Source organism: Allobosea sp. TBD101, assembly GCF_059817965.1.
Genome location: NZ_CM187543.1, coordinates 432,672 through 490,342, shown reverse-complemented (window position 1 = coordinate 490,342; position 57,671 = coordinate 432,672). Strand labels below are relative to the sequence as shown.

48 protein-coding genes and 1 pseudogene (1 of these 49 only partly in view) are annotated in these 57,671 nt (G+C 63.8%); 27 read left to right on the top strand and 22 right to left on the bottom strand.

Features of this window, described 5'->3' with window-relative positions; genetic code table 11:
* The first annotated feature begins 93 nt into the window (after positions 1-93).
* Positions 94-1,506 carry a CYTH and CHAD domain-containing protein gene (locus tag AC6RIC_RS02370; protein WP_499734950.1) on the top strand — a complete coding sequence of 471 codons (1,413 nt, stop codon included), beginning with the start codon at positions 94-96 and terminating at the stop codon, positions 1,504-1,506.
* A gap of 39 nt (positions 1,507-1,545) precedes the next feature.
* A complete protein-coding gene (locus AC6RIC_RS02365; protein ID WP_499734949.1) occupies positions 1,546-3,216 on the top strand; it encodes a SulP family inorganic anion transporter in 1,671 nt (556 codons plus the stop codon).
* Positions 3,217-3,370: 154 nt separating this feature from the next.
* Here the strand turns inward: AC6RIC_RS02365 and AC6RIC_RS02360 are convergent, their stop codons facing one another.
* From AC6RIC_RS02360 to AC6RIC_RS02350, 3 genes are all read right to left on the bottom strand, one after another.
* The gene (locus AC6RIC_RS02360; protein WP_499734948.1) at positions 3,371-3,994 is read right to left on the bottom strand and encodes a response regulator transcription factor; all 624 of its coding nucleotides are present in this window, start codon (positions 3,992-3,994) and stop codon (positions 3,371-3,373) included.
* A gap of 25 nt (positions 3,995-4,019) precedes the next feature.
* The gene (locus tag AC6RIC_RS02355) at positions 4,020-4,451 is read right to left on the bottom strand and encodes a hypothetical protein (RefSeq protein WP_499734947.1); all 432 of its coding nucleotides are present in this window, start codon (positions 4,449-4,451) and stop codon (positions 4,020-4,022) included.
* Between the two features lie 216 nt (positions 4,452-4,667).
* On the bottom strand, positions 4,668-6,485 hold the full coding sequence (locus AC6RIC_RS02350; RefSeq protein WP_499734946.1) for an adenylate cyclase: 1,818 nt from the start codon (positions 6,483-6,485) through the stop codon (positions 4,668-4,670).
* Between the two features lie 133 nt (positions 6,486-6,618).
* Here AC6RIC_RS02350 and AC6RIC_RS02345 point away from each other — a divergent pair, with 133 nt between their 5' ends.
* The 4 genes from AC6RIC_RS02345 (at position 6,619) to ppk2 (ending at position 8,869) form a co-directional block, all read left to right on the top strand.
* Entirely contained in the window at positions 6,619-6,888 is a 270-nt protein-coding gene (locus AC6RIC_RS02345) for a hypothetical protein (RefSeq protein ID WP_454654478.1), read from the top strand.
* A 32-nt stretch (positions 6,889-6,920) separates the two neighbouring features.
* Positions 6,921-7,499: a hypothetical protein gene (locus AC6RIC_RS02340; protein ID WP_499734945.1), complete on the top strand. Its 579-nt coding sequence runs from the start codon at positions 6,921-6,923 to the stop codon at positions 7,497-7,499.
* 80 nt (positions 7,500-7,579) lie between these two features.
* A complete protein-coding gene (locus AC6RIC_RS02335) occupies positions 7,580-8,068 on the top strand; it encodes a hypothetical protein (protein WP_499734944.1) in 489 nt (162 codons plus the stop codon).
* Between the two features lie 18 nt (positions 8,069-8,086).
* A complete protein-coding gene (gene ppk2 / locus AC6RIC_RS02330; protein WP_499734943.1) occupies positions 8,087-8,869 on the top strand; it encodes a polyphosphate kinase 2 in 783 nt (260 codons plus the stop codon).
* A gap of 375 nt (positions 8,870-9,244) precedes the next feature.
* Here ppk2 and AC6RIC_RS02325 read toward each other — a convergent pair whose 3' ends face one another.
* On the bottom strand, positions 9,245-10,801 hold the full coding sequence (locus AC6RIC_RS02325) for an ISL3 family transposase (RefSeq protein ID WP_499732770.1): 1,557 nt from the start codon (positions 10,799-10,801) through the stop codon (positions 9,245-9,247).
* 90 nt (positions 10,802-10,891) lie between these two features.
* Here AC6RIC_RS02325 and AC6RIC_RS02320 point away from each other — a divergent pair.
* Together AC6RIC_RS02320 and istB are read left to right on the top strand one after the other, a co-directional pair.
* Positions 10,892-11,392: pseudogene (locus AC6RIC_RS02320) on the top strand (IS21 family transposase); the annotation flags it as partial.
* Positions 11,389-12,249, top strand: coding sequence for an IS21-like element helper ATPase IstB (istB, locus tag AC6RIC_RS02315; protein WP_499734942.1), 861 nt, complete (start codon positions 11,389-11,391; stop codon positions 12,247-12,249). The pseudogene AC6RIC_RS02320 and the gene istB, both read left to right, overlap by 4 nt.
* A gap of 354 nt (positions 12,250-12,603) precedes the next feature.
* Here istB and AC6RIC_RS02310 read toward each other — a convergent pair whose 3' ends face one another.
* The 5 genes from AC6RIC_RS02310 to AC6RIC_RS02290 are packed head-to-tail and all read right to left on the bottom strand — an operon-like array spanning position 12,604 to position 16,146.
* Positions 12,604-14,028, bottom strand: coding sequence for an AICE element replication initiation protein (locus tag AC6RIC_RS02310; RefSeq protein ID WP_499734941.1), 1,425 nt, complete (start codon positions 14,026-14,028; stop codon positions 12,604-12,606).
* On the bottom strand, positions 14,025-14,309 hold the full coding sequence (locus AC6RIC_RS02305; protein WP_499734940.1) for a hypothetical protein: 285 nt from the start codon (positions 14,307-14,309) through the stop codon (positions 14,025-14,027). The genes AC6RIC_RS02310 and AC6RIC_RS02305 overlap by 4 nt, the downstream gene beginning before the upstream one ends.
* Positions 14,310-14,344: 35 nt before the next feature.
* Positions 14,345-14,854 (bottom strand): hypothetical protein, encoded by a 510-nt coding sequence (locus AC6RIC_RS02300; RefSeq protein WP_499734939.1) that lies wholly within the window; start codon positions 14,852-14,854, stop codon positions 14,345-14,347.
* A gap of 4 nt (positions 14,855-14,858) precedes the next feature.
* Entirely contained in the window at positions 14,859-15,614 is a 756-nt protein-coding gene (locus tag AC6RIC_RS02295; RefSeq protein WP_499734938.1) for a hypothetical protein, read from the bottom strand.
* A 10-nt stretch (positions 15,615-15,624) separates the two neighbouring features.
* Positions 15,625-16,146 carry a hypothetical protein gene (locus AC6RIC_RS02290; RefSeq protein WP_499734937.1) on the bottom strand — a complete coding sequence of 174 codons (522 nt, stop codon included), beginning with the start codon at positions 16,144-16,146 and terminating at the stop codon, positions 15,625-15,627.
* A gap of 253 nt (positions 16,147-16,399) precedes the next feature.
* On the opposite strand from AC6RIC_RS02290, the gene AC6RIC_RS02285 reads away from it, so the two are divergent.
* The 3 genes from AC6RIC_RS02285 (at position 16,400) to AC6RIC_RS02275 (ending at position 20,411) form a co-directional block, all read left to right on the top strand.
* Complete coding sequence (locus tag AC6RIC_RS02285; protein WP_499734936.1) at positions 16,400-16,816, top strand: hypothetical protein; 417 nt, start codon at positions 16,400-16,402, stop codon at positions 16,814-16,816.
* A complete protein-coding gene (locus tag AC6RIC_RS02280; RefSeq protein ID WP_499734935.1) occupies positions 16,816-18,498 on the top strand; it encodes a hypothetical protein in 1,683 nt (560 codons plus the stop codon). The genes AC6RIC_RS02285 and AC6RIC_RS02280 overlap by 1 nt, the downstream gene beginning before the upstream one ends.
* A 518-nt stretch (positions 18,499-19,016) precedes the next feature.
* On the top strand, positions 19,017-20,411 hold the full coding sequence (locus tag AC6RIC_RS02275; protein WP_499734934.1) for an SNIPE associated domain-containing protein: 1,395 nt from the start codon (positions 19,017-19,019) through the stop codon (positions 20,409-20,411).
* Here AC6RIC_RS02275 and AC6RIC_RS02270 read toward each other — a convergent pair.
* The gene (locus AC6RIC_RS02270) at positions 20,391-23,921 is read right to left on the bottom strand and encodes an ATP-binding protein (RefSeq protein ID WP_499734933.1); all 3,531 of its coding nucleotides are present in this window, start codon (positions 23,919-23,921) and stop codon (positions 20,391-20,393) included. The two genes, AC6RIC_RS02275 and AC6RIC_RS02270, sit on opposite strands and share 21 nt — an antisense overlap.
* A gap of 2 nt (positions 23,922-23,923) precedes the next feature.
* Positions 23,924-25,192, bottom strand: coding sequence for a metallophosphoesterase family protein (locus AC6RIC_RS02265; protein WP_499734932.1), 1,269 nt, complete (start codon positions 25,190-25,192; stop codon positions 23,924-23,926).
* A gap of 137 nt (positions 25,193-25,329) precedes the next feature.
* Here AC6RIC_RS02265 and AC6RIC_RS02260 point away from each other — a divergent pair, with 137 nt between their 5' ends.
* From AC6RIC_RS02260 to AC6RIC_RS02240, 5 genes are all read left to right on the top strand, one after another.
* Positions 25,330-27,972 (top strand): AAA family ATPase, encoded by a 2,643-nt coding sequence (locus AC6RIC_RS02260; protein ID WP_499734931.1) that lies wholly within the window; start codon positions 25,330-25,332, stop codon positions 27,970-27,972.
* Between the two features lie 514 nt (positions 27,973-28,486).
* Complete coding sequence (zorA, locus tag AC6RIC_RS02255) at positions 28,487-30,442, top strand: anti-phage ZorAB system protein ZorA (protein ID WP_499734930.1); 1,956 nt, start codon at positions 28,487-28,489, stop codon at positions 30,440-30,442.
* A 24-nt stretch (positions 30,443-30,466) separates the two neighbouring features.
* A complete protein-coding gene (locus AC6RIC_RS02250) occupies positions 30,467-31,387 on the top strand; it encodes an OmpA family protein (protein ID WP_499734929.1) in 921 nt (306 codons plus the stop codon).
* Positions 31,384-32,763 (top strand): EH signature domain-containing protein, encoded by a 1,380-nt coding sequence (locus tag AC6RIC_RS02245; RefSeq protein ID WP_499734928.1) that lies wholly within the window; start codon positions 31,384-31,386, stop codon positions 32,761-32,763. Before AC6RIC_RS02250 ends, AC6RIC_RS02245 begins: the two co-directional genes overlap by 4 nt.
* A complete protein-coding gene (locus AC6RIC_RS02240; RefSeq protein WP_499734927.1) occupies positions 32,760-35,759 on the top strand; it encodes a DEAD/DEAH box helicase in 3,000 nt (999 codons plus the stop codon). The genes AC6RIC_RS02245 and AC6RIC_RS02240 overlap by 4 nt, the downstream gene beginning before the upstream one ends.
* Here the strand turns inward: AC6RIC_RS02240 and AC6RIC_RS02235 are convergent.
* The gene (locus AC6RIC_RS02235; protein WP_499734926.1) at positions 35,756-37,831 is read right to left on the bottom strand and encodes a 3'-5' exonuclease; all 2,076 of its coding nucleotides are present in this window, start codon (positions 37,829-37,831) and stop codon (positions 35,756-35,758) included. The two genes, AC6RIC_RS02240 and AC6RIC_RS02235, sit on opposite strands and share 4 nt — an antisense overlap.
* Positions 37,832-38,202: 371 nt before the next feature.
* Here AC6RIC_RS02235 and AC6RIC_RS02230 point away from each other — a divergent pair, with 371 nt between their 5' ends.
* On the top strand, positions 38,203-39,066 hold the full coding sequence (locus tag AC6RIC_RS02230) for a tyrosine-type recombinase/integrase (protein WP_293807798.1): 864 nt from the start codon (positions 38,203-38,205) through the stop codon (positions 39,064-39,066).
* 15 nt (positions 39,067-39,081) lie between these two features.
* Positions 39,082-40,296 carry an IS91 family transposase gene (locus AC6RIC_RS02225; RefSeq protein WP_499734925.1) on the top strand — a complete coding sequence of 405 codons (1,215 nt, stop codon included), beginning with the start codon at positions 39,082-39,084 and terminating at the stop codon, positions 40,294-40,296.
* Positions 40,297-40,698: 402 nt separating this feature from the next.
* Here the strand turns inward: AC6RIC_RS02225 and AC6RIC_RS02220 are convergent, their stop codons facing one another.
* From AC6RIC_RS02220 to AC6RIC_RS02190, 7 genes are read right to left on the bottom strand one after another with little or no spacing between them, the layout of a single operon-like run.
* Entirely contained in the window at positions 40,699-41,352 is a 654-nt protein-coding gene (locus AC6RIC_RS02220) for an RraA family protein (RefSeq protein WP_499734924.1), read from the bottom strand.
* Between the two features lie 38 nt (positions 41,353-41,390).
* Entirely contained in the window at positions 41,391-42,413 is a 1,023-nt protein-coding gene (locus tag AC6RIC_RS02215; protein WP_499734923.1) for a C-terminal binding protein, read from the bottom strand.
* Between the two features lie 24 nt (positions 42,414-42,437).
* Positions 42,438-43,190 carry an amino acid ABC transporter ATP-binding protein gene (locus tag AC6RIC_RS02210; RefSeq protein WP_499734922.1) on the bottom strand — a complete coding sequence of 251 codons (753 nt, stop codon included), beginning with the start codon at positions 43,188-43,190 and terminating at the stop codon, positions 42,438-42,440.
* Positions 43,191-43,192: 2 nt separating this feature from the next.
* Positions 43,193-43,990 carry an ABC transporter permease subunit gene (locus AC6RIC_RS02205; RefSeq protein ID WP_499734921.1) on the bottom strand — a complete coding sequence of 266 codons (798 nt, stop codon included), beginning with the start codon at positions 43,988-43,990 and terminating at the stop codon, positions 43,193-43,195.
* Positions 43,987-44,703 (bottom strand): amino acid ABC transporter permease, encoded by a 717-nt coding sequence (locus AC6RIC_RS02200; protein WP_499734920.1) that lies wholly within the window; start codon positions 44,701-44,703, stop codon positions 43,987-43,989. The genes AC6RIC_RS02205 and AC6RIC_RS02200 overlap by 4 nt, the downstream gene beginning before the upstream one ends.
* Positions 44,700-45,899, bottom strand: a complete 1,200-nt coding sequence (locus tag AC6RIC_RS02195; protein ID WP_499734919.1) for an alpha-hydroxy acid oxidase — start codon at positions 45,897-45,899, stop codon at positions 44,700-44,702. The genes AC6RIC_RS02200 and AC6RIC_RS02195 overlap by 4 nt, the downstream gene beginning before the upstream one ends.
* Positions 45,900-45,943: 44 nt before the next feature.
* A complete protein-coding gene (locus tag AC6RIC_RS02190) occupies positions 45,944-46,834 on the bottom strand; it encodes a transporter substrate-binding domain-containing protein (protein WP_499734918.1) in 891 nt (296 codons plus the stop codon).
* Positions 46,835-46,968: 134 nt separating this feature from the next.
* Between AC6RIC_RS02190 and AC6RIC_RS02185 the strand changes: the two genes are divergently transcribed.
* From AC6RIC_RS02185 to AC6RIC_RS02145, 9 genes are all read left to right on the top strand, one after another.
* Positions 46,969-47,919, top strand: coding sequence for a LysR substrate-binding domain-containing protein (locus tag AC6RIC_RS02185; protein WP_499734917.1), 951 nt, complete (start codon positions 46,969-46,971; stop codon positions 47,917-47,919).
* Positions 47,916-48,839 (top strand): LysR substrate-binding domain-containing protein, encoded by a 924-nt coding sequence (locus AC6RIC_RS02180; protein ID WP_499734916.1) that lies wholly within the window; start codon positions 47,916-47,918, stop codon positions 48,837-48,839. Before AC6RIC_RS02185 ends, AC6RIC_RS02180 begins: the two co-directional genes overlap by 4 nt.
* Before the next feature lie 117 nt (positions 48,840-48,956).
* Positions 48,957-50,300: an acyclic terpene utilization AtuA family protein gene (locus AC6RIC_RS02175; protein WP_499734915.1), complete on the top strand. Its 1,344-nt coding sequence runs from the start codon at positions 48,957-48,959 to the stop codon at positions 50,298-50,300.
* 1 nt (position 50,301) lies between these two features.
* Positions 50,302-50,625, top strand: coding sequence for a DUF4387 domain-containing protein (locus AC6RIC_RS02170; RefSeq protein ID WP_499734914.1), 324 nt, complete (start codon positions 50,302-50,304; stop codon positions 50,623-50,625).
* A 239-nt stretch (positions 50,626-50,864) separates the two neighbouring features.
* Positions 50,865-51,707 carry a transporter substrate-binding domain-containing protein gene (locus AC6RIC_RS02165; RefSeq protein ID WP_499734913.1) on the top strand — a complete coding sequence of 281 codons (843 nt, stop codon included), beginning with the start codon at positions 50,865-50,867 and terminating at the stop codon, positions 51,705-51,707.
* 24 nt (positions 51,708-51,731) lie between these two features.
* Positions 51,732-52,430 (top strand): amino acid ABC transporter permease, encoded by a 699-nt coding sequence (locus AC6RIC_RS02160; RefSeq protein WP_499734912.1) that lies wholly within the window; start codon positions 51,732-51,734, stop codon positions 52,428-52,430.
* A 34-nt stretch (positions 52,431-52,464) separates the two neighbouring features.
* Positions 52,465-53,130 (top strand): GntR family transcriptional regulator, encoded by a 666-nt coding sequence (locus AC6RIC_RS02155; protein ID WP_499734911.1) that lies wholly within the window; start codon positions 52,465-52,467, stop codon positions 53,128-53,130.
* Positions 53,120-53,884, top strand: coding sequence for an amino acid ABC transporter ATP-binding protein (locus tag AC6RIC_RS02150; RefSeq protein ID WP_499734910.1), 765 nt, complete (start codon positions 53,120-53,122; stop codon positions 53,882-53,884). Before AC6RIC_RS02155 ends, AC6RIC_RS02150 begins: the two co-directional genes overlap by 11 nt.
* Before the next feature lie 87 nt (positions 53,885-53,971).
* Positions 53,972-55,138 (top strand): mandelate racemase/muconate lactonizing enzyme family protein, encoded by a 1,167-nt coding sequence (locus AC6RIC_RS02145; protein WP_499734909.1) that lies wholly within the window; start codon positions 53,972-53,974, stop codon positions 55,136-55,138.
* Positions 55,139-55,373: 235 nt separating this feature from the next.
* On the opposite strand, the gene AC6RIC_RS02140 is transcribed toward AC6RIC_RS02145, so the two are convergent.
* The 3 genes in view from AC6RIC_RS02140 to AC6RIC_RS02130 are tightly spaced (at most 12 nt apart) and all read right to left on the bottom strand, a layout consistent with a single transcriptional unit that may run on beyond the window.
* Positions 55,374-56,066: an SDR family NAD(P)-dependent oxidoreductase gene (locus tag AC6RIC_RS02140; protein ID WP_499734908.1), complete on the bottom strand. Its 693-nt coding sequence runs from the start codon at positions 56,064-56,066 to the stop codon at positions 55,374-55,376.
* A 12-nt stretch (positions 56,067-56,078) separates the two neighbouring features.
* Positions 56,079-57,404 carry an NAD(P)/FAD-dependent oxidoreductase gene (locus AC6RIC_RS02135; protein WP_499734907.1) on the bottom strand — a complete coding sequence of 442 codons (1,326 nt, stop codon included), beginning with the start codon at positions 57,402-57,404 and terminating at the stop codon, positions 56,079-56,081.
* On the bottom strand, positions 57,397-57,671 hold the 3' portion of the coding sequence (locus tag AC6RIC_RS02130; protein ID WP_499734906.1) for an amino acid ABC transporter ATP-binding protein. 490 nt of this gene lie beyond the right edge of the window; only the last 275 of its 765 coding nucleotides appear in the window; the start codon falls outside the window, past its right edge — the gene reads right to left on this strand; the stop codon is at positions 57,397-57,399. The genes AC6RIC_RS02135 and AC6RIC_RS02130 overlap by 8 nt, the downstream gene beginning before the upstream one ends.

Sequence of the window (57,671 nt, the reverse complement as noted above, 5' to 3'; positions counted from 1 at the left end):
AGGCTGAGCATTGACGAAGGCGACCGGCGTCGGATCCTCAAGCTTCTGAGGGTGGCCTCGGGACGAGAGACAGGGCGCGCAAAGACGATAAGCTTGGCCTGTTTCGACACCCCGCGCGGGAAGTTGCTTCGCGCAGGATATCGCCTGTCTGCTCGCAAGAAGGGACGCGCACAGGTCCAATTTACCGATGTGGCCAGCTCCGCCTCGCTATCGCCTGTTATCCCTTGCTGGACGAGGGACATCGAAGATGGCACCCCGACCGAGACCCGAGATGTTCCAGAGCCCCTTGGCGACATCCTTGGCGAAAGGGCTCTCCGAAAGCTGCAACCGATCGTCGACATCGACATCCGTCGTCGCTCCACCATCCTCAACCGCAACGGCGCGGGCATCGTGGCGAGTCTGGACACTGGAACGATCGCAGCCGGCGGCGCCGTCGAGCGCATCTGTGAGCTGCGGCTGGAGTTCGTCTCTGGGTCGCCCGTTGCGCTCTGCGACATCGCGCGCGAGTTCTGCGCCGCCATTGCCGCGACGCCCACCCTGCGCTCGCATTGCGAGAAGGGCTTCCGGCTGTTGCATATGCAGGCCGACCATCCGGGCAATACCTCCTTTAGCGAGCTTCGCGACGAGATGACGACCCGGGAGGCGGCGAACAGCGTCTGTTGGAGCTATGCAGCTTCCCTCCTCGATGATCTCGCGCTGCTGCGGTCAGCCGGCGGCGGGGATATATTGCACCGCTCCAGGATTGGCCTGAGACGGTTACGCGCGATTCTTTGGTTCCTCAGACCAGTCCTCAGCCAGGACACGGTCGCTCTGTCGCGTCACCTGCGCTCCCTCGCGCAATTTCTTGGCCGCACTCGCGAACTCGACGTCTTCTGCGATCGCGTCCTGGCGCCGCTGCGGATGGCCCACCCGGCTGCGCCGGGAGTGGATACGCTTGTGGAAACGTTCGACCAGCGTCGCCGCGAGGCGCACGATGAGGTTCGGGCCTATGGACGATCGCCCGCGATGCTGGAATTCGGCGTCGGCCTTATCGAGGGCCTTGTTGCGTTGTCCTGCCCCCGCCCAGCGTCGATCAAGCGTCCGGAGCTCCTCGACCGCTCTGTCGCAGAGTACGTACATGCACGCCTGGACCGCCGTCTCCAGGCGTTTTTGGAGGCGAGCGGCCATCTGGAGAGCTGCGCCTCCGACCGGCAGCACGACATACGGGTCGACGCCAAGAAGCTGCGCTATGCCATCGAGGCATTCCGTCCGGTCATCGGCCTCAAGTGGAGCGGGAAGCTCGTGTCCCGGCTGACGCAGATGCAGGATCAGCTAGGTGAACTCAACGACGCCCGGACCGGCCATGCCATTGCACTGGCCTATGCCACGGAGAGAACGAGGGGCGGCAACAGCGAGCTGACGCTTTTCGCGGCGGGCCTCGCCGCAGCAGCCTGCCTCCCCGATCCGACCTCAGCGCTCGCCAAGGCAGCTGCGGCGCGAGATGGTCTGGCCGCTCTAGCGCGATAATACTCGTATCACTTCGCGCGCTTCCCGGGGGAGATGCCCATGATCGAGCGAGTTCCGATCCCGAGCGGCATACGGGGCTACAAGCTGGAATGGCTCCGCTTCGATATGACGGCGGGTCTCGCCGTGGCCGCCGTCGCCCTTCCCAGTGCCATCGCCTACCCCGCCATCGCGGGCCTGCCGGTGGAGACCGGTCTCTATGCGAGCATCCTGCCGCTGGTCGGCTATGCCCTGTTCGGACCCTCGCGCAAGCTGATGGCAGGCCCGGACGCGGCGACCATGACAGTGTTGGCGGCCGTGCTCGCGAGCCTGCCGCTCGACGGCGCGGCGGAGCGCGTCGGCGTCGCAGCCGCGCTGGCGCTGATAGTCGGCGTCATGTGCATCCTCGCGGGCAGGCTGGGGCTCGGGGTCGTCGCCTCCTTCCTGTCCCGGCCGATCCTGATCGGCTTCATCTGCGGGATCTCGGTCTCGATCCTCGTCGGCCAGATCGGGCGCCTGACCGGCGTGCGCATCGAGTCGGACGGGCTGGTGCAGCCGCTCGTCGAGATCGTTCGGAAATCTGCTCTCATCCATTGGCCGTCCGTCATGTTCGGCAGTGTGATGTTCGGGCTTCTCGTCTTGCTGGCGCGCCTGCGTTCGCCGGTTCCGGGCCCGCTCGTCGTTGTCGTTCTCGCAGGCCTCGCCTCGGCCCTGTTCGATCTCGGGGGCGGCGGCATGAAAGTGATCGGCAGCTTGCCGAGCGCCATGCCGGAGCTGGCGCTTCCCGACATTTCAAGGCTACCGCTGCGGGACCTCCTGCTCGGAGCCGGTGCCATCTGGCTCGTAGGCGTCAGTTCGGGGCTCGTTGCGGCCCGCAGTTTCGGTGCCAAGGATCACTTCAAGGTGGACGCGGACCGGGAACTTACCGGGCTCGGAGCCGCCAACATCCTCTCCGGGCTGTTCAGCGGCTTTCCGGTGACTGTGTCGGATTCGCGAACGGCCATGAACATCTCCACCGGCGGCCGCTCGCAGGTCTCTGGCCTGGTGGCAGCTTTCGGCCTCACGACGCTGCTGCTTTATCTCAACGACGCGCTGCGTCTCCTGCCCATCCCGGCGCTGGGCGCGATCCTGGCTTTCGCCTCCCTGACATTGATCGACGTGAGTGGCCTTCGAGAAATCTGGCGTGTCAGCCGCTTGGAGTTCGCCTTCACCTTGATCAGCATGTGGGGCGCTATCAGTCTCGGCGTGCTCAGCGGTGTGGTCATCGCGATTGCCGGCACATTGCTTCACGTCCTGCTCAAGGAGATGCGCCCACGCGATGCCGCGCTCGGGCGCATCCCGGGCCGGCCGGGATTCTACAAGCTGCACCGGACTGCCAATGCCGAGCCGCTGCCGGGGATGGTGCTGTTCATGGTCCAGGGCAGCATTCTGTTTTTCAACGCCGATTATGTCCGCGAGCGTTTCGAGAGCGTCGCCCGCAGGGCGCCCGAAGGGACGGCCTGGTTCGTGCTCGACGCCAGCGCCGTTGCGCAGATCGATTCAACCGCAGCGGCGATGCTGCGGCAATTGCGGACTGAACTGGCCGGGATGGGCCTCACGCTGGCGGTCGCGGAACTCCACAGGGAACCCCAGGGGATCCTGCAGCGTGCCGGCTTCTTCGACGGTCCCGACGCGACGATCGCCTTTGACGATCTCGAGGATGCAGTGCGCGCGCTCTCGGACCGGAGACCGTGAAGGGCGGAGGCGGCCCTCAGGACGACGCTGGGTGTGCCCGTATTCGCATCGCCAGAGCAGCAAGACCGAAAGCGGGATGCCGGCGACCGCCGCAGCCCGTGGTGTCTTCAAACCGTTGGGCGTGTGGCGAGGTAACGGCACGGTGCGGACCTTGCTAGAGAGTGCCTGAACTGAGGCCCAGCCGCTCTGCGCAGGACACGAGTTCAACGACCGAGCGAGCCTGCATTTTCTCCATGACCTTGTGGCGGTGTGCCTTCACGGTGCGCTCGGTCGTGCCGAGTTCGAACGCGACCTGCTTGTTCATCCTGCCCCGGATCACGAGTTCGAAAACCTCTCGCTCGCGTCTGGTCAATCGCTGCAACCGTGCCGTCACTCCGAGCACCCAGCTTTCTCGCTCGCTGGCGAGACGATGCCGTGCGATGGCGCGGTCGATCGCCGCGATGAATTCCTCGCGCTCCACCGGCTTCGTAAAGAAATCCTCGGCCCCCGCCTTGATCGCTCGAACGCCAGCGCGCACGTCGCTGTGCTCTCCAAGCAATATGACGGGAAGGTTGGCACCGGCCTTACTCAGCCGATCAAAGAGATCGGGCGCTGCTGCGTCCCGGGCCTGCATATCGATGACCATGCAACCCGCGCGTTCGCGGTCCGGCATCTTCCGGATGATTTCGTCGGCACTGCCATAGGCCTTTGTCTGATAGCCGCAGGCTTGGATCAGGTGCTCGATCTCGGCCCGCAAGGCCGGATCGGCTTCAACGACATGTATGAGAGCTGTTTCCATGTTGGCGACCTTTGGCCGGCCGGACTCAGGGAGCTTTCAAGGCCTCCCGGGTACAGCGGAGATATTTGGTCGCGATACCGCCTTCCACGGAGTGGTATCGGTAGACGTTCGCGTCGCTGGCCACTGAAAAAATGGCCCGAGCCGTGTCCGCCGTAACGGCTGTCACACAGCTCAGGCGGAGGATCTGCCTTTCGCCCTTGGGTACGACCCCGACGAGCCGGCAAGTTGCCAGCGGCGTCGAAAGCCGTTTGCCGGAGACGATGAATGCCGGCGCGAAAGCGTTGGCGGGCCGTTTGAAGGCGACCCCATTCAGCGTCGCCACGAAAACGCTGGCACAGGACCATCCCTCTTCGAGCCAAGCCCCCTGGAGATGACCTGCTTGCGCCTTGGCCTCCTGCAGAGGTGCGACTGCCACGGCCAACACGAATAGTAAAAGGCGACGGTTTGCAGCCATCATCGACCCCCTATTGCTTGCCGAGCACCCCGCCCAGGTCCGTATCCTGCTTGATGTCGCGAGAGTAATTGCTCACGGGTGATGCGATCGCATGCAGAACCCAGCCTGCTTGGACACGTCACTCCGGGCGGCAATAAGAGCCGCAATCCGCATCGCAGGTAGTATGTTACGGTTTGCTACACGCCGGCGGCGGGGGACGATCCGATCCGGGGCCGACAGCTACTGCGCCTCGGCCGCAAAGCGCGATTTCACGGGGAAACCTGCCAGGATGGCACCGCGGATGATGATCGCGCGATCTCTGCGGTTGAAGTTGCGCTTGTTGAGCTCGCCGTCGAGATCGTCGAAGAATCCGGGTCGCAGCTTCAGAAATGTCGCCCGACTTTGCGCTGTCTCCGCCTCCAGCCCAAGGCGTGCGAAGATCAACGCGGCAACGAAGTGATAGATCGGGAACCGGTGCAACTTCGTGCGGCGGATGAGATCAGCGGCTCGCACGCCGTCACCCTGCATGTAGGCAGCCAGGGCCAGAAGTCCGCGATAGTAGTCAGAATGGCCCGGATTTCTGGCCAATGCCTCCTCAAGCAGCGCTGCACCGCGGGACCAGTCGCCGGCCTGGGCGATACGGCTGCCGAACTCCCCGAGCAGCTCGGTGTCATTGGGGTTGAGAGTGAGCGCTAATGAACCGATCCGGAGCGCTTCGGCCGGCTCCCCGCTGAAATAGAGCACAGTCATCAGGGCCTGCAGCGCGCGGACATTTTCCGGTTCGATGCGAACCGCGCGCTCGGCCGCGGCCCGCGCGCGTTCGAGCGGCGTCGGCGAGCCAAGCCGCCGATTCAACTGGAAACGATCTTCGTCCAGATAGAGATAGGAGAGCATCGCCCAGCCTGTCGCATACTCCGCATGGCGGAGTGTGATCTGCTCCAGACATTCGCGCGTCCGGGCGTGCGCGGCCTGATCCAACTCGGCACGATAGCGATAGAAGCGATAGGTACATTGATAGGCCTCGGAGCCATTTTGGCCCAGTGCTCGCGTCGCCCGAGGTGGAACGCTGAAGATGACGCCGTAAGGCTGGGCGACAGCCGTGGCGACCTTCGAGGCGATGGTCATTTGCATATCATCGATGCTGTTGTTCTGCGGATCGACATCATAGGATCCAGACCAGACGATGGCCGATGTTTCGCCGTCGAGAAGGCGACTGGTCACCCTGAGCTTCCCCCCGGACAAGCGGACCCCGCCCTCCAGGACGTAGCGGCTGCTGAACCGCTGCCCGACTTCCGCAGCCGAGGCATCGGAAGAGTGTGTGCCCGAGGTTTCTCGCCCGAATACTGTCAGCTCCTTGAATCGTGCGAGCTGCATCAGGAGCTCCTCGCCAAGCCCATTCGCGTAGTAATCCCCCTCGGGAGTTTTCGACAGATTCACGAAGGGCTTGACGATGAGGGATGGCCCCTCAGGCTGTGTCGATCCGACTTTGGAGGCCACCGGCGGCAACGGCGGCTCCACCCTGAGGAGCAAGACGCCCGCTATCAGTGCGGCGCAGACGACCGAGACGAGGAGCCAGGAATGCTGCTCCCATCGACGGAAGAACAGGCCAAGGCTCGGCCATGGCAACGGCTCTCGATTCCGAGGAAATTCCTTGCTCTTCGCGCGGTCTTCCCGCCGCTTGAAGCTGGGAACATAGCCGCCTTTCGGAATTTCGATCAGGATCGGGTCGGCGCTTCCCCTCAGATAATAGTACCGCTCAAGGGCCCGCCTGAGACGCCCAGCCTCGATGCGCACGACCGGGTCGTTCTGGATGTCGAGACGTGCATCCCGTCCGAACACCTCGACCGCAACCGAATAAGCCTTGATACGATCCGACCGGCCGGAGAGGGTTTCATTAACGATATACAGCAGAAACCGGCGAAGCCGCTCCGGAACGTTGAACTCGGCGCTGGACAGAATCCGCTTCAACTGGGCGCGCACATCGCCTTCGCCCGCTGCCGCGTTTTCGGGCGTGTCGTTGTTCTCGGTATTTTCCGGCCGTTCCTGCTCCTCGGACATCGGCCCCCCCACGGGCGCGAACTCACAAATAGCCGTGCGCAACAGGTGAAATTGGCGGGGTAACCTCTCGTAACATACTCCCGCGACCGCCGATGAGCCAGATACTTGTGTTTACTCGCAGGGGCTCAACGCCATGGACCCGGGAATTCTGGCCGCCATTCAGACTCTGCCAAAATACGAAACAGCGATCAAGGAACTCGCACTGCAAAGTGAGAGCTTCCGTAGCTTGTGCGGGGATCTTGCCGATGCAGGGCGAGCTCTCCAACACCGGATCAAATCGGACGCCCCTGGAGATGCGGCGCAACGCGCTGAGTACCGGCACCTCGTCGAGAGTCTCGAAGCAGAGCTTCGCCAAGCTATTCTCGCGTGGCAGGCCCAGTCGAAAGACCGCAACTCCATTTGAAACCGGTTTTTTTTGCGAAGAGGAGAGTTCTGATGTCGAAGCCTATGAGCTGGATCCTCACGATCGCACTGGCGGTGGGGGTCGCGGGCTGCGCTGCCTACCCGACGGTAACCACCCAGACCGTGCTTGTCGCCGGCATCGGACCGGTCGAGGTCGAGCAACTCGATGTCGAGGTTGTGGATGTGCAGCCCGAAGAACGTATCGTGCGCGTCAGGCAGGGTGCTCGCTCCTGGCATGTTGCAGTCCCTGAGCTGTTCGGCAATCTCAGGAACATCCAGGCCGGCGACAGGCTCGAGGTCCGGCGCGTCGAGGGCGCGATCATAGGTGCCAGGCGCGCGAGGAAGGGCGCGAGACCCGGCATCGTCTATACCGAAGCTGTCAGCGGGCCGTTCCAAAACCTGCCGGACAAGTTCGTCGTTCGGTCGCTGACGGTGACCGGGCAATTCCAGGCCTTTGATCCGACAACTGGAATCGTCAGCTATGTCGGCCCGCTGGGACCGCGCTCCCTGACGGTCGTCGATCCCGACATCAAGCAAGATCTTCGGCGCCTCAGGCGTGGTGATATGGTCGAACTGACCTTGGCCGAAGCCTTCCATTTCCAAAAATACTGAGTCCAGCAGACTGTCCCCGCATGTCAGCCGCTGGCACGGTCGACATGCGGGGACAGCCAACAGCGGAGGAGACGCGAGTGATGTCGACCGCACCCCATAGTCCGGCACCGAGCACGCTGGCTGACGAGAGCTTTATGTCCGCCGACGATCTCCGTGCCTACATGACATCTCTTGAACTGGCCAGGGCGTCCAAGCTGATGGGTGCCATGGATAAGATCGAGGAGGCCCGGAAGAAGCTGGTCACCACCTTGTCCAAGGAGATCGATGTCTCGCCTGAGAAGGTCGCGGAGATCAAGCAGAGCCTGGCGAACAAGACCCGCGCAGCGGCCGGCCGCGGCGAGACGGAAGTCCTCGTCATGCGTTTTCCGAGCGCGCTCTGCACGGATAAGGGGCGCGCGATCAACAATGCGGAAGCGGACTGGCCGACGACGCTCACCGGGCGGCCGCGGCAGGCCTACGAGTTCTGGAAGGAACACCTCCAACCCGCCAAGTATAAACTGCGCGCCATCATCATCGAGTGGCCGGGCGGCCTGCCGGGCGACATCGCTTTCTTCCTGAGCTGGTCCTGAGGCAAAAGGAGGTCGGTGATGAAGGCCGAAGCGAGCGTGCCCCTGAACAAGAAGACCTACGAACGGAAGCTGCGGGATCTCCATGCAGAGCTGGTCAAGCTCCAGGAATGGGCGAAGCAGGCCGGCGGAAAGGTCTGCATCGTCTTCGAAGGGCGGGACGGCGCGGGAAAGGGAGGCGTCATCAAGGCGATCACGGAGCGTGTCAGCCCCCGGGTCTTCCGGGTCGTCGCTCTGCCGCCACCAACTGAGCGCGAGCGCTCGCAGATGTATGTCCAACGCTACCTTCCGCACTTGCCCGCAGCAGGGGAGATCGTGATTTTCGACCGTAGTTGGTACAACCGTGCCGGCATCGAGCGGGTCATGGGCTACTGCACCGAGGAACAGGCCAAGAGCTTTCTCCAGGTTGTTCCCAGCGTGGAGAAAGCGATCGTCGATTCAGGCACGATCCTGCTGAAGTACTGGCTCGAAGTTGGCCAGGAGGAACAGACGCGCCGGATGGAGGAGCGCATCAGCGATCCCAGGAAGATCTGGAAGCTCTCTGCGATGGATCTGAAATCGTATTCGCGCTGGTACGACTACTCACGTGCCCGCGACGAGATGTTCCGCGCCAGCGATACGACATGGGCGCCGTGGTACGCGGTTCATTCTGACGATAAACGCAAGGCGCGGCTTGCCGTCATCGCCCACATCCTCTCCTCGGTTCCTTACGAGGCGCCCGCGCGGGAGAAGATCAAGCTGCCCAAGCGACAGAAGCCGCACGGTTACGAAGACGCCGATTTCGCGCGGAACTGGATACGTTAGGGTCGATCCGGGGCGGCGATTGCAAGAGCTCGTTCAGAGCCGGACTCGAAACGATCTGGAGCTGACGGTCACCTCGCAGCCGCGTGCCGGGAGGGCGCCAGCGTCGTTGCGTTTGAACTTCACGTTGGCCTTGCTCGGCTTTGGCGGTTTGCCTTGGAACGCGAAAGCCCCGCCGCAGTTGCGACGGAGCTTTTGTGTATTTGGTTGCGGGGGCTCGCAACCACCGATACCGACACACCCTGGTGATCACTATTTGAACTGATTGCCGGCGCCCAAGCCAGTGCGCATAGGGCGCAGGCTGTCAAACGGCCCGCAAAGTTGCCCCCCGATCGGCGTCCAATGTTGGGTCTGACGCAATCCCGCTGACATTTGAGATCATTGCGCGCCGATCAGACGCGCCTGGAGAAGATCGATCTTTCCGCGGCCGTACATCTGGCGTTTGACGAGCTTGAGGCGGGTGATCTGGCCTTCTGTCTGACCGTTCGACCAAGTCGAGAGGATTGCTGCTCGCACAGCGGCCTCGTCTCGTCGGACGCCATTGGCCAAGGAGGCGACCAGGCTTTGGGAGGCTCGATCGATCCAAGATGACAAGGGCTCGGCCCGCTTCATCCTAATCATGGCATGGAAGTCGGCGATGATCTCGCGAGCCTCGACCAATGCCGGCACGCCGTCCTCGATCGCCGCGATCGTGACGGTTTCAGCCTTTGTGAGATTGTCGCGACCGGTGGTCATCAACCGCGCGATGGTCCGGGCCGACGGGACACGCGCGAGGCTGCTTGCGTCCGCTTTCTCCGCGCGGCGGCGGCGTGTCGCCCATTCCGAGATCACCCTGAGGCTTCCCCGGAAGCCTTTCGTCCTCATCGAGCGCCAGAGAGCAGCTGCGTTCCGAGTTCCCGCGTCCCATTGCGCATCGAGCCAGGGCAGATGCGCATCCAACGAACTCTGGCGAGGTCGGAAGACGTCGCTGCGCTCGCCGCGGACGATCCGCCTGACAGTCTGGCGGTGATGGCCGGTGCGCTTGACGATCTGCTTGATCGGCACGCCCTCCCGCCAGAGGGCGAGGACCGCCGCGTTGATCTCTTCCCGCCGCAGATATCCATCGTATTGCAGCTTCTCCGCCGCCGTCAGGAGCGCAGGATTGACGATGGTGGCACCAATGGCGCTACGGATCTGGCGCATCGACTTGCGCACGGCATCGAGGAAAGCGCGGCTGGCATTCTCCATCAGGTGCCAGCGGTCGGCAACCTGGACGGCCTGCGGCAGGGCCCGTGCCACCGCCTCTCCATAGCCACCGCCACGGTCACGAGCGACTGTATGGACCAGCCGCTGATGGCGGAGCCAAGCTTCCGATGTTGCTGGCTCCCGGTCGGAAAGAAGCGCGACCGGCCGACGCCTCTCCAAGTCGCAGACGATCGTGCCGTAGCGGTGATTGCGCCGCCAGGCGAAGTCATCGATGCCGATCACGCGCAGCGGCTCGCTCGGCACCCTGGCACGCTGCCGGACCACGCGCAGCAACGTGTCGTTGCTGACCGGTAGCATCATCCTCGCGGCAAAACTTGCTCCGGGCCTGCCACCCAAGGCGAGGCCGAGATGCTGGACGATATGATCGAGACGATCGGTCCGACGCGCTCGCGGCGCGAGGACGCGGTCACCAAAGCGCTCCGCGAAGATCTGGCGGCCGCACAGGACGGCATCGCAGCGAAAGCGCCGAACGAGGACCTGGAGCTCGACGCGTCGGCCGCTGAGCGGCAGGTCCTTTGCACGCCGGAAATACCGGCTTTGGATCCGTTGCGAGAACGCCCCGCAGTCAGGACATGGACAGGCGCTGACGGCGGACCGGGTTCGGACAACAACGCGATCGCCTTCGATCGTGATACCGTCGACAATCAAACCTGCGGGAACCAAGCTGGCTGGTCGAAATCGCTGCTTCATCGCGCTGATTCCTTCTGGAAACCAGCATCAAAACAGCCCCGACCTGCAGCAGATTTGAGTCAGACCCAAACTTGCACGCCGAAACACACCTATGGCTTCCAGGATGTGGTGGTGAAGGGCTTCGTCGAAGAGGTCGTGATGCTGTGCCGGGGCGAGGAGATCGCCCGGCACCCGCGCAGCTACGGGACCGGCGTGTTCGTCGCCGATCCGCTGCATTATCTGGCGCTGATCGAGGTGAAGCCGAACGCGCTCGACCAGGCGGCGGCGTTGCAGGGCTGGGATCTGCCCGAGAGCTTCCAGCATCTGCGCCATCTGCTGGAGGCCCGGATGGGCAATCGCGGCAAGCGCGAGTTCATCCAGGTATTGCGGCTGATGGAGGCTCTGCCGCGCGAGGTCGTGAGCTTCGCCGTCGGCGAGGCGATCCGGCTTGGTGCGGTCGGCTTCGATGCGGTGAAGCTGATCGCGCTGGCGCGCCTGGAGCGGCGCCCGGCTCGCCTCGACCTGGCGGCCTATCCGCATCTGCCGAAGACCATGGTGAAGACGACCTCGGCCGCCGACTATGCGGTGCTTCTGCCGGGAACGGCGGCATGACCGGCGTGAAGGAGATAATGCCGGCCGGCACGATGGCGGCGACCCCGCAGGTTCTGCTGGCTCATCATCTCAAGCAGTTGAAGCTGCCGACGGTCCTGCGCGAATACGACAAGGTCGCGCGGGAGTGCGCCCGCGACGGCGTCGATCATCCCCGCTACCTGCTGCGGCTGATTGAGCTCGAACTGATCGACCGGGAGCGTCGCACGGTCGAGCGGCGGATCCGGGCCGCGCGGTTCCCGGCGGTGAAGAGCTTCGACACCTTCGACTTCACGGCGATCCCGAGCCTCAACAAGATGCTCGTGCTGGAACTGGCGCGCTGCGGCTACATCCTGCGCCGGGAGAACATTATCGCGCTCGGCAACAGCGGCACGGGCAAGACCCATGTCGCTCTCGCGCTCGGGCTGGCCGCTTGCCAGAAGGGCTTCTCTGTCGCCTTCGCGACGGCGGCTTCGCTGGTCAGCCAGCTCCTCGAGGCCCGCGACGAGAAGCGCCTGCTCAGGCTCCAGCGCGAGTTGCAGGCGGTCAAGCTGCTGATCGTCGACGAGCTCGGCTATGTGCCGCTGTCGCCGACCGGCGCCGAGCTTCTGTTCGAGGTCTTCTCGCAGCGCTACGAACGTGGCTCGACCATCGTCACCTCGAACCTGCCCTTCGAGGACTGGACCTCGGTCCTGGGATCGGAGCGGCTGACCGGCGCGCTTCTTGACCGGCTGACCCACCACGTCAGCATCCTCGCCATGAACGGCGACAGCTACCGCCTCAGGCAATCCGCTGGCCGCCGGCGCGCCACCGCCGCGGCGGAGCAAAACCAGGCCACCCCAGACAACGCCGATCCAGAAACCGGCGAGATCATCCCCTGATCAATCCCGACAGCGGATATGGCGAGGGCCCCGATCGGGGCCCTCGCCATATCCGCCGCTCCCCAACGCCAGTGGCCTGCTTTTACTCCGCCACGATGGCCTGGAATCCGACCGCCGTTGACAGACGCTGCTCGCTGGTCTTCGTGCCTGTCGTGCTGACCTATCTCGACGGTATGACGGCGTGGGCCTTGCGTCGGTTCAGCTTATCGATCGCCGTACGCCGCCCCCCCCGAAAGCAGTGAGCCAAGCGGAAGGGGGAACGGTGTTGACGGCGAAACGCCGTCCGCCCTGTCCCACCGTCCGCCCACAGTTAATGGCGGACGGCGGGACAGGGCGGACAGGCCTGAACGATTCTTAGCGCGGGACCTTCGGCGTCAGGGTGATGATGCGGTCCCGGTTCTTGCCGGCGCGGGTAAACTCAACCTCGATCCAGTTCGTTCTCAGGACAGGCGCAATGCGGCGCAGATGACCTGCGAGGGCGGCGGGCTCGAGCTTCCTGGGCGGGTCGAGCCTGGGCTCGAGCTGACGCGCGAGCTCGGTCGCGCTGCCGCGCCAACCTGGGTGATCGGCAACGTGGCCCTGCACCGCTGCGACGAGGGGATCGCTATCGGCGACAACGGAAGAGGCCATTGCGCGATTGGCATCATAGGCCGCCATGAAGCACCCCGGGGCTCCAAAGCATCCCTCAATGGCGATGCCGATCCGGGCAAAGGTTGCCATGCGCGGCAACCGTCCGATCTTCAGCAAAGGCATCATGGCGAGCGCGAACGACATCAGGTCGAGCAGCATCTTAAAAACCTCGGGCCGGCATTCCTCGAAACGGGCCGCGAGTTCAGCCGGATCGATGCGCTTTTCCTCGGGGATCGAAGGAAGGTTCAGGACGATAGCGCGGTCGGCGAGGTCAGACTGCGTGACCACGTCTTCGATGCCATTCAAGATAATTGGTTTCATGGCACGAAAATAGACCTCGCCGTCGTCTGTGAAGACCTGCCGGAGCGCGATTCCGCCGCCCGTGGAGATCTTGCAGAAGGCATCGCTCAGCCATTTGGAAACCTTCGAAAGATTGTCGAATGCCAAAACATGCGTGTTCGCGCATGCGATGTAGAGGTCACGTTCCGTACGCGGCAAGGCGCGCAGCGGAAGCGTGCTGGGGTCGACCAGATCGTGGAGGATACCGGCGAGCAATGTCTTGCCCGAACCGTGTTCGCCTCCAATCGCGAGGAGCGGATATGGGCCAGTCGGCATCAACGCTGCGACACACCAGGTCACTATGAGCTGGAACGTGGCTTCATCGGGGATGTTCAGGAGGACCCGCAACCTATCGAGATCGTCCTGACGTGCTGGCCGGGGCATAGGCAGACTGAGATTGCTGCGGACGAAAAGAGCTGGCGAGCGAGAGACCAGGTGCCAGCCCTCTGCGCTGACCTTGACGGCGCAGCCACTCTCGTCGGCAAGGTCGATATAAACCGCACCTTCGTGCCAGGCCGACCGCAGCCAGACCGGCGTCTCGTCTGCGAGGCTGGCGAGGTCGGCGAGCGCCGTCATCGCAGCTTTGACCGCACCCGCGGAAGGGACCCGACGATGCTGATCACGGAAGCGCAGACGCAGCCACGTCGCGCACCCAGGCCCGAGCACCGGCAGCGTGCGCCGCCCCTTCGGGGTGTTCACCGTGGCGTAGGCCTTGGATCGGTGCTGAGACAGCGCGGCCTCCCTCTCGCCGATCGCGACGAGGAGATCGGTATCGGTCGGCTTCGGCAGAGCTTCCTCCTCCTCGCTCACGGCGCACCCTCCGGCCTACTAGGACGCGCCGCGCCACCATCGAGATCAAACGTGAGGGTCAGCGCAGGGCCACAGTGCCTAATATGGATAACGACTTCGGAGGCGCCCTCCTCCGGGATGTCGATCGTCAGGCGCACCGTCCTGACCTCCCCGGCTGCGGTGCTCGCGGAGGGCTCACGGCTATCCACCGCTGCCGCCAGCGGGCTCGCCTCAAGGCCCACGTGCTCAGCCATATAGGCCTTGGCGGCCCGCGCGGTCGCCGGATACAGATTTTCGAACATGTTGGAATTGCCTTTCGACGATGAGGAATGGAGGTTCAGGGGCTCATGCGGAAACCGCGAATGGTTCCGCTCTTGGGGTCGGGGCCGGGAAAGCAGTCGGCGCCAACGACGTACCAGCCGGGGATGCTGCAGGCGTCGAGCTCCCGGAGGAGCCCGCTATCGGAGAGGCGGCGGGCTCGCTCGCCCTCCGGCGACAGCGTCCACCGCAGGGTCTGCGTGATATCTTGATGAGATCGGTCGGCGACACTCGCCCTGCCGAACGCGAAGGCGCCTCCAACGAGGGCTGCTATCGACAGGATGAAGCCGATCGACATGCCGGGATGACGGCGCAGCAGGGCGGAAGGCGAGCGCGACGCTTCCACGGCCGCCAACGTGCGGCCGAGGAAGGTCATGAGAGAGGCGTAAACGATCAGCAGACGCACGAGGATGTCGCCCTCGCCCAGCCCCATCGCCACGCACGCATTCGCGACAAAGGCCGCTTCGTCATCCGTCAGAGGCCGCCCGAGAATCTCCCGCGCGACCATATCGAACGCCTGCCGGTCCATGGGATCAGCCCAGGAACCGCGCATAGGCGCGCCGCGACTTCTCGCGCCAGGCCTCGAGCGAGGCCTTCTCGCCGCCCGAACCGTTGAGCTCGATCCAGTGCAGCGAGTGCTCGCCATCCTTGAAAGCCCGCGCCAGGGCGGCCGGCATGAGGGGGACGTCGATGACCCGTTCCGCCGCCAGATAGCGCTTCCCGAGCTGGGACGCGTTGAACGCAACGAACTGTTCGGGACGCCCGAACCAGCGCGGGCGCATGAGATAGATCTCGGCCTCGGGCATCTCCTGCTCGACCTCGGGAACATGGCTGTAGGAGTTCACATGCAAGTCCATGGGCGACATCACGATCACCCTGCGGCCCGCGTTGCGCGCGGCGATCAGGATGACCGGCGCGTTGTCGTTGAAGATCTCGGCCTGACCGCCCGGGCAGGACACGATGATCGGCGAACCGGCCTGCGTGCTCGCGATCACGTCCGCAAGGGCGGTGAACCCGTCCTCTTCCGACAGCTTGATCGGGTGGCAGTCCTGCTCCTGGTGATGAGCCAGGATCAAATCCTGAACGATGAAGTCGGCATCGGCCAGGGTCGGCACCTTGCCGGCCTTGATGCAGTGATAGTTGAACTTGAGCGCCTCGGTGCTCTTCGCCACGCCGCCCTTCCCGCTATAGAACAGGAAGACGGGCTGGGCTTCCTGGGGCGTTCGGCTTATCGCCGTGCTGCCGAGAGCGGCACTCCTGGTCGTGGTCGTGCGGGAAGTATCGGACATGGGCTTGGCCTCATTCTGGCTGTGACTTGAGGGCGTAGCGACCGCGGGTAGCGGTGCTCGATGCCGACGAAGAGCCGTCGGCATTCCGGTGGCGCGGCGCGGGGGCGCCCACGCTGATCTGCGAATTCGTCTCGGAGAGCCTGAAACCCGCCTCGTCGGTCAACGGGCTGGAGTCTCCGCTGCGCTCCTTGCGAGAATCCTGAATCGAATGGGAGGTCTTGGCAGTCGGCGCGGAGGACGTCTCGGCGTGCGGGTGGACCGTCGACCGAGGTTCGATCGTCATCCGGCCCTGGCTGATGTCGGTCATGTACTGCTTGACCGTGGTGGGGGCGACGCCAAGGCCGCTCCAGTCCTCGAGCTTCACGGCGATCGCTTCCCAGGAGGTTTGGACCCGACGCATCGCCACGATGTGGCTGTGAAAGATCCGCACCACGTCCGCACGGCTACCGATCGTGGTCGGACGCCCGGCGAGAATGACCTTCAGGTCTTCGTCGGCCTTGCGTTTACGCTTTGAGAGATCGTCGTCGGTCATCTGTTGCCTCCTGTCGTGACCATGTCTGGATTGCGAAGCGATGTTTAGTATTGATTGAAATTATATTTTATCTGTACGCACATATACGGAGGCATACAGCGATCTACGCATAGGCCGCGGATGCGATAATAAGTATTGAAAGGATATCAACTTCTGTTTTCCTGAGGGGGCGAGTGGATTCGATGTGCACAGATCTTCGATTGCGCGCATCGAGGCTCGGCAGGGAGGTCCCTGCACCCCAACCGGCAAACCGGTGCGCCTGACGGCGCCGGCTCCGCCGCAAACAGAAGGAGAAGCCCTGATGGCGGGCGAACATGTTGCGAACTTCGTCTCGTTCCGGATCGACGAAGCCACTGCCAAGCAGCTGGCAGTCGTCTCGGAGGCCGCTGGCCTCAAGAGCAATGCCTGGGCCCGGGCGCAGCTGATGAAGCTGCTCGGCTCGAAGATGTGGACGCCGACGGTCCGGCGCTCCGTCGCGAACGCCGAGCTCCTCGGCGAGGTGCTGGGCGAGCTTCGGGCGCACGGCCGGAACCTGAACCAGTTGGCCAGGCTGGCGAACGGTTCCGGCTCGCTCGTCTCGGTCGCCGCGGACATTGAGAAGATGCGGTCGGCGACGGAGGCGCTGATGGCCCGGGTGCTCGACCTGCTCAAGATCGAGGAGGATGCCTGATGATCATCATCACGACGCCCCGTCGGATCGGCGAGCTCAGCCGGCATCTCGGGAAGACGGGGCGGGGCTCCAACAAGGAGGTCGTCATCCGCGCCGACATGATCCGCGATGTTCCTGCGGACACGGCACTGGCACTGCGGATCATGGCCGCGATCGCACGCCGGAACCGCCGCGTCACCCGGGATATCGTCCACCTCAAGATCGCACCGAAGGTTCCGCTCAGCCCGGAAGGGCTGGAGCGTGTTCTGGCAGTCTTCGAGGAAGAGTACGGGATCCCTTTTGACTGCCCCCGTCACGTCGTGGAGCACCGGAAGGGCGAGCGTGCGCCGCACTTCCACGTCAACTATGCGATGGTTGCGCCGGGGTCGGGAAGGGCTCTGCGCTTCGTTCGGTCCACAGAGCGCGACGAGATGATCGCCCGCCGCCTCGAGATCGAACTGGGCGAAGGTCTGACGCCGAGCCTGCGGGTCGACCGGGTCGCCCAGCTGCTGCGCGAACGCGGTCTGCCGGAGTTCGCGGACATCGCCGCAATCGGGCCTGTCGCCGAGAGGAGAGCTGGCCGATCCAAGGCCGAGCGTCAGCAGGCCGGTCGGCTCGAGGCCGATCTCGATCTGGTCGACGCAAGGCTTTTGGAAGCCTGGCGTCGATCCGGCGGAGACATCCATAAGCTGCGGGTCGAACTTGAGAAGCTTGGGTTCCGGCTTGCCGGGGGCGACAAGCGTATCGCAGGAGCGCCCATGGTTCGGCTTCTCGACGGGGAGACGCTGTTCGCCGGTTCCCTGACCCGGAATCTCAATCGCGTTCGGAAGGCGGCGGGCGACAAGGGGCCGCTCCAGGAGCCGCAGGTTGCAGCCATCCTCGGCCCCCTGCCCTCCGAAGCCATCGTGAAGGCCGAGCTCCGGAAGGACGCGCCGCAGCGCAGTGCCTCCGACCTGCTCGGCGAGTTCGACCGCTTGGTTACAGAAACAGATGTCGATGGCGAGCGGGATGAAGCCGACAAGGCCCGGCGAGGACGTGATCGCCTCGCCGCGCGCCTCACCGCCGAGGAGCAGAAGGATCTGCGCGAGCGGCAAAAGCTCGTGCGGGCCCGGTACCGTGAGCGCGATCGGGTGAGGCGGGCACGCGTCAATCGCGCCTTCCTGGCCGCAAAGCTGTTCGCAGGGCGCGATATCCGGAAGGCTGCCTTCTACATGGTTGCCGTTGGCGTTCTGGCCACCGGTGCGGGCCTCATCGCCGCCCTCGCCGCGGCCGGTGTCGCCGTTGCCGCGATTCCAAGCTTCACCTCCGCCAAGCGCCTGCGTGCCGCTTCCGATCAAGCCGCAACCCTCGAGCGTGCCGAGATGGGTCGCGCCGTTCGCGAGGAGACTCAGCGCTTCTTCCGGGAGCGCGCTATCTCGCGCCGTGTCGCCGAGCAGGAGCAGCGCGCCCGCGAACAGAGGATGCGCGCCGCCCACGCCAACCAGCAGCACATGGCCCAGGCCGAGATGCTCCGGCGCCAGCAGCAACAGATCCAGCGGCAGCGCCAGCGCGCTGAGATGGAGGCCCTCGCCCGCCGCCGCACCCAGCAGGCCGCTCGCCTCATGCCCCAGCCGGGCGGCCAAGGTCCCGTCAATCCTGCTCAGATTGCCCGCATGCCTGTCGCCATCCGCCAGCGACCACGCGGGGGCGGCGTCGAGCGCTAGGACATGGGAACGTGCCGTATCGGCCGCCTGAGGGCGGCCGCGGTCGGAAGTAGCTTTGAGGTCGATCGGCCGTGACATCCGGATGGCTTCCGTTTGTTATACGGCGACCATCTTTCCCTATCCGTCAGGCTTCCGGGGCGGTTTCCGAAACTTCGCCCAGAAACCAATATTATCTTTAATATCAGTCATTTAGATGGAAATGAGAAGCAGTCTGGTGCGATCTCGTCGGCCAATAAGGTGCCGATCGGCAGCGAAACCATCTCCACATCGGTACGAGTGACGTCGATTCTCCTACTTCCGGTTGGATCGCGCCGAAGCGGAAGTTGGCACACTGCCTACAAGCAGACATTCCGCAAAATGGGGTCTCAGGGGACTTGACCTCCTGCCGATCTGACTGAGCAACAGCCGGCGTTCTAACTGGTCTTCCAGCGCGCAACCGTTGCGGGAGCGCTGGGCGTCGCCTTAAAGTAGAAGGAAGTCACTACAAGCGTGATAAGCGCCAACCGCGCAGGGGGACTATGGATCGCACCACGACCGTCATTGCGGCCGTCCTTTTGGCGATGCCGCTTATCGCATCGCTATTAGGGTATCTGTGGATCCGGGAGCGACGCAAACGCCGCGCCGAGGTGAACGCCTTGGCGGAGCAGTTCGAGGCTCTGCTGGACAAGCACAAGCAGATGCTCTTGCGATTTCAGCCTATCGTCGATCAGGATGAGGAGATTGCACGGCTTAATTCGGAAATCTCACGTCTGACCGCTGATATCGACAATCTGAAAGGATCGTATGCGCAGAAAAAGAGCACTTACGATCGTCTCGCGCGCGAGGTCGCCGTGTTCGACGAGCGCTTGGCCTTCGCTGAACTGGGGGTGTATGAACCCCATTTTGACTACACGGATAGTCAACGATATCGCAGCGAGATCGAGTGCGTGCGCAGCGTGCAGAAGCAGATGATCTCCGACAAGGTCGCTGTTCTGGCCATGACGACATGGACTGTCGACGGCAGCGCGGCCAAAGGCCAAACCATGACCAACAGAAATATCCGGCTGACGCTGCGCGCTTTCAACAACGAATGTGAGGCGGCTATTGCTAACGCGCGCTGGAATAACGTCAACGCGATGGAAAAGCGCATCATTAACGCGCGAACCCAGATCGACAAACTGAATGAGTCGAATTCGGTGGTTATCGCTGACGAGTATCTGAACCAGAAGCTTCGCGAACTCTACCTCGCTCACGAGTATCGGGAAAAGCTTAAGGCGGAGAAGGAAGAGAGAGCCGAGCAGGCCCGGGCTGCCCGCGAGGAACAACGACTGCTGCGTGATATGGAGCGGGCGGAGGAAGAAGAAGCACGCTACCAGCGACTTCTTGATAAGGCGAAAGCGGAGGCAGCTGCCGTTGCCGGTCCGCAGCTGGATGCGTTCAATCAGCAAATCAAAATGTTGGAGAAGGATTTGGCCGAAGCTCACGCCAAAGTTGAACGAGCCCAGGCGATGGCCGAGCGCACACGATCTGGCTATGTCTATATCATCTCGAATATTGGATCTTTCGGCGAGAGCGTCGTGAAAATCGGTCTGACACGCCGCTTGGACCCTGTTGATCGTGTGAATGAGCTTGGCGATGCGAGCGTGCCCTTTGCATTCGACACCCACGCCATCATTTACAGCGATGACGCACCGGCGTTGGAACGTGCGCTGCACTCTGAATTCGCGGGCGTCAGGATCAATACAGAGAATTTCCGGAAGGAGTTCTTCAGAGCGAGCATCGAGGATGTTGAGGCGACAGTGAAGAAGCTGGCACCTCTGGCGCCATTTTTCAGGGACATCGAGGCTCAGGAGTATCGAGAGACCCTCGCGCGCAGAAACGCGGCGCTCTTGGCGCAAGCCGAGACCATTGAGCTATTTCCTGCTGAGCTCTGAGGTGTACTGCTCGGGTATTCGACGCGATAAATCTGGCGCGTCCAATCTGTGCAGTTGCGCCTTCGGGCAGACGCGCCGGACGATCTCGCAGAGATGCTGATGGTGGGTCAGGTAGATGACTTGGCCGCTGCGCGCCATGTCCGCGAACAGGCGAAACGCTTCTTCGGCGCGAAAATCGTCGAAGGTCTCCATGATGTCATCGGCCACGAAGGGCACGGCGCGGCGAGCCTTGGCGAATTCATGGTATCCGGCCACGCGCAGCGCGAGATAGAGCTGGAAGCGCGTGCCCTTCGAGAGCTCGTCCGCGGCCTTCGAGCCGCCGCCGGCGGCAAGGGCGATCAGCGTCTCGCCATCCTTGCCGGGCTGCGCCGCGAGGCCGGAATAGGCACCTCGGCTGATCGTCCGGAACGCGGCCGAGGCCCGCTCCATCATCGAGCTGCGATGACGCTCGCGATAGATCGTGAGCGCCTGCTCCGCCGCGGCGATGCCGGCGCGTAATTGCAGATAGCGCAGTGCGCCGTCCTCGATCTCCAGCAAGGTCGTGCGACGGCGTTCCTCGACCTCGGCGACCCTGGCATCGCCGCCGATGGCCTCGACCTGGTCGATCGCCGTGGCGCGGGCGGCGAAGAGTTCGTGGCAGCGCCGGTCCTGATCGTCGAAGCGCACCTTCAGCTCGTTCCATTCGGCCTCCAGCGCCGGGCGGGCCGCATTGTCGAGCGCCGCCTCGGCACCCGCGAGGTCGTCGCTGCGCATCGCCTCGCAGATGTCGCGCTCGGCTTGTCCCGCCCGCTCCCGCAATGCGCGGCGCTGCGCGATCAGCTCCAGCGCCTCGGCGACATCGGCCAGCGAACTCGCCTCGAAGAAGGCGATCATCCGCTCCGTTTGGCCGGCATGGATCCTCTGCCTTTCGGCCAGCCCGCGCTGCCGCTCCTCCGCGGTCTCCAGCTGGGCGGATAATTGCGCGCGGCGATCCTCGCCGGCACCCGCCTGCCGGACCCTGTCGACGATCTCGCGGACGCTGTCCAGCACCGGCATCTCGCGCGGAAGACCCAAAGCCTGCGCGAGCACAGCGACCTCGTCGCGAAACGCCGCCTGATCCTTTTCCATCTTGTCGATACGATCGACGAGCCCGGCGCGCTTCTCGAGCGTCGGTGCGAGATCGGCCATCGCGATGAGCGTCTCGCGCACGACGCCGAGCGCGGGGACGGAACCCGCTTCCGCCAGCCAGCAACCGCGGCAGGTCTCGGACCAGGCCTCGACCCAGTCCCGCTCCTTCGCCGCCGCCTGTTCCGCCGTGCGCTCGCGCATCGCCAAGTCGCGCTGCCGCTCCGCCAGCTCGGCGTGGAGCCGCCTCATCTGCGCCTCGCTCTCCAGGCCGGCCTGGGCTTCCGTGAGCAGGGCGCCGACATCGGCCTCCTCTGCCGCGGCGAATCCGGTCCGCGCCAGCGCCGCCGAAAGGCGAGCCCGCGCCTCGCGGATGTCCGCCTGCGCCGCGTCCAGTTCCTGTCCGGCGGCCCGCACGGCCTCACGCGCCTCCAGCGCCCGGCCCCGACGCGGCAGCCAATCCTCCAGCTCCGGCAAGGACGGCACCGGCGACCAGGATGGCGCCATAACGCGCACGGCCTGCGCCACCTCGGCGTCGATGCCGTCAAGCGCGGCCGCTGCCTGCGCGGCCAGTTCCTGCGCGCGGGCGAGATCGGCCTGCGCGACGGCCAGCGCCTGCCCGCTCTGATGCAGCCGCGCCAGCTCGGACATATGCGAGAGGCGCCCGGCGCCGACGAGATCGTCCTGGCGCAGGGCGGCCTCGAAGACATCCGCCGACGCGGCACCGAGGTCGCGCCGATGCGCGGCCCAGGCCTGCTCGCGGCGCGCGCGGATCTCGGCCGCCTCCCGATCCGTCACGATGCCGGTCGTCGCGGCCAGGCCAGCCCGCTCCGCCTCGACATGACGCATCTGGGTCGTGAGCCGCTCGATCTCATGCCGATGCTGGGTCAGTGCGGCTTCGCTCTCGCGCCGCGATGCTTTCCACCGCTGCAACAGCTCCGGCCTGGGAACGGCCATGTCGACGAGTTGCTCCAGCGTGCCCTGCCAGGGCCGCAGCGCCGACAGGCGCGCGTCGAGATCGTCCTGCGCCGATGCCCGCGCCCGTCCGGCGAGCCGCGCGCGCGGCTGATGATCGGCCGATCGCAGGGCCTCGACCGTCGCCGCCAACGCCGCGACGGCGCGGGCCCGCTCCGGGGACTCCGGCTCGGCGCCCTCCGCCCGCGGCAGCCTGCCCGCGATCTCCGCGAGCCGGCGCTGCGCCTCGTCCCGTTCGTCGCCGGCATTGCGCAGGGCGGCGTCGATGCCCGATCTGGCCTCGATCAGAGCGCGCAGCCGGCCCATCGTCGCGGCGGTCAGGACGAGGCGCTGCGGCTCGCCCTCCCCGTCGCGCTCGATCCGCTGCAGGATGCCGGAGACCTGCAGGTCGAGCTGGCGCAATTGCAGCCGGCGTTCGGGGATGTCCTTGTCCGCGGTGATGTAGCGCGCCCGCAGCTCGGTCAGCCGCTCCAGCCCCTGCGCCTGTCGAAGAGCGGCCTCGTCGATGACGGTCGCGTCGATCTCGGTGCGCAACCGCGCGATCTCCTCGCGGCTGGCCTGGCTCTGGACACCGAGCGCGATCTCGTCCTTCCGCAGCGCCGGCAATTCGGCCGCCCAGCCGGCCGGGGCTTCCGGCAGGCCGATCAGGGGCGCCAGGCGCTCGCGGTCGGCCCGCAGCGCGGCGAGCCGAGGCAGCGCCGCGAGGTGGCGCTGGATCTCGTCCAGGCGCGCCTGGAGGCGCGCGCGCTCCCCGACCGCTTCGTCATATTGGCCGGTGGCGCTGTCCCGCCTCTCGATCAGGCGCGCATAGTCCGACGCCAGCGTGTCGAACTGCTCGCGCTCGGTCTTCAACCCCGCGAGCCGCGCCTTGAGCTCGGCGAGCAAGCCGCTGCGGGCCCGGAACTTGTAGAACCCCTCCGCCTCGGCCCGGAGGTCGACGAGCTTGTGGCTGAGATGAGCGAGGCCGGCGCTGGCCGAGAACAGCAATTGCCCGAGATCCCCCTTGCTCGCCAGAATGCTCTCGCCGCCCTTCTCCAGCGTCTCGTCATCAAGCGAGAACATGGTGCGATAGGCGTCGCGCTCGATCCCGCCGATTTCCGCGCGGATGGCGGCTTCGGGCAGCGGACGATCCTCGGCATCGAGCAGGCTGTTCTGCGGCCGCTTGATGCGGGCGAATTCGCGCGTCTCGCCGTCGAACTCCAGCGCCGCGCCGATCCGCATCGTGGCATAGGGATGCAGGAAACCGAACGCGCTCTGCGATCCGATTCCGAACAGGAGATCGAGCAAGGCCGAGAAGGTCGTCGACTTGCCGGCCTCGTTCGGCCCGTAGATCACATGCAGATCCGGCTCGCCTTCGCGCCGCGCGCCGAAATCGATGCTGTGATCGGTGAACTTGCCGTAGCGCGTCAGGTCGAGGCGGCGAAGGCGCATGCTCAGCCCTCCTCGCCCGCCGCCTGAAGGCGCGCGACCACCGTTTCCGCACCATCGCGGGCGAGGCGCGCGACATGCTCCCGGAAGGCGTCTTCGTCGGCGCCCAGCACGTCGCGGCATTCCTGCGGAAGCTGGGCCCGAATCTCCTCCGCCATGCCGGTCAGCGTCGCGGCGAAGGCGTCGGAGCCAAGGATCTGCTCCTCGATCAGGCGGTGGAGATCGGTGAGCGGGTCGCCGCCCGTCTCCCACGGCAGCGCCGGCGGCTGGCAGGCGATCTCCAGCTTCTCCACCCAGCATGAGCCGATGACGGCGGCCCGGTCGTCGGCCTCGGCCTTCAGCAGATCCATGTCGCGGCGGATGCGCCAGGCCAGCGATGTCGCTCCCACGACCTGCAGCCGCGCGACCAGATGCGCGGAATCGACCGTGCTGCGTGTCGCCTCCAGGGCCCGCGCGACGCCCGAAACCAGCTGCCGCCAATCCTCCACCCCGGTCGCGTCGACCGTGACCCGCTCGAACTGCGCGACGCTGGTCAGGCGCTCCTCGATCGTGATCGAGCGGTCGTCGCCGACCGTGACCAGCGACACCGATTTCGGACCGGCCTCGTTGATGTCGCGGCCCTGCGGCATGCCCGGCATCGCGATCAGGCAGGCATCGTCGACGACGGCGCGCTTGTGGATGTGGCCGAGCGCCCAGTAGCGAAACCCCGTCGCCCGAAGGTCGGCCAGGCTGCAGGGCGCATAGAGGTCGTGGCCCGGGGTGCCGGCCAGGCTGGTGTGCAGCATGCCGATATTGACCGCGCCCTCGACCGGCGGCCGGTACTTGCCGAGCAGGCTCTCCGGAGCGTGGGGCTGCGCGAAGCTCAGCCCATGGATCACGATCGGGACCCGCCCGGCCGGGCCCGGAAGCTCCAACGCCTCGGCGCGACCGCCGAAGACCTTGACCGAGTCCGGAAGCACCAACTCCTTCGTGATCTTCGACATCGCGTCATGGTTGCCGCGGATGACAAAGGTGCGGATACCGGCCTGATCCAGCCGTCGAAGCTGCTCGGCCAGAAAGCGCGCCGTCTTCATCGAGCTCTGATCGCCGTCATAGAGATCACCGGCGATCAACAGGGCGTCGACCTGCTCCGCGAGGCAGAGGTCGATGATCCGCACGAAAGCCTGCCGCGTGGCGTTGCCGATCAGCTCCGCCAGGTCAGGGTGGCGCATCGCCAGTGAGCGCAGCGGCGAGTCGAGATGAACATCCGCAGCATGGACAAAGCGATACGTCACAGTCTCCCCCTGTTCACGTCCCATGCGCGCGCCGGACATTACGCATTGCTTGATCGCTATGGTATTGAAATTGCCGAGATGGGCCGGGTTACCCGCAAGAATTACAACAGAATCATAGTCGTTCCGGGGGGATCGCAATGACAGCCGAGCCGATTGACGATGTCTTGGACTGGGCCAAGAAGCTCTCGTCCTGGAAGCGGGACGCTCTGCGCCGGCTCGCGATAAGCAATGACCTCACGGACACGGACCTCGGTGAGTTGCTTGCCATGATCAAGACCGCCGCGGGCTTCAGCCTTGCAAGCGCCCCCCCAGACGCCGTCCCGTTTGCGAAGGCCCACTTCGGAGGTGGGAAGCACCAGCCCATCATCCTAAAAGGCATCGCCAACGTTGAAAACATCAACCGTTTGGTTCCAAAGGCGGGCCTCACTTTCTGCCCGAAGGCCCTGACGATCGTCTATGGACGAAACGGTAGCGGCAAGAGCGGCTTCGTGCGGATACTTCGAACCGCCTGCCGCACACGCGTCGAGAACCCCGCCAAACTGAAGGTTTTGGCCGACGTGTACGGGGCAACCGCAGGTCCGCAGACAGCCGAGATCGTGATCGACGCGGGCGCTGGGGACATCCCAGTTTCCTGGTCTCCGGGCAAGGCCGCGTTGCCGCAGCTCATGCAGGTGGCGGTGTTCGATACCGCCTCCGCGCAGCTCTACGTCGATGGCGGAAATCAGATTCGTTTTCTGCCCTTCGGCCTCGCCCTTCCCCATCGACTGAATGCCGTCTGTCTTGGCTTGAAGGAGGCGTTGGAGGCAGAGCGCGCAACAGAGGTCGGTAACAAGGTTAGTCTGACGACGATCGCTTTCGCACCCCCACGAGATACCGGATCCCAACGGTTCGACAAGGCGCTGAACAAGAGCACCACCAACGCTCAGATCGACGCGGCGACCGCGTTTGGCGAAACTGATCAGAAGCGTCTCGATGAGATCACCGCCGCGCTATCGGCCGGTTCCGCTGCGGCCGCCGACGTTACAGCGTTCGCCCGATGGTCTGAAACCTTAGCGATCGAATGCGCCGCAGCGGTAGCGGCGTTCACGGACGAGCCGTTAGAGAAGCTCACCGCTCTGCGCAAGGCCGCGACAGCGGCGCGGGAAGCCGCCACAGTTGCTGCGGGCGCCTTGTTCACTGACGACCCGCTGCCAGGAGTTGGGAGCGAGACCTGGCGATCTCTCTGGGCGGCCGCCCGCGACTACTCCCTCAAAGATGCCTATGTAGGCAAGCCATTTCCTGTGCTGGTCACGGATGACGAAACCGCTGCCTGCGTGCTGTGTCAACAGCCTCTCCTGGCCGATGGTGCGAGCCGTATGCAGCGCTTTCAAAAGTACATGGACGACACGCTGGATGCGGCGGCAACAAAGGCTGAGCAGGCGGTAACCGATGCGCTCGGAAACCTGCACGAACTCGTCTGCCTTAGGGCGACCGACTTCGCTGATCGGCTCGAGCAGGTGCGAAAGCGCGATACCGGATTGGCCGATCTGCTCACGAGCTTTCAGTCGGCAGCGGTCAACCGTCGGGACCAGGCCGTTGCACGACTTCGTGGCCAGCCTTACGAGGCCGCCCCTGCTATTATCGTGCCGGTTGATGAGGTGCGGGCATTTTCTCTCAAGCTGAAAGCCGAAAAAGACGGGCTGGCGCAGGCGGGCAACGCCGAGGAGCGGGCCAAGCTCACGACGGAGAAAGCCGAGCTCGAAGATCGGAAGACGCTGTCAGCCAACAAGTCGAAGCTCGTCACGCGACGTGATTTGTTCGTCGTCGACGATGCGTACGGGAAGGCTCTTGCGGACGTCCAAACGAGAGGCATTACACAGCGCGCGAACGAGCTACTCGACACCCATCTGACGACGGCCGTGGTGACGCAGTTCGATACGGAGCGCACGCGCTTCGACATTTTGCACCTTAATGTCGGGCTCGCACGTAAGAGCGGTCAGACCAAGGCAGAGTTCGAGGTCAATCCGAACACCAAGCTGACCAAGGTGACATCGGAGATCCTTAGTGAAGGCGAGCAGCGCGCTTTAGCCCTGGCCGGCTTCCTGACCGAGGTCGCCCTTACCGATGGGTCGGGTGCGATCGTGATCGACGATCCTGTGTCGTCCCTCGACCGCGATCGAAGCGTGATGGTGGCGCAGCGCATCGCCGAGGAGGCGCTAAGACGGCAGGTGATAGTGTTTACCCATGACATCGTCTTCTTCAACGAGCTTTGCCGGACAGCGGACGAGCAGGGGATCGAGCCGGTCACGGTCGCGCTGTTCAGCGACAAAAGTGCTGCGGGCAAGATCGACGCGGCCGGCATGCCCTGGAAAGGGCTGAACGTTGCCAAGCGCATCGGCCGGATCAAGAACGATTCTGCGCAACTGCCGAAAGTTTATTCGACAAGCCCGGCTGATTACGAAGTCGCGGTCAAGAATCTCTATGGCCGACTCCGCGACACCTATGAGCGCGTTGTCGAGGAGATCATTTTCAGGGATATCGTGCGGCGCGGCACCGATGTCATCCAGACACAGCTGCTGCGATATGTTTCCCTTTCCGACGCCCTTGCCATCCGTTTCCACGAGGGCATGACGCGCGCGAATACTCACAGCCATGACAACCCTGCGGCGGATACCGTTCTGGTACCGTCCCCCGAAGAGTTTGCGAGTGATGTCGCTGAGCTTGAACTTCTAATTGCCAGTCTAAAGGCGGATAGCGAGGTCGCCGAGGCAGCGCGTCCGCAGATGAAACCAAAGAAATAACACGGTGAACATCGCGCAAGGAGCAGACTTTGAACGTCGCAGTGTCGCGCTCAAAGGCGTTGGCGCTCGTCTTCGGCGCACCACGCCTGCGTGATACGAAATGCGAGACGATCGAACATAAGCGACTCGTGAACACGCCTTGCGGGCTGCCGCAGGGAAAGTGGGTTAGATATGGGAAGGCGTTGAGGCTCGGGTCGATGATTCAAAACAGGGTGTTGCGCAGAGCGATGTCAACCAGATGATGGCCTGCGAGGCGACGAGGGCATTCAGGCTCGATTTCGGATCACCGGCTAGGGGACTGCCTTGGAAACCGCCAGCATCGACGTAGCCAACGGCGAAGATCTGACGACTCGCCTCCGGAACCGGCTATTCGCAGTCCCCGTTCTACCATGATCGGCTAATTCTACTTAAGTATGGGCGAATGTCACGGTCTCCGGTCAGGTGAAGTTCTTGAAAAACTTGCGTGAGCAAAATCGAGGGGCCTAAAAGGTGCCTGGGTGTGAGGAGGCGAAGCATGCGCGGGCTCTTTATCGCGACGACGCGATTCATGTTGTTCTGGGCGATACCCGTCGCTTTTGTTTTCGCTGCCCAGCTTCTCCTTTCGCAGGTGAACTACCGGCTTGCCTACGACACCGTTGTGAGCGCCGCAGGCGGAAACATTGAAGGTATCAGCCAGCCGGAATTTGCCTACGCGCTGGCCGCAATACTATTCATCTTCGCCATCGGCTTGGCAGCGGCCTTCATGCTGCTCCACGTTCTCCCGGTCATCCTCGCACTTTCACGAGCCAAGCAGATGATCCAGGCTGCTGGGGGTAGGAGCAGGAACCGCGGGGAAGTCCGAAAGAGCTTCGCGTCCGGGTTTGAACGGCTGCGACAGCACCTCGCGCGCCGTTGGCTGATCGGCCACGCTTGGGTTGAGTTCGAGGAGACCCTTTTCGATATCGACAGTCCGGACGCAATTGGCAACACGGTGCGCCCGCAAGTCTTTTTCAACGCCAGCTTGGCGCGCGAAAGACTGGCAGGGCTGAAGATGATGAACGCCGTGCCTGGCTACTTCGTGGGCATTGGCCTGCTGCTAACTTTTGTCGGCCTGGTCCTCGCCCTTTACAAGGCAGGCACCGCCGCCGCGGCCGGCGACGCCAACGTTATGGCTGCAGAGATGGGCAAGCTGCTGCAGATAGCAACGTTCAAGTTTTCGACGTCGATCGCGGGACTCGGCGCGTCGATCATCCTTTCGATCGTCTTTCGTTGGTTCTTCGTGCTGATCGAAAGCGCCTTCGATCGCTTCAACGCCGCGCTCGAGCGCGGCCTGCTCTACCACGCGCCACAGTCGATCGCGATGGAGATGAACCGCACCATGCACGATCAGCTGGTTCAGCTGAAGGACATCACGCAGGGCGACTTTTTCACACGCATGGGCGAGGAGATAGCACCGCGGCTCAACACGGCGATCAGCGATGCTATGGGCCCGGTCACTGAACAGATTGGCAGCGCGGTCGGCAGCCTAACGGCGAACAGCCAGACTGGCGTTGCAAGGATGATGGAGTCCTTTGTCAGCTCGCTGCAGAGCGGTGCCGGCACCGAGATGCGCGAGCTGGCCACCACCCTGAAACAGCTGCAGATGGCGATGACCGAGATGCAGTCAAACGTCCGTGGCAGCGGCGACGCCTTCTCCGACAAGCTCTCGAAGGCGGCCGACAATCTCAACCTCATGATCGAACGCGCCGGCCAGAGCTTCGAGACGAGCTCGGGACAGAGCCGCGACGCGCTGGCCTCGGTCGTCGAGACACTGCGCCAGACCATGGAAAAGGCGAATGCCGACATGGATGCTGCGCTGGGCAAAGCGGCCAACGGCGCCTCGGCGAAGCTCGAGACGGCAATGGGGACGGTCATGGGAAAGCTCGACGAGCAGATTGTCGGCGTTGGCGAAAATTTCGCCGCGCTGGCGCGTTCGATGCAGGCGATCGAGGGAGCGTTGTCCAGCCAGCGCGCCGCGCTGGAGGGAGCGTCGGCGGAGGCGCACAACGCCGCGAAGGCGTTCACTGAAACGGCCGGCAGCGTCCGCACCGCAGCTGTCCCCCTTGCGAAGGCCGGTGAGCAATTCACTAACGCTACAGAACAGCTGGCAACTAGCGTCTCAACCACGCTGGAGACGCTCAACGGCGCCAAGCTCGAGATCGCGGCGCTCGCGGCAAACCTCGATGCGACCAACACGACGACAAACGAATTCTGGAACGGCTTTTCGTCGAAATTCGAGGAGGTCGACACTGCGCTGGGCAAGGCAGTCAAGACGCTGTCGGAAACGTCACTCGACCACCAGCAGCGCCTTCAGGAGCATGTGCGCCAAGTTGACCAGGGGCTAACCGAGGCCATCCAAAAAATGGCACCAATGCTGACGAGCATTTCAGACAGCGCAGAATCAATCGCCGACAGCTTGGAAAAGACTACGTCACTGGAAGCAGCGGTATAAGGTCAAAGCGACCGGGGCGGAAACATGATCGCAGCAGAAACCGACGAAAGCGCCGGAAGTCATGCCGAGGATGACGAAAACTATTTCGTCTCAATGACGGACATGATGGTCGGAATCCTGTTTATCTTCATCATCATGCTAATGGTTTTTGCGCTAAATTTTCAGAAGCAGACTGATCAGACAGAGATGCTCACCAAGCAGCAGCGTCAGCAAATTGAGAGAGCACAGCAATTGGCAAGGCAAATTGCCAATCTCCAGACCCGCATCGATACCGAAGTAGGCGAGATCAACAAGGCGGACAAGGCGCGGGCTACCCTGCTCGAAACGGTCCGGGCTCGGCTCGAGGCAGTGGGGCTAAAAGTGACAATCGACAGCTCTACTGGCGTCTTACGTTTGGCGGAGGATGCGATCGAATTCGCGTCTGATAACTCCACGCTAGACAGGACCGCTTCGGCCAATGTCGACGCGCTGTCGAAGGTACTTCTCGACGTCTTGCCGGCCTATTCCGCCTGTGCATCAGACGCAATTTGCCCTCGGCACAGCGGATACACGGTCGAGACCGTGTTTATCGAAGGGCATACCGACCGAACGGGACAAGATAGCCGCAACTGGCAACTGTCGACCGAACGAGCGGTCAATACATATCGGCGGATCGTCGACAACTTCCCCGGTCTTCGCAACCTGAAGAATTCGGCAAACCGGGAGGTGCTTTCTGTCTCGGGGTACGCCTACACGCGACCGGCGACCAACAGAGAAGACCCTGACGGTCGCAAGATAAACCGCCGAATCGACCTTCGTTTCGTCATGGAAGCCGATCGCGAGAGACGTCTGACAGAAGTAACAAACCTACTTGAGCAGATGAAGCAGCAGGTCGAAACGCTGCAGGAATCGGCGCGCGCAGGATTGCCAGTTTCAAAACAACCAGCACCGAATGTCGCTCCGTGAGCACGCTTCTGAAGGACGCTATCAGCGAGCTGTTGATACGGCACGGTCCGTCGAGAGCCCCGGCCATCGAGCCGTCCGTGCTGAGATTGGCGCGCAGGCTTCCGGAGGGCAGGGGCGATCTGCGTGGCGCTAAGAACTACGAGGAGATCGCGGTCCGGCTCAAGACTGCGCTCGGGCGTGGCGAGCGCCTTAGCAAAGCGCAGGCGCGCGATGGTGCGTGGTGTCTTTGGGAAACCGAGGTCGCGATCGCGGAAGAGCCTGATCTCCTCAAGGCGTTCCTAGCCCAGGTTCGGGCGCTCAGGCACAAGGCATCCTCGCGTGTGCTTGCATTCTCCTACTTGATCAGCTTCCAGGCTGGCGGACCGGGTTTCGCCGCCGTCGCTTCGGTGTTGCGAGACCTGGCATCCGTGATGGGAGAACCGTTTGAGGTGTTGCATCACAGGTTGCAGATCTTCGACGAGGAACAGGGGCCTCGCCTGATAGGCGATGCGGCATTCGCCAAACGCAAATCGCCTGCAACAATTCTCGAAGAGAGCGGCCTGCGGCTGCAGCAGGTTCTTGCCGGCGGCTATGTGGAGCCCTGCGCCCGGCGCGTCCTGCAGCGCGCCGCCGAGGATCTGCGCCTACCGGCGCTGGAGCGCCTGGATTTCATCCAGCTCGTTGCGGTGAAAGGCGGCAAGCTGAATTTTCCAACTCATAAGGATTTGGTGGCCAACGCGCTGCTGCTCCCGCACCGTGACCGCGAAGTAGAAAAGAATATCAAGGATCGCACGCTCGACTTCTTAGTGTCGCTCGAGGGCCTCGGCGATCCCCGTACGAGGAGCGGCAACTGGGTTGGCATCCCGCAGGCGCGTGATGTCGCGATCAACTGGCTCACCGAGCTTGCGCTGCGGCAATTCCTCGATGTTGTCGCAGCGGTCAACCCGAATGTGAACTGGCCGTACCGCCGCAGGTTCTGGGAGGCGATGCACAAGTCCGGCGCTATAAGCGGCGCGTGGGTGGTGCTGGACAGTGAGGGAACAAAGGAGGCTCATCGGCGCTTCGGTCGCAACGTGCCATTCGGGCGATTTGGCTATGGCAGCAGCGGCGTGCAGGCTGGCCACGCCGTGCTGCTGCTCCGGATTGGATCGGGCATGTGCGCCGAGTGGAGTTTCGATGGCAAATGCCGCTTCTGGGCCGATGCTCAGCGCAAAGGGGCACCGGAGCTCTACAAGCCGCAGTATGACGCCGACGAACTCAGAACTGGCAACCGCTACGCTCCGGTCGAGGAAATCGTCCACATCCCCCATCAGGGTCAAAACGCCTGGCAGCACAAGGCTGCTCGCCGGATTTCATCGATGACCGGCGAACGCTTCAATTCCAGGGACTACATGTGAAAGCCACCTTCACCCATTTGGTGCAGCCCGACGGCGTGTTGCTGAAGCTCCAGCGGCGGCGCTTGCTCAGCTGGCAGCCGTTGCCGGTGAAGGACTGGCACTTGGCTGACGGCAAGCAGGGTGCCGCCGCTCGCTTCCTGCTTCCAGGTGTGGAGGCAGGCGACAGCGTCGAGCGCGAAGGTGGCATCTTTGTGCCTCACCCGCTGGTCGCATCACTGCCGGCGACCGTCGCCGAAGCTGCCGGTCTCCCGCCGCTCGGTACGCTGTCGATCACGCTCGCCTTCGAGCGCATCATGACCGATCCCAAGGCGCGTATCCGCGCCAGCTGGTACGATCAAGAGGAGAATCGGATCCGCATCACGCGGGTCGGCGCACTCGCCACTTGGGGCGCCATCGAAGGCCGTCTGTCGCGGCCTCTCTACGAGCTTGCCGAAGCGATCGACGGCTACAACAAGACTGAAGGAAAGAACGCTGAGACCCGTATTGCCGCATGGGGGGTGGTCCAGGCTGCGCTGAAGCGCACCACCGAGGATGAGCTGCGCAGCGACGACAACTATCTTACCAGCCTGACCGTCTACCAAGCCGGCGCGGTGGCGCTGGACGTGATCGAAACCGCGAGCGGACCCGACTTCTTCCCGGTGGTCATGGGCCGCGAGAAGGCCGCTACCCTCGCAGATAATACAGCGGCGCCCGATGAGGATGGTGAAGCGCCGCCGGCGCAGCGTGACCTCATTTCGGACGCGCTGCTGCCGCGAGCCATGCAGCAGCGTTTCTCGCGCGAGATGTTTGCCGGCGAGTCCAGAAGCCGCGACGCCTATGTGCTGGACCGAAATGTCTTCCTAGTGCTTGATCCGTCGCTGAAGACTGCGCTCGATGTCATCCGCCGCAAGCGCGCCGCGCCGAAAGCGGAGCGTATTGCCTTCCTGAAGAACCCGCGAGCTGAGATCGCCGCCGCGATTGGTGACGAGAGCGGCGAGACGGCTTTGTCGCTGCTGGTCGAGACCTGGCAATATTCCGAGCGCGTGCTGGGGCTGGGCGTGTGGGAGCCGCCAGCGATACCGTGGCTCATGACTAAGTCCGGCCAGTGGTTACCCGAGCGCTTTCCCTGTCGCATCGGCAACGAAGTCATCGAACTCGACCGCGAGTCGTTCCAGACGCTCAAGAGCGAAGTCGCCCGCGCCACGGCCAGCGATGAGAAGGAAATCACCGTAGATGGCCAGCATTTCCGTGTTGTCGACGTTCAGGCCGCGTTTGTGCAGCTCGGCCTGGACCCATCAGGCAATGGCCAGATGGAGGAGCCGCCAGCGCGTCCGGACATGCCGGAGCAGGCTGAACCCGATCTAGGCACCCCGCCGGGCATCAATGTCGATAACCGCCTCGTCATCCGGCAGAACATCGACAGCAAGGAGTTCTGGGTCTCCTATTCGCCGCGCGTGGTCGCCGCTGACGTGGCGTTTCCTCCCGCACCGCTCGTCGCCACACGTCCGAAACCCCACCAGACCACCGGTTTCGCGTGGCTCGTGGATGCCTACAGGGCCGGCTGGCCCGGTGTTCTGCTCGCCGACGACATGGGTCTCGGCAAGACTTTCCAGGCACTGGCGTTCTTGGCTTGGGTGCGAGAGAACCGCCGCAAGGCAGGTCTTGATCGCGGCGCCCAGAACAAGCCTATCCTGATCGTCGCGCCGACGGCCCTGCTGCGCAACTGGATTGATGAGGCCGAACGGCATCTCGGGCCCGGTGCGCTTGGCGAGCGCGTCGACGCGTTCGGCTCGAAGCTGCGCCACCTCAAGGGGCCAAAGGACGAGCACTGGACGCCGGAGACAGCGATCCATGTCGACGAACTGCGCAAGGCCAACTGGGTGCTGACCACGTACGAAACGCTGGCCGACAATCACCGCGCCTTTGCACGTGTTGCCTTCAGCGTCGCCGTCTTCGATGAGGCGCAGAAGATCAAGTCGCCCGGTGCCATTAACACGCAGTCCGCCAAGGCAATGAACGCCGAGTTCGTGCTCGGCCTCACCGGCACGCCGATCGAGAACCGGCTCGCCGATTTGTGGTGCATCATGGACCGGGTCGTGCCTGGTTATCTTGGTGACCTGAAGGGCTTTGTCTCGACCTACGAGCAGGGCGGCGATGAAGAGCTGAAGCGGCTGAAAGACAGTCTCGACAAAGCTCCGGAGGGAAGCCGCGCACCCGCGGTGCTGTTGCGGCGCATGAAGGCCGAGATTCTCGAAGGCCTGCCCACCCGCCAGTTCAAGAACAAGCGGGTCGAGATGCCGGCCGAGCAGGCTCAGGCCTACAGCAACGCGGTGCGCAAAGCACAGATTGGCGGCGCGACGCACTGCGACATGCTGCGGGCGATCCATGCCTTTCGCGGTGTGTCGCTTCATCCTAGCGGCGCGCGCGACTGTGACCCACTCGACAAGGACTCTGTTCGGCGTTGGTTCTCGCAGTCAGCGCGCATGCGCCACGCCATCGCCGTGCTGGGAGAGCTAAACAGAACAAAAGAAAAAGCGCTTGTCTTCATTGAAGACCTGGAAATCCAGGCGCTGTTCGCCGCTGCGATCGCAACGCATCTCGACCTCGAGCGACAGCCCGCCATCATTAATGGTGGGGTTCCGGGCGAAAAGAGGCTGGAGATCGTCGACCGCTTCCAAGCTTCGCCGGCGCCGTTCGATCTTCTCGTGCTGTCGCCCAAGGCAGCTGGCGTCGGCCTGACCATCACGGCGGCCAATCATGTCATCCATCTGTCGCGCTGGTGGAACCCCGCGGTCGAGGACCAGTGCAACGATCGCTGCTATCGCATCGGTCAACAAAAGCCGGTGACGGTGCACGTGCCTATCGCGGTGCATCCGCACTATGGCGAGGCGTCCTTCGACGTGAAGTTGGATCAACTCCTGGAAAATAAGCGCCAGCTGTCGCGCGACATGCTGATGCCGCCGGTCGCTGATGGCGACGTCCAGCAGCTGTTCGGTCAGACGGTGCGAAGCGCCTAGGGAAGCGCTGCCTCCGCAAGGAAGGGCGAAAGGATCGTCACCTTGTCGCCGATGCGCCCCGACGCGGTTAGGATCAGCCTTTTGCGCGCCCGCGTCATGGCCACGTAGAACAGCCGCCGTTCGCTCTCGAGCTTGCGCTCGTCATTGGCATAGCGGAGCGGCCAGATGCCGTCGACGACGTCGAGCATGACCACGGTGTCGAACTCGCGGCCCTTGGCGCGCAGCGCCGTCATCAGGTGCACAGGCTTCTTCCAGACGTCGCTATCGATGTCGCTGTCCATTCCGGGTAGCTTGACCAGCGTATCCTTGGCCTTTTCCAGATCGTCAACGAAGGCCTGGAAGTCGGTGCCATAGCGTTCCGAGAATTCGACGAGATAGAGAAAGGGCGGATCGGCTAGGAAAATGTCCTCAGCGCCGCGCCCATAGTCCTGCCGGAAACCGGAATAAAGGTTCTGAAGTGCCTCTATCGCAGCGCGCACTGTCGGCGCATGGATCAGCTGGCGCAGCTTGATGGCGAAGTTGGCCGCCGTCGCGCCTTCGTCGCTCTGCCCACGGATCGGGCCGCTATAGGTCTCCAACTGGTCGATCGCTGCGTCGTAGGATTTCGGTCGCGCCAGCCGGACGTGGCGCGCCATCGCATCTGCTTCCGCCTTGCGCAGCGGATAGCGTTGGACCGAATTACAGAGCGCCATCACATCGTCTACGATAGTTGGCACCGCCACGCCCAGCCCCGCCATGGTCCGCGTCCTCAGCGCTCCAAGCAGCCTATCGAAGGTCTCGGAGAGGAAAAGGTGCAGGTCTTCGGCGGCGCAAAACGGAATGTCATCGCGCGCCAGCAGGATCTGATAGGGAATCAACTGCGCCCGCTTGCGAGACAGCAGCGCCATACGTGCGCCGGGCGCCTTGCTGCGGACGAAGACGTGGATCTCGGATAGCACATTCTCGGTGGAATCCAGGAACGTCGCACCTCTGTGCATGTCCACAACGGCATCCGTGGTCGACACCGGGTGCATCGTCTTAGCGACACGCCGCTTGTTATGGGCGATCAGCCGCGCCGATTTCCCTACAATGTTGCGCGGGCTGCGGTAATTCTTCTCGAGGATATAGGTGGCAAAGTGCCGGCCTAGGTGCCGGTCTGGCTCAAGGATGAAATCAGGCGCCGCACCCCGCCATTCGAAGATCGCCTGATCGTCGTCGCCGACGATCGTTAGCGCCGACTGATTTAACTCGGCAACGCTCATGATCAGCGCGAGGTCGAGCGGATTAATGTCCTGGAATTCGTCAACCAGGATCTGAGTGATGGATGTACCCTTCGCCACCGCCATTCCGGCGTTGAGTTGGCGCCGCTGGTCGAGCCAAGCACCGTATTTCTGGTCCTCGAGCGTAAATGAGCCGGTTGCATACTGCTGCGCGCATGCATTTTTGAAAAATGGCAGCGCCACTTCCAGGAAGGGCTCTTGGCGCCTGTTCGGCAACACACCTAGCTCTTCCAGCCGCTCGATGTACTCATGCATCAGGGGCATCAGGCCGAGTTCGGTCAACGCATCCAACCGATCGTCGGCCATACGCAGTGAGCCATCTTCATGGTCGAAACCGAGCGTCTTCATCATATCGAGCAGCCCGGCAAGCAGCTTGGGCAACTTGAAGGGCTGGTGCTTCATACCCCGCTCGAGCGCCGGCACGGCCGACCAGGCTGGTGCAAGTACGGTCTTAATCATGGTGGCGCGTTCGAACTCGGAGACGTGCAGGCGCGGCGACGCCGACATTGCTTTCAGCCGCCTGTGGCCCCAGCCATTCAGTGTCACCACGTCGGCCCGCGAGGCAAAGTCGACAAAATCCGGTCCGCTCAGCCTCGCCTTCAACTCATCGCGCGCTGCGCGCGTGAAAGATACAATGAGAAATCTGGAATCCGGTGCGCGGCGATACAGTTCAGCGCAGCGATGCAGCAGCGACAGCGTCTTGCCGCTGCCCGCTGGCGCCAGCAGGCGGATGTCGCGCTCGGGCGCTTGCACGAAGGATAGCTGCGTCCCGTCAAGGCCGCCATAAACTGCGTTGGGTGTGGTGATATTCACGATGCCCAAACCGCCTCGAATATCCCCACGGCCCTGTCTGCTTCTAGCGTCAGAATCGTCATTGCATTGAACTCTTTCTAATAATTCTCTCTGATTTCCAATGGCACGATAAAGGCTCCGGCGTTCGCTAGTCGAGCGTTCTTGGCCTTGGCGCAACCGCCTCAGATCGATGTTCGAAGGAATCGTCGGGTTGACAGCCAGTCGCTGAATTGAACTGCCGGGAAGCGGAAGCTCCGAATGACGGCTATGGGCCATTGGACTAAGCCGCTCTCGCGGCAGTGCGCTGCGGCTCGGTAATTGCTGAGATTTTGCCTGTGAGGCGCTGCATTCGAGGATTTCAGGGTCGTTTTCCCTGATCCTCGGAGGCTTCCATGATCGATCCCGTCACCGTCAGTCCGCTACGCCAGCGGATGATCGAGGACATGACCATCCGCCGGTTTAGCGAGCACACGCAGCGCGACTATGTCCGGCAGGTGCGTGAGTTCACGGCCTTCCTTGGCTTGCCGCCGGACCGGGCCGAGCCGGAGGACCTGCGGCGCTATCAGCTTCACCTGGCCTCGCTCGGCGCCAGCTACGCCCGGATGAACCTGGCATGCACGGCGCTGCGGTTCTTCTTCCACGTCACGCTGGGCCGGACCGGCTTCGGTGACCGCATGGCGCGGATCCCGACGCCGGAGCGGTTGCCAGTCGTGCTGGACACGCAAGAGGTGGCGTTGCTGCTGGCCCATGCGCGGAGCCTGAAGGACCGGGCCGCGCTGAGTATCGCCTATGGCTGCGGCCTGCGCGTGTCGGAGATCGCCAACCTCAAGGTCGCCGACGTCGACAGCGCGCGCATGCTGATCCGGGTCGAGCAGGGCAAGGGCCGCAAGGACCGCTATGTCATGCTCGCGCCCGACCTGCTCGACCTCCTGCGGCAATGGTGGCGGGTGAAGCGCCCGCGTGGCTGGCTCTTCCCCGGCCAGCAGCCGGGCCAGCCGATCACGACGCGCCAGCTCAACCGGGCCTGTCATGCCGCAGCCGTTGCGGCCAAGCTCGACAAGCGGGTGTCCATGCACACGCTGCGGCACAGCTTCGCCACGCATCTGCTGGAGCGGAAGACCGATATCCGGGTGATCCAGGTCCTGCTCGGCCACAGGAAGCTCGACACCACCGCCGTCTACACCCGCGTCGCGCTGAAGACGCTGCGCGAGGTGACCAGCCCGCTCGCGCTGCTGGCGCCGCCGCCGCCGCCGTAACGCTCCGCGCCGATCATGGCGCGGCCTTCGCTGGAGGTCGCGGACATCCTGAACCGACATGGCGACGCCTTCCTCGCGCGCCATCGGCTCAGCCGTGGCCAGCTCAAGGTGATCGGTGCAATCCGGGCCTGCCGGACGGCTGCGCTCGGCGGCCATGTCATGGCCTGCGGCGACTGCGATCACGCGACGATCGCCTATAACTCCTGCCGCAACCGGCACTGCCCACGATGCCAGGGCGCGGCGGCGAAGGACTGGCTCGCGGACCGGCAGGCCGACCTGCTGCCCGTGCCCTACTATCATCTCGTCTTCACCCTGCCGGCACCGGTCGCGGCCATCGCCTTCCAAAACAAGGCCGCCGTCTACGGCCTTCTGTTCAAGGCAGCAGCCGAGACGCTCGCCACCATCGCGAGCGATCCCCGGCATCTCGGTACCCGCATCGGCTTCACCTCGGTGCTGCACACCTGGGGATCGGCGATGACCCATCATCCCCATCTCCACATCATCGCACCCGGAGGCGGATTGTCGCCTGACAGCGCTCGCTGGATCCCGTGCCGGCCTGGCTTCTTCCTGCCCGTGCGCGTGCTCTCGCGGCTGTTCCGCAGGCTCTTCCTCGAAGGGCTCGCCGCTCTCAATGCTTCCGGGCGGCTCGCCTTCCATGGCGATCTCGCCCATCTGGCCGAAGCCGAGGCCTTCGCCACCGTGCTGGCGCCGCTGCGACGAGCCGACTGGGTCGTCTATGCCAAGCGCCCCTTCGGCGGACCTGAGGCCGTGCTGGCCTATCTCGCCCGCTACACCCACCGCGTCACCATCGCCAACAGCCGCATCATTGCCATGGATCGGCACGGGGTCACGTTCCGCTGGAAGGATTATCGCGCCCGCTCCGCCGGCGAGACCTGGCGCAAGACCATGACGCTGACGGCCTTCGAGTTCATCCGCCGCTTCCTGCTCCACGTCCTGCCCGACGGATTCCACCGCATCCGGCATTATGGATTGCTCGCCTCGAGCCGGCGCGCCGGCACCATCGCCCGCATCAGGCAGATCATCGCGGCGCCAACACCGGACGCCATGACGGCAGATCGTGAAGCAGAGATCTCGGCCGAACAATCCGATCCAGTCGATGAGCGGAGGCCACCTTGCCCCTGCTGCGGTGGCCGCATGATCCTCGTCGAGCGCTTCGCGCCGGGCACAGCGCCGCGCACCATCTTCGCCGTCAGGATCGACACATCATGACGATGGCGCCGGGGCGACACCCAGACGGACCACAACCGGTCTCAGCCAGAGAGCGGGCGATCTTCTTCGGCCCGACGACGGAAATGGAGATTGCGGCGGGCCCGCATCCGTCCCAGGCGCAGCAAACCTCAGGCTGCCGGGCATCCCGGACAGAACATAGCGCCCTCGATCCACGCCTCGCACGAGCCCGCCAACTAGGCCGCGCCGCGAAATCCCCATAGCGCACGGCCCCGGGCCGCGGCTTCCTCCACTGGAGGCTTTCGAACGCCGGCCCTCAACCCGGACCATCCCAGCTCGCACGGGCCGGCATCCGAAACCCTTCACAGCTACAGACATTGGAACGTCGCCCGAAAGCGGACTTTGACCGTCTGCTCAGGGAAGGGATGTTCGATTTCGATCCAGCTATTTTGCGGCAGGAATCGAGAACATCTCTGGGATTGTGCCGCCGGAACGGATCGTTTTGATCCAGCCTTCCTCCTTCAGGAGATGGGCCTGGGCAGCGGCCAGAACTTCGGCAGCCCGTTCGAGGGGTACGACGACGACGCCGTCATCATTGCCGAGAACGATGTCACCGGATCGGATCGGAACCCCTGCGACCGAGACCGTCGCGTCGATCGTTCCGCCGAAGCCATGGTGCGGTCCCCGCGGCACGATAGACCGACAGAACATGGCGAAGCCGGCCTTGCGGAGGTCGGCAACGTCGCGCACGGCGCCATCGATGACAGCCCCGCCGATCTGCCTTTGAATCGCTTCCTCGGTCATGACACCGCCCCAGACCGCGGTGTCCTCTACGCCGCCGGCATCGACGACGATGACCTCGCCGGGCTTGGCCGCCGCTATCAACGAGCAAATCGGGCCGCAATCGCCGACCATGGTGGTGACCGTGCGCGCCTGCCCGCAGAGCACGGTGTCCGGGGCGATGGGCTTTATCGCCGCCTTCATCACCTGGGTGCGGTTCATGCAGTCGGAAGCGACGGCAGGCGGGATCGCCCGCCATGCCGCGAGTTCTTCGGCGCTAAGCGGCTGAAAGGCGGTTTCGCTTTGCTGGAATGCCATGGTCGTCTCTTTCTGATGCGAGGGAACGGTGTCACCGATCAGGCGGCTTTGCCGTCCCAGCCGGGATTGACGTTGTTGCGGAGCCGGCCCTCGAACAGGAATTCCAGCAAGATCTCGGCCGAAAACGTGCGCATGTCGCGGTAGCCGGCCTCCGAATAGAAGGCCGCGTGCGGCGTGACGATGAAACGGCCGGCGAGCCAGGGCGCATTGCTTCGCCAGGCCTCGATCAGCGCCGGCGCCGGCATCGGCGGTTCCTTGGGCAGGACGTCGAGGCCGGCGGCCGCGAGATGCCCGCTCTTCAGCGCATCGTGCAGCGCATCGACATCGACCAGTCCGCCGCGGGCGATGTTGATGAAAATGCTGCCGGGCTTCATGGCCGCGAACTGTGCCGGCCCCATGAGGTTGCGGGTCGAGTCCGAGAGCGGAACATGGAGGCTGACTATATCGGAGCGGCGCAGCAGCTCCTCCTGCGTGCGGACACGCTCCAACCCGAGCCCGAGATCATGGCCTTCAGGTTGGTAGGGGTCGATATAAATCACCTTCATGTCGAAGGCGGCGGCGCGACGGGCGACGGCCGTACCAATCCGCCCCATGCCAATCGCGCCGAAGGTCGCGCCGCGGATGCGGCGCACGACCGGGACATCCTCGGCGACGAAGCCGGCGACGGGATCAGCCTTCAGGCGCGCCTCGTAGCTGCCGAGTCCACGCACGAGATGGAGAAGCAGGGCGAGCGCATGGTCGGCGACCTCCGTCGTGCCGTAATTGGGGACGTTCGACAGCGGAATGCCGCGCGCCCGACAGGCGGCGCCGTCGACATTGTCGAAGCCGACGCCGACGCGGACGATCAGCCGGCAGCGATCGAGTTTCGCGACGACATCGGCGGTGATCTTCATGCGATGCCAGACCAGCACGGCATCGCAGCTGCGCCAGATCTCATCGGGGATCGCGGCTGGATCGGTCTCATCGTAGACGATGTAGTCGAGCCGGTCGCCGGACACGCCGCGCTCGACATCGAGATCGCGCAGATGGGCGTCGGGAACCAAAATCTTGAGGGCACTCATGGCTGTCGGTCCTGGTCGATGGAATCAAAGAACCTTGTCGAGGAAGTCTTTGAGACGGGGGTCGGAAGGGGCCTTGAAGAGGGTCGAGGGCGCCGCGTGTTCGACGATGACACCGCGATCGGTGAAGAAGACCTCGTCGGCGACTTCCTGGGCGAATCGCATCTCGTGGGTCACGAGCACGCAGGTCATGCCTTCGCGGGCAAGGTCGCGGATGACGCTCAGGACCTCGCTGACCATCTCGGGATCGAGAGCGGCCGTAACCTCGTCGAAGAGGATGACGCGCGGCTGCATGGCAAGCGCCCGCGCAATGGCGACACGCTGCTGCTGGCCACCCGAAAGCTCGCCCGGATAGGCGTTTTCCTTGCCGGTCAGCCTGACCTTGGCGAGCAGGGCGCGAGCGCGCTCGGCGACCTCCGCGGGCTTCTCGCCGAGGACCTGGATGGGCGCCATCGTCAGGTTCTGCAGCACCGTGCGATGCGGGAACAGGTTGTACTGCTGGAACACCATCGCGACTTGGTGGCGCAGCGGGATGAAGTCGCGGTCGCTCTTCAGCGTCTCCACCTGGAAGTCGCCGACGCGGATCCTGCCGGCATTGATCGGCGTGAGGCCGTTGATGCAGCGCAGGATGGTGGACTTTCCGGAGCCCGACGGGCCGATAATGCACACCACGCCGCCATCCTGCACGGATAGCGAGACACCTTTGAGCACCGGGAAAGCTCCGAACGACTTGTGCACGTCGTGCAGCTCGATGAAGGGCCGGGAGGGGACGGTCGACATGGTCACCTCGCTCGCACGCGCCGTTCGAGCGACCGCGTCAGGATGGCAATGGGAAAGCTGAACAGGAAAAACAGCAGCAGCACGAAGATGTAGAGCGCACTTGCGATATGGTCGCCGTCGCTGCCGATGATGGTGCGCGCGACCGACAGCACGTCGGCGGTGCCGGTCACGACGACGAGACTCGTGCCGATGAACAGCATCGCGTAGATCGTCATCAGGTTAGGCGTCATCAGCGGTAACGCCTGCGGCATCACGATATGTCGCAAAATCTGCAGGCGGCGATAGCCGAGGGAGCGCGCCGATTCCCATTGCCCGCTGGCGACGGCCTCGACGCCACCGCGAAAGACCTCGGCGATATTGGCGGTGACGGGCAAGGCAAGGCCGACGATCGACTTCACCGTCGGCGACAGAAAGACATTGGCGCCGAAGACCGTCATTTCGAAGGGCAGCAGGTAGAGCATCGCGTAGAGCACGACCAGCCAGGGCGAGTTGCGCAGCACGTTCATCACCAATTCGGAGGGAATGCGCACATGGGCGCCGCGCGCGATTAGGCCGAGGCCGAGTACGGCCCCACCGATGACGCCGATCAACATTGACCAAAGGCTGATGATGATGTTGGCGGCGAAACCGCCGGTAAAGCTGCTGAAATCGGCCGAACCGAACAGCAGCATCGGCATGCGCAGCCAGATCTTCGTAAGGATGGCCGGCGTCTCGCCGCCATAGACCCCGAAGAGCAAGGCCACCAGTACGGCGGGAACGCCAATAATGCCAAGCAGGAAGGCGCGCCATTCGCTGCTCATGATGCCTGCACTCCGTATCCGGGAATGCGGAAGGCGTCGCCGAGCTTGCGCAGGATCACGACCGCGAGGCTCGCCAGCGCGACGTACAGAATCCAGATCAGCAGCATGACCTCGAGATTCCGGAAGGTCTCAAGCGAGATCTGCGTGGCGCCGTACATGATGTCGGGCACGGCTACGAGCGCGGCCTGCGACGAGGTCTTGATCAGGCTGACGACATTGTTCGTCATGGCCGGCATCGAGAGGCGGAAGCCGATCGGTAGCTCGACATAACGGAAGGCTTGAAACCGCGTGTAGCCCAGCGACCGCGCGCCCTCGACCGTCTGAGAGGGAACAGCGAGCAGGCCCGAGCGAATGATCTCGACCGCGATGGCGCCATTATAAAGGCCGAGCGACAAGACCACGCAGGTGAACCCGGAAAACAGCGGCACGCTGCGGCCCGTCACCGGATCGGTTAGTTTCAACCCCACCTCGGACAGCATGAAGTAAAGGAAGAACAGCTGCACGAGTGGCGGGGTGTTGCGGAAGAGCTCTACCAGCACCGTCGTCAGCGTTTCTAGAACCGGTAGGCGGAAATGCAGGCAAAGCGCGCCCGCTACGCCGATGACGAGCATCAGCGCGATGCCGATCAGGCTCATCAGCACCGTGGTGCCCAGGCCGCGCAGCAGCCAAGTCTGATACAGCCCGTCGCTGAGCCAGCTGTAGTCGAGGCTCATGCCGAACCTCCCTTGTCCCGCAGCAATTCGATCTCGGCGAGACCGGCCAGGTTGTCGATGCCGAGCAGAGCCATGGCGATGTCGATCTCCTGCGCCAGAAGCGCGATGGCCTCGCTTGCGCCACGCTCTCCGCCGATCGCGGCCGCCATCAGCATCGGGCGCCCGACGAAGACGAAGTCGGCGCCGAGCTTGAGGGCTTTCAGGACGTCCCCGCCACGCCGGATGCCCCCGTCGCACATCAGCGTCAGGGACAGGCCGCGCTGAGCGATGCGCTCCAGAGCCGAGAGCGAGCTCGCGGCGCAGTCGATCTGCCGGCCACCATGGTTGGAGACGATGATGCCGTCCACGCCCGCCTTGGCAGCGATCTCGGCATCGCCCGCGGCCATGATGCCCTTGACGACGAGCCGGCCCTTCCAGCGCCGACGCACGACCTCGACATCGCTCCAGGACAACGCATCGCGGCGCCCGATGTCGCGGACCAGCGTGGACGAGAAGACGGGCGGCCCCTGCCTGGCATCCATGTTCTCGAAACGGAACCGCGTCGCTGCCATTCCGTCCCGCAGCAGCACCGTGCGGAGCCAGGCTGGCCGCGACAATCCCTGCCAAGCGAGGCCGAGACTCGGCTTCACTGGCGAACGGAACCCGTGCCGAGCGGCTCTCTCGTGCTTGGGGTGCACGGCGGTATCGGCGGTGATGACCAGCGTCTCGAAACCAGCCGCCTCGACGCGGTCGATCAGCGCTGCGATCCTGTCTCGCTCGCCCGGCACATAGGCTTGGAACCAGCTCGTTGCTCCGGCCGCCCGGACCTCCTCCATCCGTGTCAGTGAGGCGCCGCTGAGGATGAACGGAATACCGGCCTGCGCGGCTGCTCGCGCCAGGGCGCGGTCGCCATCCGCCGCGATCAGGCGGCTGAAGCCCATCGGTGCGATGCCGAATGGCAGAGGATGTTCGGTGCCGAAAAGCACTCTCGCCGACGACCGCCGGGAGACATCGACGAGCACCTTGGGCAGGAAGGCGAGCTCGCCATAGGCACGGAGGTTGCGGGCATGCGTCGCCTCGTCTTCCGAGGCGCCGGCGAGATAGTGATAGAGCACCGATGGCAGCACGCGCCGCACGCCGGCGTCGAGACCAGCAAGCCCGGCATCGCCGTCGATGGCGGGACGCGCACGCACCGGGCCGACCTTCGTCGCATACATGGTTTAGCCCGTCCCGCCAGACTCTGCTTCGATCCGGCCCGGCCTTACTGGGCTTTCTTCGCGTCGGCGGCGCGCTTCTGGACGTATTCGCTCTCACCGAGGCTGTACTTCTTCTCGCCTTCGACCATCAGGCCGCTGGCTTCCGCCTTGACGATGGCGGCATCGACGGCCTTCAGGAATGCCGGCTCGTTCTTGCGCACACCGCCGGCGATCGGCACGTATTCGAAGGTCTGCAGGGCGATCTTGTACTTGTCCTTCCAGCCGTCCTCGGTGACCTTCATGTTGAGGTTCGGGCCGTCATAGGCGATGGCATCGCAACGCCCGCCCTGGAAGGCACTGAAGATCTCCGCGGTGCCGGTGAAGAGCACCAGTTCGGCGCCCATCTTTTCGCTCAGCGTGCGATTGTAGAGGTTCCCCTGGCTGCCGCAGATCTTCTTGCCGCGGATATCGTCCCAGCTCTTGTAGGTCGCGTCCTTCGGCGTCATCAGTACGATGCCCGCCATGGAATAATAGTGCTGCGTGAAGTCGATGACCTTGCCTCGATCGGCATTGACGCCCAGCGTGGCGAAGATCACGTCGATACGGCCTGCGTTCAGGAACTCGATGCGGTTGGACGCGACGACCGGCACGAACTCGATAGCAGTCTCCGAACCCAGCATGTCCTTGGCGACGGCCCGCGCGAGATCCACCTCGAAGCCGGTATTCTGGCCCTTGGGGTCCAGATAGCCGAAGGGCACGTAGTCGTTACGGATACCGACGATGAGCTTGCCGCGCTGCTTGACACGATCGAGCTGGTCGGCGTGCGCGGCGGTCAGCGAGGCGGCGAGGCCCAGGCCGATCATCGAGGCGCCTGCCAGATTGCGCGAGCTCCGGGCGAGGATCGACACGGCGGAGGAAAGGGCGCAGATGCGCCGCTGGGCGGTTTCGATGAACATTGCGATCCCCTTGTCCGGACTGTCCCGGAATGTCCCGCGGACATCCTCATGCGTCCTTGAAAGCATGATCCCCTTGCATGTGATAATTTTCCAATAGAAAATTCTCTCTACAAAATAACCAGATCTTATATCAAATGAACGTCCGTCAGATCGAAGCCTTTCGAGCCGTTATGGCCGCGGGGAGTGTGACCCGGGCCGGCGAGAGGCTCAGCATCTCACAGCCTGCGGTGAGCCAGCTCCTCGCCCAGTTCGAACGCCATTGCGGCTTCCGCCTGTTTGAGCGGCGCGGCAGTAAGATGGCGCCGACCCGTGAGGCCGAAGCCCTCTTCGCCGAAGTCGAGCGCATGTTCGTCGGCGTCGGCCAGATCGCGCGCGTCGTGACGGCGCTGCGTGATCAGTCCTGGGGCGCGCTGAGCGTCGCAGCATTTCCAGCCATAGCGCGCCGCGTAATGCCAGGTATCCTCTGGAGCTTCTGCAAGGACCGGCCTGATACGCGCTTCCGAATCGAAAGCATGCGCTCGCGAAGCCTGATCGACGCGGTTGCCGCGCAGCATGTCGATATCGGCTTCAGCTTTCTGCCGAGTGATCGGCCGGAGGTCGAGAGCACCCATCTGCACCGCCTTCGCGGGCTCTGCATTCTACCGGCCTGGCACCGCCTGGCCGAGCGTACGGCCATCGATGCGCACGACCTGGCCAATGAGGATTTCATCTCGCTCGGGCCGCAGGATCATTCGCGTTTTATCATCGACCGCATCTTCGACGAGCGTCGCATCCCGCGGCGCATGCGGATCGAGGCAGGCCAGTCCGAAACTGCGTTCTCGTTCGTAGGAGCCGGCGCGGGAGTGGCGGTAGTCGATCCAATCAGCGCCTACAACAACACCAATCCCGACGTGATCATCAGGCCGTTTTCGCCTACCGTGGAATTCGATATTTGGCTGATCAGGCCCAAGGCGGCAGGGTCCTTCAATCTTGTCGAGAGCTTCGTGGCGCATGCCCTCGCCGAACTGAAAGTCTTCGCTGACCATATCTCGGGCGGGTCCCTGGAGGGCGGGGGCCCCGGGCGAGATGAAGCACCGCAAACATGAACATCCGCCAGATCGAAGCCTTCAAGGCGATCATGGAGCTCGGCAGCTTCACCCGCGCCGCTGACAAACTCGGATTGTCTCAGCCCGCTGTGAGCAAGCTTGTGCTCCTGCTCGAACGCAGATGCGGTTTCGGCCTTTTCGTCCGGCAGCGGAACGGCGTCGCTCCAACAGCCGAGGCGCAGATGCTCTATCAGGAGGTCGAGCGCGTCTTCGACGGCATCGACGCGATCCAGTCTCGCGCAAACGCGATCCGTCAGCTCGACTACGGAGAGATCAGACTGGTCACTTTTCCCTCGCTCGCCACGCGCATCCTACCACCGATTCTGGCAGGATTCCTCACGGCGCGCCCGCGGCTACGTATCGAGATGGCGAGTCGCAATTCCTGGCTGCTCGTGGAACGGGTTGCCACTCAGGGCGTCGATGTCGGCTTCGGTATGTTCGCCTCGGACCGGCCGGGCGTGCGCTTCGAGAAGTTATGCACGATGCGCGCGGTTTGCGTTCTTCCGCCGGGGCACCAACTAGCCGGACAGGATGTGATCAGCGCGGCCGATCTCGCCGGCGAGCGTTTCGTCGGAATGGTGGAGGAAGATCGGGCACAATTGCAGGTCGACAAGGCTTTCGCTGCGGCCGGTGTCGAGCGCAGCATCGTCCTCAAGGCGCAGTTGACCGAAAGCTGCTGTTCTTTCGTGTCCAACGGCTTGGGTGTCTCGGTGGTGGATCCGCTGAGCACGGAAGGGTTTTTACCGGCAGAGCTCGTCATTCGCCCGTTTCGTCCGATCGTGGACTACGAGATCTGGGTCGTCTTGCCGAGTTTCCGAGAACCGGGACGGAGCACCCAAGCTCTGGTCGAGCATGTCAGAGCCGGCTTGACGCATAAGCTTGCGGCCATGGCGGCTGCGATTGGGGATCCGCCGGCATGAGCCGGCGCGTCCAGAGATATCTTTTGGTTATGGCTGGCGATACAGAAGCGATTTGACCCTCGCCAGCAAGCGACGCCTCTATGCGGGAGACACGTATTCCGCATAGGAGAAGCCTGAATGCCGCCGATCACCGTCCTGACTCCGACTGGAACGCTCGGTTATGGCTTTGGCGATGAAGCGCTTGAACGAGGCATGTCGTTGAAGCCCTCCGTCATCGCGGTCGATGCGGGCTCGACGGATCCGGGCCCACATTATCTGGGCTCCGGGAAACCGCTGGTCTCGAATGTCAGCATCAAGCGCGAGCTCACGGCCCTGATCCGGGCCGGACGGGCGGCTGGCATCCCGGTCATCGTTGGTAGCGTCGGCGGCGCCGGCTCCGGCGTTCAGGTGGAGCGAACGGCAGCACTGGTTCGCGAGATCGCACGCGAGAATGGCCTGACATTCAAGCTGGCGACGATCCGTTCGGACATCCCGATTGAGCGTGCGAAGCGGGCGGTCGTCGCAAACGAGGTTCTGGATTTCGAGGCCGGCTTTCCGCTGACGGAGCAGGCCCTCGACGAGACCGTCACGCTCGTGGCGCAGATGGGGCACGAGCCGATCTGCGAGGCGCTCGACGCAGGTGCCGACGTCGTCATTGCCGGCCGCGCCTGCGACGACTCGGTGATCGCCGCCTATGCTATCTGGAAGGGGGCCGACCCGGCGCTTGCCATCCACATGGGCAAGATCCTCGAATGCGGTGCCTTCTCGGCCGAGCCTTTCGCCATGGACGTGATGCTCGGCACGATCGATGACGATGGCTTCGTCCTGGAACCGGGCAGTATCAAGCGCCGCGCTTCGGTCAAATCCGTCTCGGCGCATTCGCTGTATGAACGCGAGAACCCGTTCCGGCAGGGTGGCCCGGGGCACGAGATCGATTTGTCCGGCTGTGCCTTCACGCAGATCAACGACAGGCAGGTGCGCGTCACCGGTGCCAGTCTCACCGAAACCACGGACTACTACGTCAAGCTGGAAGGGGCTCGCCTGGCCGGCTACCGCTCCATCGCGATCGCGGGTATCCGATGCCCGACGACGATCGCGGTGCTAGACAGGATCCTGGATCAGCTGAAGGCCAAGGCCCTCGATTATTTTGCGCCGGACCCGATCTCCGTCCAGTTCCATGTCTATGGTCGCGATGGGGTGATGAAGGAGCTGGAGCGAGAGTCCTCTCCAGCGCGCGAGATTGGGCTCGTGATCGAGGCCACCGCCGCGACACAAGAACTCGCGCATGCCGCCTGCCACCAGATCAGCGGCGCAATGCTGCATCACCACTATGAGGGGATTATCAACCCCTCCGGCAATCTCGCCTTTCCCTATTCGCCATCCGATCTCGATATCGGCCCTGTCTACGAGTTCAGCGCCTACCATCTGATGAAGGCGGCGTCGCCGACCGAGCTATTCCCCGTCACGCTGGAGGACCTCTGAGATGAATGCCCGTCCGCTCCGCGAGATTGCCGATATTGTCCGCAGCAAGAACGCGGGCCCCTACCGCATTACCTTCGACATTCTGTGCCGGGAGAAGGCGAACTACGAGCTGATCCGGAATTCTGGGGCGATCACGCCTGAAGCCGTTGCGCGCGCCTACGGACTTCCGGTTTCAGCGATTTCCTCCTTTTTCGAGATCGATCTGGCGAATGCGATCAAGGTCACCATCAAGCGCCCGCGCGCGCAAGGCGCGCCGGGAGATGGGGACATGTACGGCTGTCAGCAGCATGTCCCGCTGATGAGCATGGTCATTCCGGTGAAGTAGGTTACGAAAAGGGGAGCAAGCGCCACTACCGGACCTTGGCGCCTCGCCGAAAGGCGGAAGTTGACAATTCTGTCGGGCTCGATGGTGACGATCATCGTAGTCCGGTTGGATTGGTGCTGTGCTCTCCGATGTAGGCGCCATCACCCACCTAACCTCTATTGATTGACAGAAGCGGAGGGCCGTGCATTCTAGTTTGGTCGATTGTCAGCAATCGACCAAACTAGATGAGGGGAAGTTCCATGGTTCGCGCCGATCTGACCAAGCTGATCGCAGCCGCCTCGGGCGCTGTGCTTGGCCTTGCGTTACTGCCCGCCCAAGCGCAGTGCCTGCCCGCCCCTGCCGACCTCGTCGAGCCGGGCTATCTCACCGTCGGTACTTCGCTGACGGCGCCTCCGATGGGCTTCATGAAGGACGACAAGCCATCCGGCTTCGATCCGGAGTTCATCACGGCGGTTGCCGAAAAGATGTGCCTCAAGACCAAGATCGTGAATGTTACGTTCCAGGGGCTGTTTCCTGGGCTCATCGCCAAGAAATTCGACGTCATCGCTTCCCAGATCGGCATTACCGAGCCGCGCAAGGAGATGTTCGACTTCGTGCCCGTTTTCGTCGGCGGGCTGCGCCTCGTCACCCAGAAGGACAGCGGCCTGAAGTTCCAGACGGAGAGCGACGTCTGCGGCCAAGCAGCCAGTATCGTCGCCGGCTCGACGCAAATGGCGGCGCTGGAGCGGGTCAAGGGAGACTGCCCAACCGGCAAGCCGATGACGCTGAAGGTGTTCACCAACCAGAGCGAGGCGCTCAACGAGGTCGCGAAGCGCTCGGTCAATGTCGCCTATGTCGACTGGCCGGTGGCGGCCTACCTCATCCAGCAGCGCCCGCAGGATTTCGTCGAGGCGAGCCCGGTGCTCAGCGGCAAGGGGCCGAATACGGAGCGCAACCGCAACGGCATCGTCATCCGCAAGGGGGACCGCGCCACGCAAGATGCGGTGGCCGCAGCAGTCAAGGCCGCAATGGCAGGTGGTGCCTATGACGAGGTTCTCAAGCGCTGGAATCTCGCCGACGGCGACATCCGCAAGGTCAATTGACGCGGCACCTGCTGAGGAACGCTGATGCGCTTCGATCTGGACTACTTCCTGGGCTTGCTGTTCTCGACGAAGTTCTTCGAGCCGATCGGGATCGTCGTCATCGTGGCCGCGGCGGCCATGGTGATCGGTGTCCTGATCGGAGCGCTGGGCGGCATCATCCTGAATTCTCCTGTGCCGTGGCTACAGCGGATCGTCCGGGGCTATGTGACGACGGTCCGCGGCATTCCGCTGCTGGTCCAGATCGTGTTCTGGTACAACGGCCTGCCGGCCCTCACCGGCGGGGCGATCAACCTTTCGGCCTATGCCGCCGGCATCATCGCGCTCGGCGTCAACGAGGGCGCCTATATGACGGAGATCGTGCGCTCCGGCATCCAGTCAGTGGAGCGCGGACAGCGGGAGGCGGCGCAGGCGCTGAGCCTGAGCTACCGCTCGATGATGATGAAGGTCATCCTACCGCAGGCGATCCGCATCGCGATCCCGCCGACGGGCAATCAGGCAGTAAATCTGATCAAGAACACCTCGCTCCTGTTCACAATCGCCATTCCGGAGATTTTCGCCACCGGCACGAATATCTTCAGCGCGAACTTTAAGTATTTCGAGGTCATCGCGGTGGTTGCGATCTGGTATCTGCTCCTGGCGATCGCCTATGGCTTCGTCCAGCGCGCACTCGAACGCCGTTTCGCTAAGGGCCGGCGCGGCCTCTATGATCTGGCCGCGGCATGACTCTCCCGGTCGGATTCAAGAAAGCGGAACAACGATGGCGCTGACGGCACTCAAGCGGCAACCCGCCGAACAGCTGGCGACGGAGGCGCTCAAGGCCTCGATCCTCGCAGGCGATCTTAAGCCGGGTGAAAGATTGACTGAGGCGGCGCTGGCGGACCAGTTCGCCGTTTCGCGCGGCACGGTTCGGACGGCGCTACACCAGCTGAGCCGCGACCGGCTGGTGGTCCTCACCCCCTATACGGGCTGGGCGGTCGCGACGATCGACCGGCAGGACCTGTGGGAGATCTTCACGCTGCGCAGCAGCCTCGAACGCCTAGCGGCAAGGCTGGCCGCGGAGCGCATGACGGATGAAGCAATGCCGCGACTGGCCGGGGTTCGCGATGCATTCTTCGCATCCTGCGAGCGAGGCAATGTCGAGGAGGCCGTGGACCGCGATTTTTCGCTGCACCGGACGATCGTCGAGCTGTCGGCAAACCGGCGGCTGCTCGACCAGTATCTAATGGTCGAGCAGCAGGTTCGCCTGTTCATCAACTCGACCTACGCCTCCGCACCGAATCTGGCGGTCGCGATCGCGCATCATGCTCCGATCGTCGACGCCGTTCTCGCCGGCGACGGGGCCGCGGCGGCGCAGCACAGCGAGCATCATGTCCTGAGCGAGGGCGAGCGCGTGCTCGCGATGGTGGCCAACGATGCAGGCTGAAGTCGTAAGGCAGGCGGTCAGTCCGGAGCCGGTCATCGCGCTTCACGGCCTCAACAAGTGGTTTGGGGCGATGCATGTCCTGAAAGACGTCTCCCTGACGGTAGGCAAGGGAGAGAAGGTCGTCATCTGCGGGCCCTCGGGCTCCGGAAAATCGACCCTGATCCGCTGCATCAACGGGCTGGAGCAGCATCAGGGCGGTTCCGTCACCGTCGAGGGCGTCGAACTCGCTCCCAAGACCTTGTCTAAGGTACGCCGAGAAGTCGGCATGGTCTTCCAGTCCTTCAACCTGTTCCCGCACCTCACCATTAAAGAGAACTGCATGCTCGCGCCGATGGAAGCGCGTGGGCTTTCGCGAAAGGATGCCGAGGAGCGCAGCATGGACTATCTGCGCCGGGTCCATATCGGCGAGCACGCCCAGAAATATCCATCGCAGCTCTCAGGCGGGCAGCAGCAACGAGCGGCCATCGCTCGTGCTCTGTGCATGCAGCCGCGCATCATGCTCTTCGACGAGCCGACCTCAGCGCTCGACCCCGAGATGATCTCGGAAGTGCTCGACACCATGATCGAGCTCGCCGCTTCCGGCATGACCATGGTCTGCGTCACCCACGAGATGGGATTCGCGCAGAAGGTCGCCGATCGGGTGGTGTTCATGGACCAGGGCGCCATCGCGGAGGTCGGTCCGCCGAAGCAGCTCTTCCAATCGCCGTCCTCGGAAAGGCTCGCCCTCTTTCTGAAACGCATCCTCACCCACTGACGATTTCACAGCTCGGCGAGAGGTTCGCGGCGCCACATGGCAAGGCGTCGTCGAAATCCCTTTGCCCTAAGCGGAAAGGACATTCCCTTGCTCAAGATCGACAATATGCGCGTCTACAACATCCGCGGCGGGGGCTTACATCCCGTCCTCGTGGAACTGTCGACCACGGACGGCATCCGCGGCTATGGCGAAGCGGCGGTGGCCTATGGCATCGGCGCCAATGCGGCGGCTGGGATGCTGAGCGACCTCGCTCCCAAGGTCGTCGGTGCCGATGCCACCTACCCGCGCAACATCTGGCACGATATCTACGACAATTCGTTCTGGACGAAGGGCGGCGGCGCGATCGTCTTCGCCGCGCTGAGCGCGATCGACCAGGCGCTATGGGACATCAAGGCCAAATCTCTGGGCGTGCCGGTCTACGAACTCTTCGGTGCGAAGTTCGAGCCATCGTTGGAGGTCTATGCCAATGGCTGGAACAGCGCGCATGACGACGCCATGGAATGGGCCAAGGCGGCCGAGCGTCCGCTCAAGGACGGCTACACCATCCTGAAATGCTATCCGCTGGCGACACGGCAGGAGGGCGGTACACTCAGACATGTCCAGCGCCGCGCGCTGGGCACCGACGAGTTCAAGCGCGCGCTCGATCGCATCCGCAACCTCAGAAAGGTTGTGGGCCCCGACATCGGCCTGATGTTCGATCTCAGCGGCGGGCTCAATAACGACCAACTGATCCGGTTTATGGATGTCTGCACCGAGCTCGACGTGACCTGGGTCGAGGAGCCGGTTGACCCCTTCAACCTACAAGGGCTGCGCAATCTCGCCGGCCGCTGGCCGATCCCGATCGCCGCCGGCGAGCGCGTGTATACGCGGCAGGGATTCCGCAATCTGCTGGAGACTGGCGGCGTCGATATCGTTATGCCCGATGTCGGCAATTGCGGGGGCATTTTCGAGGCCGTTCAGATCGCGGCGATGGCCGAGAGCTACAACGCGCGCGTCTCGCCGCACAATTGCGCAAGCTCGCTCTGCACTGCAGCTACGGTTCAGATCTGGGCAGCCTCGGCGATCGGAATGCCGCTGGAGACCTATCCGTATTTCCCCGACGCGAACGACTATGTTCAGGTCCTCGCCAACCCACCCGAAAAATCCGTCGTGAAAGGTCGCCTGGCGGTTCCGACCGATCCGGGGCTCGGCGCCCATATCGAGGAAGACGCGATCGCCCCCTTCCGCTGCTTCGATTTCAAGGAAGCAGCCTGACATTGATTGAGGTCCGCTCGTTCGAACGAAAGGGCGGGCCTTCAACCTAGACCATCAAGATCAGAATCATGCTCGCGTTACAGTATTTGCGCGAGCAATCTGGTAGTATGCACCGAAAATCGGGCACGTTGATCAGTGTGGAGCGCGCCAATAGCCGACATTGCTACCTTGCCTAAGAGCAGACGCTCCCGCGCCCTAGCGCGATGTCGCTGGCGCCGCCGCGGATCAGCGGCACCTAAAACATCGCCTCATAGGCGCAGTTGACGGCCAGTTCTGAGATCGAGGCCGTGTTCGGCAATTGGACGATCAGTGCGACGAGCCGCGCCAAGTCCTCAGGCCGTGTCATTTCCTCCTGCGGCAACGGCGCCTGCGCCGTCATATCAGTCGCGACGTAGCCCGGACACAGCGCGAGCGAGCGCACGCCATCAGCGAAGGCCGCCTGCCGCACGGCATGCGACAGGGCGACCATCGCGAACTTGCTCATCTGGTAGCCGGCATTGCCGTTGCGCACGCGCTTGCCCGAGAGGGAGGCGACATTGACCACTCGGCCCTGCCCGCTCGCCCGCAGATGCGGCAACGCGGCCTGGATCAGCCTGAACGGCGCCTTGAGATTGACCGCGAGCATCGCATCGAGGTCCTCTTCGGTGCCATCGGCCAGCGAGACGTTGCGCAGGATGCCGGCCGCGTTGACGAGGATGTCGACCCGGCCGAAGCGCGCCATCGTCGCCTCGACCCAGGCGTTCTCGGAGCCGGGATCGGTCGCCTGGTAGGCGAAGCTCATCATCCCCGCGGGCGCGAACCCCTCTCCGGGCTTCAGCGCCGGATCGCGGATGGCGAGGCTCAAGGCGATGCCATGACGCCCTAGTTCCTCGGCGATCGCACGGCCGATTCCGCGGCTGGCTCCGGAGATCATCGCGACCTTCGTCATCGTTTCAGCCTTTCAAAGCCGGGCCATGCGGCGGTCGATCGCGTCCTGGAGGTGATACCAGCCGCTGACGATCGGCAGGAACCAGGGCCGCCCATCATAGAAGGGCACGGGGATTCCAGGGAAGGCCGGGCTGTCGAAGGCGCTCGGCTGGTTCTGGTGGCCGAGCAGCTTCAAAGCCGACTGGTGCCCGATATAGGTCATCAGCGCGACACCGTTGCCATTGCAGCCGATCGCGAAGTCGATGCCGTCGCGGCGGCCCATATGGGCGATCTTGTCGGCGGTCATGCCGACCTTGCCGCTCCAGCAATGCGTCACCCGGTAGCCGGCGAGCTGCGGCCAGACCTTCAGCATCATCGCGTGAAGACGCGGCGCAGCCTCTCGCTCCGGCAGATCGAACATGCCCGGCCGGCAACCGAACAGCACGCGCGTCCCGTCCGGCGACGGACGCGAATAGACCAGTTCGCGCTTGGAGTCGGTGATCATGCGGCGGCCGGGATTGATCCGCGCCATCAGTTCGGGCGGCAGCGGCTCGGTCGCGATCTGGTAGCTGCGCACCCCGACGATGCGCCTGCCAAGATCAGAATTGCCTCGGCCGGTGTAGCCATTGGTGCCGAAGAAGACGTTCCGCGCCCGGATCGTGCCGCGGCCGGTCTCGACGCTGTGGAAACCGTTCGCGAGCGGCCCGACCTTCAGCACCGGCGCGTGCGAGCGCAACCGCGCCCCGCTCTCGGTGGCGAGGCGCCGCAGCGCGCGGTGATACTTCGCCGGATGCAGCCCGCCATACTCGTCGATGACGATGCCGCCATGGTAGAAATCGCTCTGCGTGACCTCGTGCTGGCGCGATTTCGGGATCTCGTGAACCGTCACGCCCGTGTGCTTGGCGAGGAGTTCGCCATGCCGCCGCAGGCGGTCGTAATGGCGCGGGACATGTGCCCCGAAATAGCGCCCGAAGACGCCGAGATCGGCATCGAGCTGCTTCTCGGCGATCAGCGTTCTCAGATGCTCATAGGACGAGATCGAATCCGCCAGCAGCCGCTCCATCCGAGCCGCATCGACGCCTTTGACCGCGCCACCGATGACGAGCTTCTGGCCGCTGGAGACCATGCCGCCGGAACGGGTCGACGCGCCGGCGCCGAGTTCCTCGGCATCGACGACGGTGACGTCGACACCATTGCGCGCCAGCTCCGCGGCCGCAGACAGCCCGCAATAGCCCGAGCCCACGACCAGAACATCGGTCGTTTCCGGCAGCGCCTCACGGGCCGTCGCCGGGGGCGCGGCGTCCCACCAGTATGGATCGGTGGTGAAGTTCGGCGCCAGAACGGCGGTTTCGTCAGGCATGATCGGCCGCTCCGAAGGATCTGATATTGGACAGGAAGGCGCGCGTGCGCTCGTGCCGAGGTTTGGCGAAGAACGGCCCCGGCGGGCCCTGCTCGACGATCTGCCCGTCCGCCATGAAGACGACGCGGTCGGCGACCTCGCGGGCGAAGCCCATCTCGTGGGTGACCACCACCATGGTCGTGCCCTCCCGGGCGAGATCGCGCATCACATCGAGCACGCCGGTGATGGTCTCCGGGTCGAGCGCCGAAGTCGGCTCGTCGAAGAGGA

Coding starts and splice junctions, on each gene's coding strand:
- AC6RIC_RS02365 (WP_499734949.1), top strand. CDS start 1,546: ATGATCGAGCGAGTTCCGATCCCGAGCGGCATACGGGGCTACAAGCTG.
- AC6RIC_RS02360 (WP_499734948.1), bottom strand. CDS start 3,994: ATGGAAACAGCTCTCATACATGTCGTTGAAGCCGATCCGGCCTTGCGG.
- AC6RIC_RS02355 (WP_499734947.1), bottom strand. CDS start 4,451: ATGATGGCTGCAAACCGTCGCCTTTTACTATTCGTGTTGGCCGTGGCA.
- AC6RIC_RS02350 (WP_499734946.1), bottom strand. CDS start 6,485: ATGTCCGAGGAGCAGGAACGGCCGGAAAATACCGAGAACAACGACACG.
- AC6RIC_RS02345 (WP_454654478.1), top strand. CDS start 6,619: ATGGACCCGGGAATTCTGGCCGCCATTCAGACTCTGCCAAAATACGAA.
- AC6RIC_RS02340 (WP_499734945.1), top strand. CDS start 6,921: ATGTCGAAGCCTATGAGCTGGATCCTCACGATCGCACTGGCGGTGGGG.
- AC6RIC_RS02335 (WP_499734944.1), top strand. CDS start 7,580: ATGTCGACCGCACCCCATAGTCCGGCACCGAGCACGCTGGCTGACGAG.
- ppk2 (WP_499734943.1), top strand. CDS start 8,087: ATGAAGGCCGAAGCGAGCGTGCCCCTGAACAAGAAGACCTACGAACGG.
- AC6RIC_RS02325 (WP_499732770.1), bottom strand. CDS start 10,801: ATGAAGCAGCGATTTCGACCAGCCAGCTTGGTTCCCGCAGGTTTGATT.
- istB (WP_499734942.1), top strand. CDS start 11,389: ATGACCGGCGTGAAGGAGATAATGCCGGCCGGCACGATGGCGGCGACC.
- AC6RIC_RS02305 (WP_499734940.1), bottom strand. CDS start 14,309: ATGTTCGAAAATCTGTATCCGGCGACCGCGCGGGCCGCCAAGGCCTAT.
- AC6RIC_RS02300 (WP_499734939.1), bottom strand. CDS start 14,854: ATGGACCGGCAGGCGTTCGATATGGTCGCGCGGGAGATTCTCGGGCGG.
- AC6RIC_RS02295 (WP_499734938.1), bottom strand. CDS start 15,614: ATGTCCGATACTTCCCGCACGACCACGACCAGGAGTGCCGCTCTCGGC.
- AC6RIC_RS02290 (WP_499734937.1), bottom strand. CDS start 16,146: ATGACCGACGACGATCTCTCAAAGCGTAAACGCAAGGCCGACGAAGAC.
- AC6RIC_RS02280 (WP_499734935.1), top strand. CDS start 16,816: ATGATCATCATCACGACGCCCCGTCGGATCGGCGAGCTCAGCCGGCAT.
- AC6RIC_RS02275 (WP_499734934.1), top strand. CDS start 19,017: ATGGATCGCACCACGACCGTCATTGCGGCCGTCCTTTTGGCGATGCCG.
- AC6RIC_RS02270 (WP_499734933.1), bottom strand. CDS start 23,921: ATGCGCCTTCGCCGCCTCGACCTGACGCGCTACGGCAAGTTCACCGAT.
- AC6RIC_RS02260 (WP_499734931.1), top strand. CDS start 25,330: ATGACAGCCGAGCCGATTGACGATGTCTTGGACTGGGCCAAGAAGCTC.
- zorA (WP_499734930.1), top strand. CDS start 28,487: ATGCGCGGGCTCTTTATCGCGACGACGCGATTCATGTTGTTCTGGGCG.
- AC6RIC_RS02250 (WP_499734929.1), top strand. CDS start 30,467: ATGATCGCAGCAGAAACCGACGAAAGCGCCGGAAGTCATGCCGAGGAT.
- AC6RIC_RS02230 (WP_293807798.1), top strand. CDS start 38,203: ATGATCGATCCCGTCACCGTCAGTCCGCTACGCCAGCGGATGATCGAG.
- AC6RIC_RS02225 (WP_499734925.1), top strand. CDS start 39,082: ATGGCGCGGCCTTCGCTGGAGGTCGCGGACATCCTGAACCGACATGGC.
- AC6RIC_RS02220 (WP_499734924.1), bottom strand. CDS start 41,352: ATGGCATTCCAGCAAAGCGAAACCGCCTTTCAGCCGCTTAGCGCCGAA.
- AC6RIC_RS02215 (WP_499734923.1), bottom strand. CDS start 42,413: ATGAGTGCCCTCAAGATTTTGGTTCCCGACGCCCATCTGCGCGATCTC.
- AC6RIC_RS02210 (WP_499734922.1), bottom strand. CDS start 43,190: ATGTCGACCGTCCCCTCCCGGCCCTTCATCGAGCTGCACGACGTGCAC.
- AC6RIC_RS02205 (WP_499734921.1), bottom strand. CDS start 43,990: ATGAGCAGCGAATGGCGCGCCTTCCTGCTTGGCATTATTGGCGTTCCC.
- AC6RIC_RS02200 (WP_499734920.1), bottom strand. CDS start 44,703: ATGAGCCTCGACTACAGCTGGCTCAGCGACGGGCTGTATCAGACTTGG.
- AC6RIC_RS02195 (WP_499734919.1), bottom strand. CDS start 45,899: ATGTATGCGACGAAGGTCGGCCCGGTGCGTGCGCGTCCCGCCATCGAC.
- AC6RIC_RS02190 (WP_499734918.1), bottom strand. CDS start 46,834: ATGTTCATCGAAACCGCCCAGCGGCGCATCTGCGCCCTTTCCTCCGCC.
- AC6RIC_RS02185 (WP_499734917.1), top strand. CDS start 46,969: ATGAACGTCCGTCAGATCGAAGCCTTTCGAGCCGTTATGGCCGCGGGG.
- AC6RIC_RS02180 (WP_499734916.1), top strand. CDS start 47,916: ATGAACATCCGCCAGATCGAAGCCTTCAAGGCGATCATGGAGCTCGGC.
- AC6RIC_RS02175 (WP_499734915.1), top strand. CDS start 48,957: ATGCCGCCGATCACCGTCCTGACTCCGACTGGAACGCTCGGTTATGGC.
- AC6RIC_RS02170 (WP_499734914.1), top strand. CDS start 50,302: ATGAATGCCCGTCCGCTCCGCGAGATTGCCGATATTGTCCGCAGCAAG.
- AC6RIC_RS02165 (WP_499734913.1), top strand. CDS start 50,865: ATGGTTCGCGCCGATCTGACCAAGCTGATCGCAGCCGCCTCGGGCGCT.
- AC6RIC_RS02160 (WP_499734912.1), top strand. CDS start 51,732: ATGCGCTTCGATCTGGACTACTTCCTGGGCTTGCTGTTCTCGACGAAG.
- AC6RIC_RS02155 (WP_499734911.1), top strand. CDS start 52,465: ATGGCGCTGACGGCACTCAAGCGGCAACCCGCCGAACAGCTGGCGACG.
- AC6RIC_RS02150 (WP_499734910.1), top strand. CDS start 53,120: ATGCAGGCTGAAGTCGTAAGGCAGGCGGTCAGTCCGGAGCCGGTCATC.
- AC6RIC_RS02140 (WP_499734908.1), bottom strand. CDS start 56,066: ATGACGAAGGTCGCGATGATCTCCGGAGCCAGCCGCGGAATCGGCCGT.
- AC6RIC_RS02135 (WP_499734907.1), bottom strand. CDS start 57,404: ATGCCTGACGAAACCGCCGTTCTGGCGCCGAACTTCACCACCGATCCA.